Origin of the sequence: Methylotenera mobilis 13, from assembly GCF_000384255.1 — a bacterium.
GTDB classification, from domain to species: Bacteria; Pseudomonadota; Gammaproteobacteria; order Burkholderiales; family Methylophilaceae; genus Methylotenera; species Methylotenera mobilis_B.
Map to the genome: position 1 here is coordinate 2,584,463 of NZ_KB913035.1, position 55,692 is coordinate 2,640,154.

The following is a 55,692-nucleotide window of genomic DNA, read 5'->3' on the forward strand; positions in this document are numbered from 1 at the left end:
TAGCAGAACTCGCCACCACGCTTTCTGGCCTCAAAGCACATTACCAGAATGAAAAAGAAGGTGAAGACCGCATTGCCAACTTGGAAGAGCTGGTCACGGCGGCAGTTGCCTTTACTAATCAGGATTTTGGCAACCACAGCAACACAGATGGCGAGACCGAACAAGATCTACTCACACAGTTTTTAAGTCATGCAAGCTTAGAGGCTGGTGAACATCAGGCCGATGTCGGGCGCGAGGCTTTACAGCTAATGACTGTACATGCGTCTAAGGGACTAGAGTTTAAAGTAGTGTTTATTAGTGGCCTAGAAGAAGGTCTGTGCCCGCACGAGCAAAGCACCTACGAAGCAAACGGTTTAGAAGAAGAGCGTCGCTTAATGTACGTGGCGGTAACGCGTGCCAGACAACGTTTATATCTTAGCCACGCACAAAGCCGCATGTTGCACGGACAAGTACGCTATGGCATTCCATCACGCTTTTTGGATGAAATCCCAGAAGAACTGCTCAAGCACTTAAATAGCAAACCTGTGGCCAAATCTGGCTATGGCAGAGATTACAATGAACTACCCGCCATGATGAGTAAACAGCAAAGTAGCACGCAAAAAAATGCAATGCCTTGGAAAGTGGGTCAGCAAGTAGCCCACAGTAAATTTGGTAATGGTGTTGTGGTGAGCTATGAGGGCAACGCTAACGATATGCGTGTACAGGTAAATTTTGGCCGTGAAGGTTTAAAGTGGCTAGCGCTGGAATTTGCAAAACTTACAGCTATTTAAGCAAAACCTTAAGCCCAAAGTACATAAGTACACCAAGCAAAAGAAGCTCAGCAATATCGATAAAATCTAATAGTAAAAACGCACGACTGTTAGCCAACACCACTAGACGTGACCCTAAAAAAAATCCCTATCAGTTAAATATTTAACTAATAGGGATTAATCCGTTGCACTTAATCAAGCGCAACATAATGTAGCGCTTAAGCTTGATCTTGTTGGTCTTGGTCTAGATTTTGGCTTGGGTTCTCTATGCCAAAAATATCAGCATAGCTGGTGTACAAACTGGTCATCATGACAGGAATGATAGCAACAAACACGACTGCAAAAATCACATGCAAGCTCACCACCAACCACATTGCGGCCATTAATACCGCCATAAATATCAAGCCATAGAGCAAAAATGGCAGCATATTCTTTAAACAGGCTACAAAACTTAACTTCATTGCATCAACTGCTTTCAACTGATTAAGCCCAGCTAACACTGGCGCAAACCAATACCCCATTAGCACAGGCATCAAAAAAAGCATCGCAATCAACAAAGGCAATAAAACAGTGCTAGCTTGCTCTGGGCTCAAATCTTTACCTTGTGCAATCAGCTCAATGGTTGGCCTATCCATCATCAGTACAACAAACACAGCAATCACGAGTAAACTCATCATGTAAATGCCACCAACCGCGATTAACTGCGAGGTGTTTTGCTTAAAGCCTTGAAACAGATGATTGATTTCTAAATCCTGATTGCGAGTAAGCGCTTGGCAACCCCACATCATGCCTGCTGCAAACACAGGGGCAAGTAATGTACTCACCACAGAGCCCAATATGGGCACCAGTGAAATAGGAATCATAATCGCTAGATAAATGACTAACAAAATAATCCACATCACTGGATTAGCCCTAAACAAAGCAATACCATTCACAATCCATAGCCATGCGCTTGCTGCCGGCACTTGCCTGATGACTGGAGCTTGCATGTTTAGATCTTCTGCCATGATACTTTCACCTCGGGGTTGAACTCAGTTTGCTTTAAATAATGCTTAAATATTGTCTTTTAACTTAGTACTTTTAGGTATTGTTTAAACATAATGTCTACATACCAATTAAGGTATTCATCAACAGTCATTAACGCTGCGCAGTACGTAACTTAAGTATGTTTTTAAAATGGTCAGGGTCTTTTGCATGCGTTAGCTCACCCGCTTGCGGGTAAATCTGATCATACAAGCGTGACAACCAGAAACGTAATGCGGCAATCCGCAGTAAACCACTCCAAGCAGCATGCTCAGCTTGCTCAAACGGCCTCACGCTTTGATAAGCTTTCAGCAGCGCTTCAACTTTTTCTGTATCTAGTTGCCCATCTGCCTGTACGCACCAATCATTTGCAACAATCGCCAAATCATAAGCGAGCACATCGTGACAAGCGTAATAGAAATCAATTAACCCACCGACCTTATCGCCATCAAACAATACGTTATCACGGAACAAATCAGCATGAATAATGCCTTTAGGTAATGCTGAGGTATCAAGCTCAGCTTGAAACTCCAATGTTTCAGTCAGTAACTGTTGGTCATCTGCCGATAAGTGTGCCATCACTTTTTGTGCGGTTTGATTACGCCAATCAGCACCACGTGGGTTTTGATGCGCCTGACCTGAAGTTTGCCCAGCAAACGTCTGCCCTGCCTGATGCATTTGCGCCAGCACTCTGCCAACCTCAGCACAATGCACTACGTTTGGCGCAGCAATATCGCGACCATTCAGGCAGCTAATCAACACGGCTGGCTTACCATTAAGCATATGCAAGCTTACCCCTGCCTTATTTGTGATAGGGTCAGGACAAGGGACACCGTGCTCCGATAAATGGTGCATTAAATCAATAAAATACGGGAGTTCATCAATCGTGTTGTGTTCAAACAAAGTGAGTACGTACTTACTTTGCGTGGTCGTCACAAAGTAATTGGTATTGGTAATGCCTGAAGAAATACCTTTTAAGTCAACTACTTCACCAATTGGGTAGTCTTGAAGCCAAGCTTGTAATTGCTGAATGCTAACTGAGGTAAAAACAGACATAGGTATATTTAAAACTGGAAATGATTAAAGGCGAGGCATTATAACAACCATGTGAATGAAAGCACGCTGCCTCATTCACATGAACGCTTGAAAGTGTGATCAATTAAAATGTGAAAATGGTCCATTTAGGAATCACCAATGGTGGATTAGGCCCATCATTGACCCAAGCACCATCTTGGTCTTCACGGTGCATATAGTAAGGCACACCATGTTTAGGCGTGATTTTCATCATATATAATTGACCACCAACACGATACTCCTCAATCGTTTCGCCTTCTTTTTTGATGATGGTAATCACTGGCTCATCAGGATTATCTTCTGCACTAATACTTGGCGGTGGAATGTCTTCTAGTGGCTCAAGGTTTGCTGGTAAATCTTTAGCTTGGAGCAATGCAGGAAAAAGCATTGCTGCTATGAATAAAGACGCTAGATTTTTGTTACTTTTACGCATAATAATCACCACCCTTAACGGCATGAACACAATCAACTAACCAATGTCTTATTCTATCAAAAACCACCCAATATAAGACCATGTGCTTATAAATAAAGCTGAATGCGTTCTTCTTCTGCAGAAAGCTTGAAGCCTCGTGTTTCGTAATGCTTAAAGATGGCTTGTACGATTTCAGCAGGATCATCAATCATCTGTATTAAATCAACATCACTAGCCGAAATCATGTCTTCGCTGACTAAGGTTGTTTTCACCCAATCAACTAGCCCACGCCAAAAAGGCTCACACACCAGAATAATTGGTATCCTAAGCGTTTTACCAGTTTGCACCAAGGTGATGGCTTCCATGAGCTCATCCAAGGTCCCAAAGCCACCTGGCATGACCACATAGGCGCTTGCATACTTCACAAACATCACCTTACGCATAAAGAAGTGTTTGAAATTTTGGCTGATGTCTTGATATGGGTTTGCATTCTGCTCATGCGGCAGCTCAATATTTAAACCAATACTCGGAGACTTTCCTGCGAATGCACCCTTATTAGCGGCTTCCATAATACCTGGCCCGCCCCCAGAAATCACAGAAAACCCTGCATCAGATAGCCTTCTGGCAATATCTACCGTCAACTCATAATAAGGGCTATCAGGCTTGGTGCGCGCACTGCCAAAGATAGAAACCGCTGGTGTAATTTCTTTCAGCCGTTCGGTAGCATCGACAAACTCAGACATAATTTTAAACGCATGCCAAGACTCAAGCCCAGTATGGTGCATTCCCTGTACATCAGGGTCTGTGATTTTTGGAATTTTTTTAACAACGGTCATGACTGAGAAATCCTTGATGAATGAACTACCAACATTTAAATAGGCTAAATTAAAACCTTGCGTATAAAACAATTTTTAAGCACGCCATATATGTTTTATTATGTAGGCGATTAAAGACCGTTGGCAACAACCTATTGCAACTTTTTGTTCAATACACAAGCAAATGAACATGAGGCGTGCTCGCAATTTTTGGATTTTTACATGAAAACTTTATTATTAGTGGATGGTTCATCTTATTTATATCGCGCGTTTCACGCGATGCCTGACCTAAGAAATCGCCAAAACGAACCAACTGGTGCGATTCAAGGTGTATTGAATATGTTACGCCGCTTGCATAAAGATTACCCCGCTGATTACAGTGCTTGTGTGTTTGATGCGAAAGGCAAAACCTTTAGAGATGATATCTATCCAGAATATAAAGCAAACCGCGCATCAATGCCCGATGACTTAAGAGCGCAGATTGAGCCATTATTTGAAGCCATTAGAGCGATGGGCTGGCCGCTGATTGTGGAAGATGGGGTGGAGGCTGATGATGTGATTGGCGCGCTCGCCAAACAAGGTGCAAGTGAGGGCATGAAAGTCATCATCTCCACTGGCGATAAAGATATTTCACAACTGGTGGATGAGCAAATCACTATCGTGAACACGATGCCAAACGCATTTAGAAAAGGTGATGAAATATTAGATGTTGCTGGCGTTGAAGAAAAATTCGGCATTCCTCCCACCCTGATTGTTGATTATTTAATCTTGATTGGCGACACCTCAGATAACGTGCCAGGCGTTGAAAAAGTAGGCCCCAAAACCGCAGTGAAGTGGCTGAAAGAATATGGCTCATTAGAAAATATCGTCGCGCATGCTGATGAGATTAAAGGCGTGGTCGGTGAGAACTTACGCAAAGCGCTGCCTTGGCTACCTACAGCACGCGAGCTGATTACTATCCGCTGCGATGTTGGCATTCAAGAAAATTTGACTGACCTAGCACCGCAAACTCCAGACAAATCCAAACTTGCCGAACTGTTTGATCGCTTTGATTTTAAAAGCTGGCGCCGTGAGTTGGACAACATGCCAGACACCACAACCAATACAATGCCTACTCGTTCAGTAGCAACAAATACAGCGACGCAGCAAATGCAAACTACCGATATGTTTGCACCTAATGAGTACACAGCAAATACCACACGTAACTACGAAACCATTTTAACCAATGCACAGTTAGATGACTGGCTCAATAAAATCAGCACCGCAGCATTGGTTTGCTTTGATACGGAAACCACCTCACTTGACCCGATGACTGCAAAAATCGTGGGGATGTCATTTAGCGTAGAAGCTGGCAGTGCGGCATATTTGCCATTAAAGCATGATTACTTTGATGCACCATCCCAGCTAAATTTTGATGAGACTTTGGCTAAAGTTAAACCCATATTAGAGAACTCTGCTATTAAAAAAGTGGGGCAAAACCTGAAATATGATCAGCATGTATTAGCCAACCACAACATACAACTTAACGGCATTGAGCACGATACGCTACTGCAATCTTATGTGTTTGAATCCCATAAATCACATGGTATGGATGCTTTAAGCGAGCGTCATTTGGGCATTAAAACCATCACGTTTGAAGAGGTGGCTGGCAAAGGGGCAAAACAAGTAAGCTTTAACCAAGTAACGGTTGAAGTTGCAGCAGAATACGCTGCTGAAGATGCTGACATTACGCTGCAACTTCACGAAGCGATGTATCCGCAAGTGGCGGCCGATGTAAAGCTAGACTATATCTACAGCCAAATTGAAATGCCCGTTTCAAATATTCTGTTCACCATTGAGCGCAATGGCGTGCTGATTGACGCCAACATGCTCAATGCACAAAGCAATGAAATTGGCCTAAAACTAGTGGCATTAGAGAACCAAGCCTACGAGCTTGCTGGACAACCGTTTAACCTAGGCTCACCAAAACAGCTACAAGAAATCTTATTCGGCAAACTGGGCATCAAACCGCTGAAAAAAACACCAAGCGGCACACCATCAACGGATGAAGATGTTTTACAAGAGCTAGCTTTGGATTACCCACTACCAAAAGTCTTACTGGAGTACCGCGGTTTAGCCAAGCTCAAATCTACCTACTCGGACAAACTTCCACGGATGATTAATCCCAATACGGGTCGCGTACACACTAGCTATAACCAAGCCGTAGCCATTACTGGCAGACTCGCCAGCTCAGACCCTAATTTACAAAATATTCCAGTGCGCACACAAGAGGGCCGCCGTATCCGTGAAGCATTTATCGCCCCACAAGGCAGCCATATTGTTTCTGCCGATTACTCGCAAATTGAACTACGCATCATGGCACATCTGTCGCAAGATGCAGGCATGCTCAACGCATTTGCCAATAACGAAGATATTCACCGCGCCACTGCCGCAGAGATTTTTGGGGTAGAACGCAGCGCCGTGGACAACGAACAACGACGTTATGCCAAAGTCATCAACTTTGGGTTGATTTACGGCATGAGCGCGTTTGGTTTGGCGCAAAACTTAAATATCGAGCGCAGCGCCGCACAAAGCTATATCGAGCGTTATTTTGCGCGCTACCCAGGTGTGCGCCAATACATGCAAGAAACGCGCGAGATTGCCAAACAAAATGGCTACGTAGAAACCTATTTTGGACGCAGACTCTGGGTGCCAGAAATCAACAGCAGCAATGGCATGCGCAGAGCTGGCGCTGAACGTGCCGCGATTAACGCACCGATGCAAGGCACAGCGGCTGACTTGATTAAACTCGCCATGATTGCCGTGCAGAATTGGTTAACTTCAGAAAAATTAAACACCAAACTCATCATGCAAGTTCACGATGAACTGGTGCTGGAAGTACCAGATAATGAACTCGCACTAGTGAGAGAAAAACTACCAGAACTCATGCAAAATGTGGCTAAATTGGACGTACCGCTACTGGCTGAGGTTGGCGTGGGTAGTAATTGGGAAAGTGCGCATTAACTAAACAACGATTAAGATACTTTACAATATGCAAAACTTCGGCCTCTACATCATTGGTGATGAAATCCTCTCTGGCAAACGTCAGGATGCTCACTTATCCAAAGTGATTGAACTGCTTTCCGCACGCGGGCTACAACTTAGCTGGGCAAATTATTTGGGCGATATTCCAGCCCAAATTACCGCCTCACTTAAGGCCAGCATGGATAGAGGTGACATTGTATTTAGCTGTGGCGGCATTGGCGCGACGCCTGATGATTACACTCGGCAATGTGCGGCTGATGCGGTAGGTGTGCCAATTGCACGCCACTCCGAGGCAGTGGCTGAAATTGAAGCGCAGTACGGAGAAAGCGCCTATCCAAAACGCGTATTAATGGCAGATTTTCCACTGGGTGCAACGCTTATCCCCAACCCTGTTAACCGGGTAGCTGGGTTTGCAATCCATCAACATTATTTTGTGCCAGGCTTTCCGCAGATGGCACACCCGATGATTGAATGGGTGCTAGAGACACACTATCCTCACTTATTTCACCAGCAAGACTACATCGAAACCTCTATTTTGGTGATGGATGCAGGTGAAAGCCAACTCATTGATTTTATGAATTATATTGTTGAAAAACACCCAGAAACTAAGTTATTTAGCCTACCTAAATTAGATCACCGTCGCACCATAGAGCTGGGTGTAAAGGGCGCATCTCTGCAAGTTAATTCAGCCATGAGTGATATTAAGCAGGGAGTTGCTGCACTAGGTTTTCCATGGCTAGAAATCGCAAAATAATCGGTAACCGACTGTTCACCCCACCAAGCTATCGCTGGTTATTTTTAGGCATTTTTGCCATACTATTTGCGCTGACTATTTATGCGATGGCGCACCAGTTCATCCCGTCTCCAACATGGTATGCGCTAAGCTTCAAACTTAACATTGGCTTTACCGTTATCATGGCTAGCTGGTTTTATTATATGTTAATGCTTAATCCAGCATCACTCACTGAGGTTTACAAACGTTATTACAAATGGTTTGTAATTTTATCGGCGCCTGTGATCTTTTATTTTTTAGGGTATATCGCCATTATTTATAGTATCGGCAATATTGCTGGCAGCTTCTCAAGCACCCCACACATCATTCATGATGTCATGCAGAAACAATGGATAGACTCTAGAAGAGGCTGTAAAACACGTTTAGTCGGTAAAAGTCTGCAGCATGCATTACCACCCAACTTCTGCATCACCCAAACTTCGTTTAACCACCTGCCTCAAGAAGTTGCAGTTAGACTGGTTGGGCAACATAGTTATTTTGGCTTCAAACTAGATTACATTGAATACGATTGGGAAAAGACCTTAAAATTATATCCAAGCACTTTAATTTTAACCGCACTACCACTTTAACCGCCTCATCCAGCCATGAAATGCAGAGACCATTGCGGCGCTTGTTGCACCGCACCTTCTATTAACAGCCCGATTCCTGGCATGCCCAACGGCAAGCCTGCTGGCGTGCGCTGCGTACAATTAAACGAACAAAACATGTGTAAAATTTTTGGCAAGCCAGAACGACCAGCCTTTTGCGGAAGTTTACAGCCTAGCCTAGAAATGTGTGGTGAATCACGTGAACAAGCCATCCATTGGCTAACTGAACTAGAGCAGCTCACTGCGCCAAGTTTCACCCAACAATAACACCGCAACAAAACTAAGCGCAGCGGCAATTGAGACATAAGCCCCTACCCATGCTAAACCACCAGCCGACACTAACAATTGTGAAATGTAAGGTGCCATCGATGCACCTAAAATTCCGCCTAATTGATACGCCAAACCCGCGCCAGTATATCGCACCGCAACAGGAAACTGCTCTGGTAGGTATGCGCCCATTGGCGCAAACGTAGCCCCCATTAAAAACAAGGCTAACGATAAAAATATAGTCACTTGCACCACAGAGCCACTTGCCAATAAGGGGCTCAGCGTAAAACCAGCCAGCACAGCGAGTGCGCTACTGATTAACAATACTGGACGGCGCCCCCAAACATCACTTAATTTTGCTGAGAGTGGCGTCGCAATCGTCATCAACAAAATAGCAATACAAAGCATGCCTAAAAAATCGCTACGCGTAATGCCAAGATGCGTGGTGCCATAGCTCAAGCAAAACACTGTAGCGGTATAAAAGAGGTTGTAGCACACCACCATTGCAAAAGCACCTAATAGCACGGGGCGCAAATGTGTTTTTAATAAAGGTTTAATCGGTACTGCATGCGTTTTATTTTGCTTCAATGCCGTGGCAAAAGCTGGCGTTTCTGTGAGTTTAAAGCGTATATACAAGCCGACGCCAACCAACAATGCACTAGCGATAAAAGGTAGGCGCCAACCCCACGCTTTAAACTGTGCATCGCTTAACCATACGGATAAAGCCAGATAACTCAAGGTTGCTAGTAAAAAACCAACCGATGGTCCTAACTGCGGAAACATACCAAACCAAGCGCGTTTATCTTTGGGCGCATGCTCGGTTGCCAGCAAGGCAGCACCACCCCATTCCCCACCTAAACCCAAGCCCTGCCCAAAGCGCAATATGCACAATAAAATTGGCGCCCAGATTCCTAACACCTCATAACCTGGCAATAAACCAATCAGTAGCGTTGAAACGCCCATCAACAGCAAAGAAGCCGCTAGCGTTGTTTTACGACCAATCTTATCCCCAAAATGACCAAACACAATCGCGCCAACGGGCCGCGCAATAAACGCAATACCAAAGGTTAAAAATGCATTGAGTGATTGTGTAGCAGGATCACTGGCAGGAAAAAATACTTGACCAATCACCAAAGCGGCAGCCATGGCGTAAATATAAAAATCGTAAAATTCAATCGCAGTGCCTATAAAGCTAGCAAAGGCGATGTGAGTGGTCGATGGTTTTTGCATAATCAAACTCAATAACAAACTATTCCCAATTGTATGCTGAAAATTGTTTTCTCAAACTAAGATTGCGTATAAAATAGGCAGCTTGCTTGCAAAGTTGTTTTGGACTTTCTTTTAGTTTTTTAATACATAAAGAAGGCGAAACGAAGGCTACGCTTAATGCATCGCCTCAAAAGGTCGCACGTTAAGCACAGATTGATAGAGCTGGGCTAGAGATTAGTACAAATAATAAACAGTACTGCGAGTTTGTCGGATTTGCAGTTAACAACCTTATCGTGAAGATTAAATAATCTAAATGCAAATTGGTAATCACATCTTAAAAAACAACCTAGTCGTTGCTCCCATGGCGGGCGTAACTGATAGGCCTTTCCGCCAACTTTGTAAAAAGATGGGCGCAGGCTTGGCTGTATCCGAGATGGTCACCTCAAACTCATTGCTGTACGGTAGCGAAAAAACAAAACGTCGCGCCAATCACGAAGGCGAAGTTAACCCGATTTCAGTGCAAATTGCTGGCGCTGACCCAAAAATGATGGCTGAAGCAGCCAGGCATAATGTAGACAATGGTGCGCAAATCATTGATATCAACATGGGTTGTCCGGCTAAAAAAATCTGTAACGTGATGGCAGGCTCTGCATTACTTAAAGATGAACCACTGGTTGCACAAATTCTTAGAGCTGTTATCGCAGCGGTTGATGTGCCTGTCACATTAAAAATACGTACAGGTTGGGATAAACAAAACCGCAATGCGATTCAAATTGCAAGAATGGCGGAAGACTTAGGCGTTCAAGCACTCGCAATGCATGGTCGCACTCGCGCATGTGCTTATATGGGCGATGCCGAGTACGATACGATTGCAGCAGTTAAACAAGTGATTAAGATTCCGCTCATTGCTAACGGTGACATCACCACGCCTGAAAAAGCAAAATTCGTGTTAGATTACACTGGCGCTGATGCCGTGATGATTGGCCGTGCAGCACAAGGTCGCCCATGGATATTCCGCGAAATTGAGCACTACCTCACGACTGGTACGCATTTGTTAGCACCAACCGTCGATGAAATCCACACTGTGATGTTAGAACATCTACATGATTTGTATGATTTCTATGGCGACTTGACTGGTATGCGTATGGCACGCAAGCACATCTCTTGGTACACCAAGGGCTTGGCTGGCTCTGCCCAATTCCGCCACAATATGAATACGTTGCAAACCATCGAGTTACAACTACAAGCAATTAACGACTTTTTTGTTGAACTAAAAACAAAAAATGAACGTTTAGTTTACATTGATCCTGACGCTGAAGACGCCAAGACCGATTCGTCAGAAGCATTAGCAGCCTAGGAACTACTATGTCAGAAAACTGTAAGCTCAGCCAAGCAGTCAAAGAGTCTTTGGATGATTATTTCATTCACCTAGATGGTGAACCACCTCATGCCGTTTATGACATGGTATTGGGTTGTGTAGAAAAACCTTTACTTACTTACATCATGCATAAAGTCGGTGGCAATCAAAGTAAAGCCGCTGAAATACTCAGCATCAATCGCAACACGTTACGTAAAAAACTTCAGCAGTACAAGATTGAATAAAACAACCCATCAAAAGTGGGTCGCTTTATAAACTCTTGCATTTTGCTTATCTAAATTTGCTTGCAACGTCAAAAGCCAAGTTTAGCAAGCAAGAAATAACAGGCAGCAAAAATTGAATGTGTTTTAGCAACTTATCAGCTGGGCACTGGGTTAGAGCTAACACAGCTTATCATTTGTATTATGGAATAAATTTATGGCAACTATTAAACGTGCGCTTATTAGCGTTTCTGATAAAACTGGCATCATCGACTTTGCAAAGAACCTTCATGATTTAGGTATTGAAATTTTATCAACTGGCGGCACCGCTAAACTATTCCGTGACAATAATATCCCAGTCATTGAAGTCAGTGATTACACAGGCTTTCCTGAAATGCTGGATGGCCGCGTTAAAACATTGCACCCAAAAGTACATGGCGGCATTTTAGGTCGTCGTGATTTACCTGAACATGTATCAGCGATGCAATCACAAAACATTCCTAACATCGATATGGTGATAGTGAATTTATACCCATTTGAAGCAACTGTTGCAAATCCAAACTGCAGTTTAGAAGATGCTATCGAAAATATCGATATCGGTGGTCCAGCAATGGTGCGTTCAGCCGCTAAAAACTGGAAAGATGTTGCCGTTGTCACTGACGCTAGCCAATATGCTGATGTACTACGTGAACTACAAAGTACAGGTGGCGCAACCAGCCAAGCAACAAACTTTGCCCTATCAGTGGCTGCGTTTAATCGCATCAGCAACTACGATGGTGCAATCAGCGACTACTTATCAAGCTTTAATGCAGATGGCACTCGCAACCCTTACCCAGCACAAGTGAATAGCCGTTTTGTTAAACTACAAGACTTACGTTATGGCGAGAACCCACATCAAAGTGCTGCGTTCTACCGCGATACCAATCCAGCACCTGGCTCGCTGGTGACTGCTGTACAACTACAAGGCAAAGAATTAAGCTACAACAATATTGCCGATGCTGATGCTGCTTGGGAAGCTGTAAAAAGCTTTGACTCTAGCGCATGCGTCATTGTTAAGCACGCGAACCCATGTGGTGTTGCGCTAGGTAAGGATGCACTTGAAGCTTACAGCAAAGCATTCCAAACTGATCCAACTTCAGCATTTGGTGGCATCATCGCATTCAACACTACTTTAGATAAAGCCGCAGCAGAGGCCGTGAGCAAACAGTTCGTAGAAGTATTGATTGCTCCAGACTACACTGCTGAAGCATTAGCTATTTTCAGTGCAAAAGCCAATGTACGTGTACTTAAAATCGCACTACCAGAAGGCGGCAATACTGCATGGGAGCAAGGCCGCAACTCACATGACACCAAACGTATTGGTTCTGGGTTATTGATTCAAACTGCAGACAACCACGAAATCAGCGTAAATGATTTAAAAATTGTCAGCAAAAAACAACCTACGCCAGAACAATTACAAGACATGCTATTTGCATGGCGTGTTGCGAAATACGTTAAATCAAACGCAATTGTATTCTGTGGCAACAGCATGACACTCGGCGTGGGCGCAGGCCAAATGAGCCGTGTAGATAGCACTAAGATTGCAGCAATTAAAGCGCAAAACGCAGGCTTAACTTTGAAAAACTCGGTGGTTGCATCAGATGCCTTCTTCCCGTTCCGTGATGGTATTGATGTGCTTGCAGAAGCTGGTGCAGCTTGCGTAATTCACCCAGGTGGCAGCATGCGCGATGAAGAAGTGATTGCCGCAGCTGACGAACATGGCTTAGTCATGGTAGTCACTGGGATTCGCCACTTTAGGCACTAAATTAATCTTAGCGCTAAATCACTAGTGCAATACATTTGCTTTTCTTTTGCCACAGCTAGCCTACAGCAAGTTTGTGGCAAAAGACTTTTAAGGGTTTCAAATACATGAAAATTTTAGTTATCGGTGGTGGTGGTCGTGAACATGCACTCGCTTGGAAAGTGACACACAATAAAGAAGTGAGTCGAGTGTATGTAGCACCAGGTAATGCAGGTACCGCATTAAATCCAGATATGGTGAATGTTCCCATGACTGCTGTAGATGATTTAGTGCGATTTGCACAAGATGAGCAAATTTACCTCACGATAGTTGGCCCAGAGGCACCACTATCTCAAGGAGTAGTTGATGCATTCCGCGCGGCTGGCTTAAAGATTTTCGGCCCAACTAAAGCAGCGGCGCAGCTAGAGTCCTCAAAAGACTACGCTAAAGCATTTATGATGCGCCATAACATCCCTACTGCAGGATATGGCACATTTACTGATGCCAAACTCGCACACGATTATGTTAAGCAGCAAGGTGCACCTATCGTCATTAAGGCGGATGGTTTAGCAGCTGGCAAAGGTGTTGTAGTGGCAATGAGTGAAGATGAAGCACATGCCGCCATTGACGCGATGCTAGAAGACAACAAACTCGGTGCCGCTGGTGCACGCGTGGTAATTGAAGAGTTTTTAGAAGGCGAAGAAGCCAGCTTCATGGTCATGGTCGATGGTAAAAACATCTTACCGTTAGCTACTAGTCAAGACCATAAACGTCTTCTTGATGCAGACTTAGGTCCAAACACAGGCGGCATGGGTGCGTACTCACCAGCCCCAGTAGTGACGCCTGCCATTCACGCTAAAGTGATGCGCGAAATTATTAAACCGACGGTTGAAGGCATGGCGAAAGATGGCATTCCATACACTGGATTTTTATATGCAGGCTTAATGATCAGCCCTAACGGTGATGTTAAAACGTTAGAATTTAACTGCCGTATGGGTGACCCAGAAACACAGCCGATCATGATGCGTTTGAAAAGTGACTTAGTTGGGCTGATGGAACATGCTGTTGATGGAACATTAGATCGTGCTGAAGCGGAGTGGGATAGACGTGTCGCTTTAGGCGTTGTCATGGCGTCAGCCAATTATCCAGAAACACCAAGACTAGGCGATGAAATTACAGGCTTAGAAAATCAGTTAGCAGACACCCATATTTTCCATGCAGGTACAACACAAAAAGATAGCAAAGTGGTCACCAGCGGTGGCCGCGTACTATGTGTAACGGCGCTTGGTGAAACTGTAAAATTTGCACAACAACAAGCTTACCAAGCCATGAAGGAAATTAAGTTTGATGGCGCGCAGTTCCGCACTGACATTGGTTATCGTGCGATTAAAGGCTAAGCCCTGAAGGTGACATCATGAATACCCAAGACGTTTTTAGCTATTTACAAAACCTCCAAGCCAAAATTGTTGAGGCCATTGAGTTAGTCGATGGTAAAAATTTTTTACAAGATAGCTGGCAACGTCCTGAAGGTGGTGGTGGCACCTCTTGCCTGCTTGAAGAAGGCAATGTATTTGAACGTGCTGGTGTTGGCTTCTCTCACGTCATCGGTACCAAGCTACCCCCTGCTGCCAGCGTTGCACATCCAGAAGCAGCTGGCCGCCCTTGGGAGGCGATGGGCGTATCTTTAGTGTTTCACCCGCGCAACCCATATGTGCCTACCGTACACATGAATGTGCGCTTTTTTATCGCCAAAGCACAACATGCCACAGAACAAGATATCTGGTGGTTTGGCGGCGGTATGGATCTCACACCTTATTACGGCTTTACTGAAGATGCAGAACACTTTCATCGCACTAACAAAACTGCATTAGATGCTTTTGATACCAGTTTCTACCCTAAATTCAAAAAAGAATGTGATGAGTACTTCTTTTTAAAACATCGCCAAGAGCCTCGTGGTATTGGCGGTATCTTTTATGATGACTTTAACGAACTAGGCTTTGAGCGTAGCTTCGATTTTCATCGCACAGTGGGCGATGCGTTCTTACAAGCATATTTGCCAATCGTGCAACGTCGTAAAGACACACCTTATGGCGAACGTGAGCGTGATTTCCAAGCCTACCGCCGTGGACGTTATGTTGAATTTAACTTAATTTACGATCGCGGTACTATTTTTGGATTGCAATCCAATGGCCGCACCGAATCCATCTTGCTTTCCATGCCGCCTATTGTGAAATGGCGTTATGACTGGAAGCCAGAAACAGGTAGCCCAGAAGCTAAACTCTACAGTGATTTTCTTATTGAGAAAGACTGGCTCTCTCTTAACCAGTAAACATCATGAATATTTCCACCCAAGCACATGCGCTAGCAAAAGACCTACTCAACTTTATTGATCTCAGCCCTAGTCCTTGGCATGCGGTTGATTATATTGAGCAGCAGTTTTTAAATGCAGGTTTTGCCAAATTAGATGAAACCCAAGCTTGGCAACTGAGCACGGGTAATCGCTATTTTGTGGTGCGTGGCGGCGCCTCTATTATTGCCTTCACCCTTGGCAACAAACCTATTACCAATACAGGCTTTCGTATGGTTGGAGCACATACAGACTCCCCTAGCCTAAGACTCAAACCTAAAGCCGCTTATGAAACTGACGGTCTGCTTCGCATTGGCGTAGAAGTCTATGGTGGGCCAATTTTGGCAACATTTACAGACCGTGATTTAAGTATCGCAGGGCGTGTGACTGTTCGCACCGAAACTGGCCATACCATCAAATTGCTTAAATTTGATAACGCACTCATGCGCTTACCTAACTTGGCGATTCACATGAATCGCGAAGTGAATGAAAAAGGTCTTAAGCTCAACAAACAAACAGAACTGCCATTATTATTTGGTGAAAGCGAAGCTGGCATCGAAGCTGACCAGCAATTTCTAGCCTATATCGCTGAAGCGCTTAACATTGCACCACAAGATATTCTCACATTTGAATTTAATGTATTTGATACCCAAAAAGGCGCATTCTGGGGTGCTCATCAAGAGTTCATTACCAACAGCCAATTGGACAATCTAGCTTCGTGTCACGCAGCGATTACCGCTCTGCTCAACACCACCAACCAAGAATCAAGCAACATCTGCGCACTATTCGACCATGAAGAAGTAGGTAGCGAGAGCGCGACAGGCGCAAGTGGTAGCTTTTTATCAGATGTGATTAACCGCATCTCTGCTAATACAGGACTAAGTGAAGAAGATCGCCTACGTGCCTTGGCACAAAGCTTTTTTGTGAGCGCTGACATGGCACATGCTTACCACCCTAATCATTCAGGCGCCTATGAACCGTGTCACCATGTAATGGTCAACCAAGGCCCTGTGATTAAAACCAATGCAAATCAGCGTTATGCAAGCAATGCAGATACTGCCGCACGCTTTATATCGCTGTGTGAGCGCGCCAACGTACCATTTCAGCAATACGCACATCGTACCGATTTAGGTTGTGGTAGCACGATAGGGCCGATTTTGGCCTCTGGTTTAGGCGTGGCTAGCGTGGACGTTGGCTCACCCATGTGGGCGATGCACAGCATTAGAGAAAGTGCTGGTGTGCTTGATCACTACTATATGATAGAAGCACTTAAGGTATTATTTAGCAGCTAATTTTGGTAATCTGCCCTCACAATACAGTGATGACTATCATCCTTAATACCCCATCCAAAATAATAATGAATAAGGATTAATCACCTATGCAAAAGATTGAGTTAGTGATTGCAACCCTCTCTGGCTGGGTATGGGGCCCGCCAATGCTCACCTTGTTATTAGGTACTGGCCTGTACCTTACCATCCTACTCAAAGGCATGCAGTTCCGCGCATTACCATTAGCGCTCAAACTTATTTTTCACAAAGATCATCATCATGAGGGCGACATTAGCCACTTCGCAGCACTCATGACAGCACTTGCTGCCACCGTAGGTATTGGTAATATTGTAGGAGTTGCAACAGCCATTACACTAGGTGGGCCTGGCGCTGTATTTTGGATGTGGGTAACCGGCATGCTTGGGATGGCAACCAAATATGCAGAAGCCGTATTGGCCATTAAATATCGTGAAAAAGGCCCTCATGGTATGCGTGGTGGCCCCATGTACTATTTAGCAAAGGGTGCGGGGTTACCGTGGTTAGGCACGATGTTCGCCATTTTCACCGCATTTGCGGCCTTTGGTATCGGCAACATGACACAAGCCAATGCCACCGCCAAAATATTTGAATCCACTTTTAATATTGCACCACACATCACAGGCTGGGTGCTCATGATACTCACTGGCTTAGTGATTTTAGGCGGCATACGTGCAATCGGCAGGTTCACCTCATTTTTAGTACCGTTCATGATCATTGCGTACGTAGGTACTTCACTATTCGTGCTGTTCATGAATATAGAAAAAATCCCGCACGCGTTTTCACTCATTTTTTATCATGCATTTAACCCGATTTCAGCCACAGGTGGATTTGTTGGTGCGACCATTGCAGCAGCAATGCGTTACGGTATTGCACGTGGTGTTTTCTCTAACGAGTCTGGCTTAGGTTCTGCACCCATTGCCGCAGCGGCTGCACGCACTAATGACCCCGTCAAACAAGCCCTAGTGAGCATGACTCAAACGTTTATTGATACGCTAGTGGTCTGCACAATGACAGCCCTAGTCATCCTCACCGCCACATCCTGGACGCAAGGTGTTAGCGCAGCCGAACTGACTAGCGCCAGCATGGCAGAGACATTAGGTGACACAGGTAAAATGATAGTTGCCATCACCACGGCGCTATTTGCCTATTCCACTTTAATTGGATGGAATTATTACGGTGAAAAAGCCATTGAGTATTTATTTGGGCCACGCGCCATCGCAACCTACCGCGTATTATTCACCGCCACTGTCATTATTGGTGCAACAACTAGCTTAGAGTTTGTATGGAACTTCTCTGACCTGATGAACGGCATGATGGCTATCCCCAATTTGATTGGCCTATTATTACTGGCTAAGATAGTAAAATCAGAAACCAATCGTTATTTCTCTGAGCTAAAGAATTAACGATAACCAATTAACAGTCACTAAAGCATCATCATTCGACTAGAGGCAACTACTCATGACTCACCATCGAAGTGCATGGCGTAACCGCTGGACTTTCATGCTGGCTACCGCTGGCTCTGCTATTGGCTTAGGTAACATCTGGAAACTACCCTACATGATAGGGGTTAACGGTGGCAGTGCTTTCGTCCTAGTGTTTATCGCCTGCATCTTTTTTGTGGGCATCCCGCTGATGATGACTGAGATTCTGCTGGGCCGTAGAGCACAAAAAAACCCACTCAACGGTATAGAAACACTGGCGATTGAAGCTAACGCATCTCGCCATTGGAAGTATCTAGGTGGCATGGGAATGATCACAGGACTCCTGATTCTCAGCTTTTATAGCGTTATCGGCGGATGGGTACTGAGCTTTATTGGCGCAGCAGCAAGCGGCAGCTTTGTCGGCATGGATGGCACTCAATCCACCGCTAACTTCAACCAACTACTCGCATCCCCCCTTACCCTACTATTTTGGCATACCGTTTTCATGATAATGACCATGGGCGTCGTAGCACGTGGCGTTAACTCTGGTCTTGAAAAAGCCAATAACATTTTGATTCCTGCACTATTTGCTATTCTGCTGATACTGCTAGGTTACAGCATGTCTGTAGGTGACATGAGTGCCTCTTTTCGCTTCATGTTCAGCCCTGACTTTTCTAAAATCACCCCAGTTGCCGTGCTTTCTGCGCTTGGTCACGCATTCTTCTCACTTAGCCTCGGGATGGGCTCGGTAATGGTATATGGCTCATATTTGCAACGTGACGTTTCAATCGCTCGCGCCACTATTTATATTGCACTGGCTGACACACTACTAGGTCTTTTAATTGGTCTTGCTATTTATGCCTTAGTATTCGCTAATCAGCTAGCCCCTAATGCTGGGCCAGGCTTAATTTTCCAAACACTGCCAATTGCATTTGGCCAAATGCCTAGTGGCAGCCTCATCGCCACATTGTTCTTTATCCTTGTTGCTTTTGCGGCATGGACCTCCGCCATTTCACTTGTTGAACCAACCATCGCTTGGGTTGTAGAAAACACAGAAATTTCTCGCAAAATTGCCACAACGATATTAGGACTGATTATCTGGCTAATCGGGATCAGCGTTGTATTCTCTTTTAATGAATGGCAAAACGTTACCATCATATTTGGCCTAAATATCTTTGATACTTTAGATAAGCTGACGTCCACCATATTGCTACCGCTTGGTGGACTATTGATTGCAATATTTGCTGGTTACTTTATGAAAAATAGCCATGTTCAAGAAGAGTTGAATTTACATCAATGGTCTTTTAAAGTTTGGATCTTGATGAATAACGTAATTGCACCTATCGGTATTATTGGCGTATTTCTCTATCTTTTTAAAATCATTCAATAAATATAAAGAGTTAAAAAATTGACATTTAGGTTTGGTAATAAGCAACGATTAAGTAATACCTACTAATAAACCAATGAGTTAGACTAGGCTACATCTTCATAACCATTATAATTTTTAATCATCACTGCAAACAAAAAAGCCAGCTTTTTGAGCTGGCTTTTTTACTCTGCATGAAGCTTGTACCGGATTACAGTGACAATATCCATTGAACGATTGTTTTAATGTCAGCTTCTTTAACCTGACCACCCATTGCTGGCATTGGCATAGGGCCCCAAACGCCGCTACCACCTTTTTTAACTTTTTCAACTAGCTTTGCTTCAGCTGTTTTGTCGCCTTTGTATTTTGCCGCAACATCTTTATATGCTGGACCTAATACTTTTTTTTCTACTGTATGACATGCTAAACAGCCACTTTTTTGTGCTAAAGCTTCAGCAGCTTTTGCATCCACTGCAGCACCTGCTTGCACAGTAAGCAACATAGAACCAGCAGTAGCGATTGTTAATAATAAAGCTTTCATGCTATCTCCTTGAATTAACGCTTAATAATAGTAGTTATAAATTTTACAACCCGCTTATCATACTGATAATTTAGTTTATGACAAGTGTGTTAAATCAAATGATTCGTTAATAAATAACAAATTATCTGACTCAACAATTTTAATTAAATTCACATTACTTAGGATGGATATAACGCTTTCGATCGGCACTGCGTTGACAGCACAAAAAATTAAAATTAAATGTACTTATAAAGCCTCTACACTATACTCAACAGACATCGTATGCGTTCTATTCGGGCTAATGACCACAGAGTTTTCTAATGCATTGGCAGTTTCTACACATACCGTTTTACGCCATTCGTCTGCATCACCCATATCTCCCATGGCATGCGCTTTCTCAGCACCTGGGCTCCAGACAACAGTAGTATCACTACCAGATTTACCCACACGGATTAATCGGTTGTATATAGGGTCATGAATTAAACAGTCTGAATTGTGGTCTAAATAAACACGATCGAACTCACCATCAAATTTCAATACATTGTGTTCAACATAACGTCTGTACTGACGTAACTTATCCGCATATAGACAATCTTGCAGACCGGTTACGCGAATATTGCCAACATCACTCACATGCAGATAAGTATGGAATGCCTCACCAATTAAAAATGGATGGTCTGATTTGTTCGTGGTAGCTAAATCAATTTTCAAACGTTTACCAATCGTGACCATCATGGTCAGTACGTATGAGTATGAAAGCTGCCTTTTTGCCTCTGGTGTTTCTATCATTTGCAACACAATGCGCGTTGCACCTGTTTCAGTTGAATCAACATCGACCAATTGCCATGGAATCACTCTTGCAAAACCGTGCGGACACAATGTGCTGTCGGTTGGATGTGCGCCAAACCAAGGCCAGCAAATGGGCACACCACCACGGATAGAACGGCCTTTTACATAACGCGCATGGTCAGAAAGCCATAATACTGGTTGCTTTTCTGCTTTTGGTTGCCATTGCATGACATGACCGCCTTGCAACGCGATTTTAGCCGTTGCTAATGGGTTATCTATCTCTAAATATTGTAGACCTGTTTCATCTTCAGTCACGGTCACATGAGGGTGTAACGTTGAGTACCCCTGCCCGTCTCTTTTTCTAAAGATATGGTCTTCTAATGAATCTAATGTCATACATTACCTTATCAATTTGTCACTTTTTAGCGTTTCGTAAAACGCTTACTTAAAAAGTGAGGTTTAATCTATTTAAATTATTTCTCTATTTGAGAAACATCACGCACTGCACCACGTGCAGCACTTGTACTCATTGCAGCGTATGCGCGCAATGCAGGAGAAACCGCTCTTTCACGGTTAACCGGTTTCCAGGCATCTTTGCCTTTATCTTCCATTTTGGCACGACGGTGCGCCATTTCTTCATCACTAATGACTAAATGAATCGTACGGTTTGGAATATCGATTTCAATTTTGTCACCCTCTTCTACCAAGCCAATTGCGCCGCCTTCAGCTGCTTCTGGTGAAGCATGACCGATACTCAAGCCAGAGGTACCGCCTGAAAAACGTCCATCAGTCAGCAATGCACAGTCTTTACCAAGACCTTTAGATTTTAAGTATGAAGTTGGGTACAGCATTTCTTGCATACCAGGGCCACCGCGTGGGCCTTCATAACGAATCACCACGACGTCACCCGCTACAATTTTATCGGCAAGAATCGCTTCCACTGAAGCGTCTTGGCTTTCAAAAATACGTGCACGGCCAGTAAATTTCAAAATACTGTCATCCACACCCGCAGTTTTTACAATACAGCCATCTAACGCGATATTGCCGTAGAGCACTGCCAAACCACCGTCTTGTGAGTAAGCATGCGCTTTATCACGGATACAGCCTTCGCTTCTGTCGTCATCTAGCGTTGGGTAAAGCATGCTTTGAGAAAACGCGATGGTCGTTGAAATGCCACCAGGCGCTGCACGGAAAAATTTCTTCACATCTTCGTTTTGAGTGACTTTAATATCCCACTCATTGAGCGCATCGCCCAAGCTTGGGCTATGTACCATCGGTGTATCACGGTGAATCACACCAGCGCGATCAAGCTCGCCTAAAATACCCATCACGCCACCCGCACGGTGCACATCCTCCATATGGTATTTAGCGGTTGCAGGCGCTACTTTACTTACACATGGCACTTTACGTGAAATGCGGTCAATATCACTCATGGTGAAATCTAAACCTGCTTCATGTGCCGCAGCTAGCAAATGCAATACTGTATTAGTAGAGCCGCCCATTGCAACATCTAGGCTCATCGCATTTTCAAATGCTTTCATGTTGGCAATGCTACGTGGTAATACGGTGTAGTCATCTTGCTCATAATGACGTTTTGCAAGGTCAACAATCAAGCGCCCTGCTTTTAAGAACAACTCTTTACGTGCCGCATGTGTCGCTAAAGTTGAACCATTGCCAGGCAAGCTTAAACCTAGCGCTTCAGTTAAACAGTTCATTGAGTTAGCTGTAAACATACCCGAGCAAGAACCGCAGGTAGGGCAAGCTGAACGCTCAATCGCGTCAGACTCTGCATCGCTCACATTACTATCTGCCGCCGCTACCATCGCATCTACTAAGTCTAGTTTATGTGTGTTGCCGCCCCAGTTTACCTTACCAGCTTCCATTGGGCCGCCAGATACAAACACCACAGGGATATTCAAACGTAATGCCGCCATCAACATGCCTGGGGTGATTTTGTCACAGTTTGAAATACACACCAGCGCATCTGCACAGTGCGCATTGACCATGTATTCAACGCTATCTGCAATTAAATCACGGCTAGGTAAGCTATAAAGCATACCGCCATGACCCATCGCAATACCATCATCAACCGCAATGGTATTAAATTCTTTGGCTACGCCGCCTGCTTTTTCAATTTCGCGAGCCACCAATTGACCCATGTCTTTTAAATGTACGTGTCCTGGCACAAACTGGGTAAATGAGTTAGCAACTGCGATAATTGGCTTATCAAAGTCACCATCTTTCATGCCAGTGGCACGCCATAGTGCGCGCGCACCCGCCATGTTGCGACCGTGAGTAGTGGTATGTGAACGATAAACTGGCATGGTAAAAATCCGTAAAAAAAGTGAATAAACAATAAAGTGTAATTTTAGACTAGCTAGCGCCAACTAGCCAAAGAAATGTGAAAGAAACGTATGATTTGATTAAGCAAAAGTACTAAAACCAACCTAAACACGTTATAAAGCATCTAAAGGACTGCTCACACCCCGCCCGCCCTTATTGAGCACATGGGTATAAATCATCGTCGTACTCACATCAGAATGTCCTAATAGCTCTTGAACTGTGCGGATATCGTAACCACCTTCAAGCAAGTGTGTCGCAAAACTATGGCGAAAAGTATGGGGTGTTGCTGGTTTGGTAATTTCCGCATCGACCACCGCTTGACGCATCGCACGTTGCACAGACTGATCTTGCAAATGATGGCGACGGATCACAGGCTCATCACCATCTTTAGTACGCGGATCCTGCGACAACTTACCACTTGGAAAAACATATTGCCAAACCCAATCCCGACCAGCATAAGGAAACTTTAAACCCAAAGCCTGTGGCATATACACCGAACCAAAGCCATCATTCAAATCATTTTGATGCAACTGCTTCACGCGATTCAAATGTGTTTTAAGTGGCTCAACTAAGGTAAGCGGCAACATGGTCACGCGATCTTTAAAGCCCTTACCATCGCGAATTAAAATCTCTTTGCGTTCAAAATCAATATCTTTCACCCGCAAACGCAAGGCTTCTAAAATCCGCATCCCCGTTCCATAGAGCAAACTCGCTACTAACCAATGCGTACCAGTTAAACGACCCAACACCGCCTGCACCTCAGCTTTTGTAAGTACCACAGGTAGGCGCTTAGGCGCTTTTGCCTGCTCAACGTTATCCAACCAAGGCAATGCAACACCCAAGACCTCTTTATACAAAAACAACAACGCACTTTTCGCCTGATTTTGCGTGCTAGCAGCAACATGTCGATCCACCGCCAAATGCGTTAAAAACACCTCTACTTCTACCGAGCCCATCTCACTTGGATGACGCTTGTCAAAATGTAAAATAAAGCGTTTAATCCATTCCAAATAAGCTTGTTCGGTACGAATACTATAATGCTTAAGACGAATCTTGCCGCGCACTTGCTCCAAAAGCTTGGGCGACTCTACGTTTTGTACAGCGCTTTGTAATAAGTTTTGCATGTTTTTATGCCGTATCTAAATAAAATTTTAGGCAATACTAAAAAAAGTTAATACCATGATTTTATTATATACTTTATTTATAAAAATTAATTGGCACTCACTTATGACGTATTTAAAAACGTCAAATAGGATGCCTACTTTACGTTAGAGCTTATGAATAAATCAGCGCAGGAAGTTGCATCCGCATGGATAGCAAAATGGTCGCAGCCAGATCCCGATGCAGGGCTTGATGGCTTCGACCTTGATTTTGATATTCCAAGAGAAAATCCAAACTTATGCCTTGAGGCTATTCTTGAAATTCTAGAAATAATCCCCGCAGACATATCAAATCATCACTTTCAAGTATTAGCAGCTGGGCCACTTGAGGATTTACTAGTTGAGCATGGTGAGACATACGTCGGAAGAATTGAGGAACTTGCAAGACAACGGCCCGATTTCAGGCTACTGCTTAATGGAGTCTGGAATAATAGTATTAACCCAAATGTTGTTAAACAACTTTCAAAGTATTGGGGTAACAAATGGTAAGCTCTAACCCCTCATTCAAGCGGGACGCCTAACGGCGCCCCTTGTATCTTACCAACAACTCAGAAATGAGTTAAATTGCTCTGACGCGAAGAGCCGGGAGAAGGGATGCTGAGCGCGCCCCAAGGCCTTAGAGCCAGTAATTAAGATTAGTGGCCTTCTCCCAACCTACATTCATCAAGATCGGACGGTATCTTAGGACTGACATAACGTCATGATCCTGCATGCACAAGGTTGATCTGAATTGGGATGTGTTGTTCGCTTAGGGTGTTTATTTCACTTGTTGGTAAGGAGCTCAATCATGGCCTTCATTGAATTGCCGATACTCGGCATTGATATTTCCAAAGCGAAGTTTGATGTGGCATTGCTTGTATATGGCAAAGTGAAGAAGTCACGGGTATTTGAGAACAACCTTGTTGGTTTTAAAGCCTTATCACTCTGGTTAGTTAAGCAAGACATCACACATCTGCAAGCCTGTATGGAAGCCACAGGCACTTACGGTGACGAATTGGCCACTTATTTGTATGACCAAGGCTTTGAAGTCAGCGTGGTGAATCCTGCGCAGATTAAGAGCTTTAGTGGTGCGCAGTTAAATCGTGCCAAAACAGATAAAGCCGATGCAAAACTCATTGCACAATTCTGTGCCAGTATGCACCCAACGGCTTGGATGCCGCCACCTATGCATGTACGTGAATTACAAGCTTTGGTACAGCGACTTTCAGCTTTGCTACAAATGGAACGTCAGGAACAGAATCGTTTCGGTACCGCTGCGCCTGTGATTCAGCCTTCCATCAAGGCGGTGTTAGCTACAATTAAAGTTGAGATTAAGGCTGTTGAACGCATGATTCGCGACCATATCGACCGGCATCCTGATTTGAAGGATCAATCTAATCTGTTGGACAGCATTCCAGGCATCGGAATCGCGACCATTTCGCGCTTATTGGCTTTTGTGGGAGATGTACATCGCTTTAATGATGCGAAGGCATTGGCTGCATTTGTGGGTTTGAATCCTACCGTACATCAGTCTGGCAGTTCGGTGAGAGGTAAGTCACGCTTATCCAAGAAAGGCAACGCCACCATCAGAAAGGCGTTGTATATGCCTGCGGTTGTGGCAAGACGTTATAACCCAACCATTAAAGCGTTTGCGCAACGATTGAAGAAAGCAGGTAAATCGAATATGCTGATTATTGGCGCGGTAATGCGTAAGTTACTGCATATTATTTATGGGGTGCTGAAGTCAGGCAAACCCTTTGATGCTAATTATGCTGTTAAGAATGCTTGACAGGTAAGACGGTATCTTAATTCAAACGTTAGGCAAAAGGAGTAATAATTGGATTTGCAAAGCACAACAATAAAATTAGCTCACCCAGGTAAGCGATTTCAAGGTCAATTTATTGATGGTTTAATCGCCTATATATTGGGTATTATTGCTTTTTACCTATTACATACAATCATCGGTAAAGATGCTTCTTTTCTTGTAGCAGTAATAATTGCTCTAGCTTATTTTCTCTTTTCAGACGCACTACCGAATGGTCAAAGCATCGGAAAAAAACTCTTGAAAATAAAGGTCGTTAATAAAGAAACAATGCAACCATGTTCATTAGTTCAGTCACTTTTAAGAAATATTACCTTTCCGCTTGGTATTTTTGATTGGGTGTTTATCTTTTTTGGCTCACACCGTAGGCTAGGTGACTTCATGGCATCTACTATTGTAGTAAAAATGTAATGTACATCTTGCCTAACCCACCATTCAAGCGGGACGCCTAACGGCGCCCCTTGTATCTTACCAACAACTCAGAAATGAGTTAAATTGCTCTGACGCGAAGAGCCGGGAGAAGGGATGCTGAGCGCGCCCCAAGGCCTTAGAGCCAGTAATTAAGATTAGTGGCCTTCTCCCAACCTACATTCATCAAGATCGGACGGTATCTTAGGACTGACATAACGTCATGATCCTGCATGCACAAGGTTGATCTGAATTGGGATGTGTTGTTCGCTTAGGGTGTTTATTTCACTTGTTGGTAAGGAGCTCAATCATGGCCTTCATTGAATTGCCGATACTCGGCATTGATATTTCCAAAGCGAAGTTTGATGTGGCATTGCTTGTATATGGCAAAGTGAAGAAGTCACGGGTATTTGAGAACAACCTTGTTGGTTTTAAAGCCTTATCACTCTGGTTAGTTAAGCAAGACATCACACATCTGCAAGCCTGTATGGAAGCCACAGGCACTTACGGTGACGAATTGGCCACTTATTTGTATGACCAAGGCTTTGAAGTCAGCGTGGTGAATCCTGCGCAGATTAAGAGCTTTAGTGGTGCGCAGTTAAATCGTGCCAAAACAGATAAAGCCGATGCAAAACTCATTGCACAATTCTGTGCCAGTATGCACCCAACGGCTTGGATGCCGCCACCTATGCATGTACGTGAATTACAAGCTTTGGTACAGCGACTTTCAGCTTTGCTACAAATGGAACGTCAGGAACAGAATCGTTTCGGTACCGCTGCGCCTGTGATTCAGCCTTCCATCAAGGCGGTGTTAGCTACAATTAAAGTTGAGATTAAGGCTGTTGAACGCATGATTCGCGACCATATCGACCGGCATCCTGATTTGAAGGATCAATCTAATCTGTTGGACAGCATTCCAGGCATCGGAATCGCGACCATTTCGCGCTTATTGGCTTTTGTGGGAGATGTACATCGCTTTAATGATGCGAAGGCATTGGCTGCATTTGTGGGTTTGAATCCTACCGTACATCAGTCTGGCAGTTCGGTGAGAGGTAAGTCACGCTTATCCAAGAAAGGCAACGCCACCATCAGAAAGGCGTTGTATATGCCTGCGGTTGTGGCAAGACGTTATAACCCAACCATTAAAGCGTTTGCGCAACGATTGAAGAAAGCAGGTAAATCGAATATGCTGATTATTGGCGCGGTAATGCGTAAGTTACTGCATATTATTTATGGGGTGCTGAAGTCAGGCAAACCCTTTGATGCTAATTATGCTGTTAAGAATGCTTGACAGGTAAGACGGTATCTTAATTAAAACGTTAGGCAACAAATGAAAACTCTAATTAAGCTTCTGTTGGTTGCTCTATACATAACGTTTACTTTACCGGCATATGCTTCAGACTTTACACCGCTAATAGTCTTTTTTTCCGTGTTATTGATAGTGGTTTTTCTTGTTACTTTTATTCCAATATATAAATTTACTTCGAAAATGCCCAATCAATGGCCTAAACAATTAATTCGTAGCTTGGCTTTTAGTATTTTTTGGGCTCCTTTTCCAATAGAAGGTTATCAAAATTGGTGGCCAGCATGCATAGCTGTATTTGAATTTTCTTTAATCCCTAAAGCAGCGATTGCGGTGGTAATCGTTACCATAATTCTGTTTTTTCTAACACGAATCCCAGCTATTGATTATGATTATTAAAAAGCCTAGCACCTCATTCAAGCGAGACGGGCAAAGACAACATTTAATTTACGGATAGCCATAGGAACCAAGGAGCGTCATGGGCAAGCAATACGAAGCACTCTCTGAACGGTTGATTGAATTTATTGTGGCGCAGAAAATATTTTTCGTGGGCACGGCGACGACGGATAGTCGAGTTAATGTTTCTCCCAAAGGAATGGATTCGTTTCGGGTGTTAAACAATCATCGGGTGATTTGGCTGAACGTAACGGGGAGCGGAAATGAAACATCTGCTCACGTTCAGCTAAACCCACGTATGACTATTATGTTTTGCGCATTTGATGGCCCACCCCTTATTCTTAGGCTGTACGGAACGGCTAGGGTTATCCACAAAAAAGACGATGACTGGAAAGATCTTTTTTCTTACTTTAACCCCTTGCCAGGTGCGCGCCAAATATTTGATCTATCAATCGAGTTAGTGCAAACTTCTTGCGGAATGGCTGTGCCGCAATACGACTATATAGAAGATAGAGCGTTGCTTTCGGATTGGGCGAAGAAAAAAGGTGAGCACGGGCTGATGCAGTATTGGGAAGATAAGAATCAGTCAAGCATTGACAACATTCCCACTAACATCGTTGCAAAAAATGGCCAAGCCTGATTTATACGTGCCTATCTAAGAAAGTAGTCTGCAATGAAACCTAGCATTACCGTCATTACTATTGGTGTTAACGACCTCGAGGAGTCCTTGCGTTTTTATCGAGATGGGCTTGGATTTCCAACAGAAGGTATCATTGGTAAAGAGTTTAAGTATGGTGCAGTTGTTTTTATTCAACTCCAAGGTGGATTACGCCTAGCCCTTTGGCCAAGAAAAAGCATCTCACATGACTCAGGCCTGCCAATTGGGCTAGCAAGCTCAACTGAAATGACGCTAGGGCACAATGTTGGTTCAAAAGTAGAGGTTGATGCAGTCATACAGCAAGCAAAATCAGCCGGTGCTATGATTGTTAAACCTGCTCATGATACATTCTGGGGCGGGTATTCTGGATATTTTCAAGACCCAGATGGTCATCTTTGGGAGATTGTATGGAACCCACAGTGGGAAGAGTAACCATTCGAACATAATTCATTACTCAAGCGGTAACTGGCTAAGTTCCGCCAACTCAAAACGTTAGGTACATGTAAATCTATGGCTTTAGAAATTGAAAGAAAATTCTTAGTGATTGGAAACGAGTGGCAACTTGCCGCTGGCGTTAAATTTAGCCAAGGTTATTTAAATCGAGATAAGAATCGAACTGTCAGAGTTAGAATTGCAGACAACCGCGGCTTTCTTACTATTAAGGGTGCAACAAATGGTGCTACACGAACTGAGTTTGAATATGAAATCCCAATAGCTGATGCAGAAAATCTGTTGGACTTATGCGAAAGACCAATCATCCAGAAAATAAGACATATATTTCACTACAAAGGCTTTAAATGGGAAGTAGACGAATTTGAGGGTGACAATATGGGGTTAGTAGTCGCTGAAATTGAGTTGCAGAGTGAGGATCAGTTATTTGAGCAACCTAGCTGGATTGGTAAGGAAGTGACTGACGACCCACGCTATTACAATGCTAATCTGACGCAACATCCTTATAAGGCTTGGGCTAAATAAGAATATCTAAGTTAACATTCCAATATTGATCACTGAAATGGCACCTATGCAAAAATGGATTTTTCTTGTTATTGCCATCATTAGCGAAGTCATCGCGACTTCCGCATTAAAATCGTCTGCAGGATTTACGCGCTTATGGCCCTCTATTATTGTGGTGTCAGGTTATGCGTCTGCTTTTTATTTTTTATCATTAACGCTAAATGTCATTCCTATTGGGATTGCCTATGCCATTTGGTCTGGTGTGGGCGTTGCGTTAATCGCGCTTATCTCATGGTTATATTTTAAGCAACCGCTAGATTTTGCTGCAATCGTTGGTTTATTGCTTATTGTAGCTGGCGTAGTGGTCATTAATTTGTTCTCAAAATCAGTTGCTCATTAATATACGCGTTCATCTAATTACTATTATTCAGATGAAATCATCAATTAAGCTTTATAGATAGTTATCGACTACTGCCTTGGTCTAGTGTTTTAATAAACTATCCAAGTTAGCTAAGCGCAACTAAGTCGTTGTGAAGTATCAAAACTTAGGTAAAATCACACTTCTATTCAATTGATGTTAGTTCACATGTTTGTTCACCCGCAGTTTGACCCTATTGCTATTCACCTTGGATCTTTTGGCATCCATTGGTATGGCCTAATGTATTTGCTTGGATTTTTGGCATTTTTGGCCTTAGGTAAATATCAAATTAACCACAGAAAATGGCATGGTTGGACAAACCAAATGCTTGATGACGCACTATTTTTTGGTGCTTTAGGTGTGATTCTTGGCGGACGTATCGGTTATGTGCTGTTTTATCAATTAAGCTACTTTATTGAGCATCCAACAGAGATTCTTGCAGTATGGCAAGGTGGCATGAGCTTTCATGGTGGATTCTTAGGTGTGCTAGTTGCCATGTGGCTTTTTGGTAGAAAGTATCCTCAAAACTGGCTAAAAACTATGGATTTTGTTGCCCCATTAGTGCCAATTGGTTTAGGCGCTGGCCGTATGGGCAATTTTATCAATGCCGAGTTATGGGGCAGAGTCACTAATAGTCAATTTGGGATGGTTTTTCCTAAAGTTGACGACGCATTACGCCACCCTTCCCAACTTTATGAGTTTGCACTTGAAGGTGTTTTGCTGTTCTTAATTCTTTGGATATATTCCGCGAAGCCAAGGGCAACGGGTACGATTTCAGCACTTTTCTTAATCGGTTATGGTAGCTTTAGGTTTATCGTAGAATACACCCGTGAGCCAGATGACTACTTAGGTTTACTATCCATGGGCTTAAGTATGGGGCAGTGGCTAAGCTTGCCGATGATTTTAGTTGGCGTAGTGATGTTTGTGTTTTGCAATAAAAAGCGCGCGTTTTAACCCTCTCTAGACTTTAACGATAGATAACTCCATAAAGTGAGCTATCTATCGTTGGTCCACCTCATTGGCCACATGTAATACTAACTACGCCAATGTTCCTCTCAATTCCAAACTTATGCAGTTACAATCACTGACTCAGTTAACAATTGTTAACTTGGCGAATTGCGTCATTAGGCATATTATTTTATGGGTTATCTATCTGTAAACGTAAGGAGCCCCATGATTAAGAAATTTCTAAAGAATGTGTTTTTTAGAAAACATCAAACGGCTAACACGCCTCCTGTAAACCCCGGCTTCATCACCACCCACAACAGCCATTCGAAGTCTGACTTTGAAGTGACTGAATTAAGTTATGACGAGTATGTGGAATATGCAGGGCCAGAACGCAGAGTGACAATGGCAGAGGTATACGAGGAGCGCAGACGTACACAGTAAGTACGGACTTACATCGCCAAGAGCTGGGTTAACTTTTTAAAACTGTTTTACGCGATGATTAGCCTTATGTCTAGTGACTGCGTTGGATCTAAGTTTGACATGCTTAGTGGCTTGACCATGAGTACGCTCGCGCCATAACTTGAATGAGCTGTGCTTCAAACTTGCACGCATCAACTTAATTACACCATCTTGATTAAGGCCAAATTGGAACTCTATTGCTTCAAATGGGGTACGATCTTCCCACGCCATTTCTATTACGCGAGAAATCTGGGCTTCATCTAATGGCTCAGCAGTCACCGGATTTAACAGCATCGGTTAATACCTTTCCATTTACTGTCTTGCCATAGCTTAAAAAACTCTTTGCGCGATAGTGCTGGTGGCGCGTCTACCGTCGCTTGGTGAAATTCGGCATGATGTTTTAAGTATTGCTCATAAGCATCATCACCTGAAACGTGCCGAACAAAACACCATAACTTTTTGAACATATTGAACATTGTTATCTTTCTAATCTCGTACCCAGTTTTCTACAAGGCGGCTTGGCTCGTGCGGTACCTCTGATAGTTGCAAAACTGGCTTACCACTTAAATAACGTAGACATAATCGAAGCATATCCAGTATCACCACCCAAAGTACAACAATAAAAAACAAGGTTAAATAGGCATCTAAATGCTGATTAAATATTAACTGCGGGGCAACGGAAGCTTTATCGGCTGGGAGCAATCCTGCCGCTAGTTTGGAGGACATATCATTTGCTGATGCAAAGAAGCCCACACGCACATCTGTACTAAAAATCTTTTCATAGGCAGCTGAGGTGGTAATCGTCACTAGCCAAACTAGAGGTAAACCTGTTACCCATGCATATTTTAACTTTCCAGATTTCACCAAAATGCCTGTCGCTACACATAAGGCAATTGCTGCGAGCATTTGGTTCGCAATTCCAAACAATGGCCATAAAATATTCACACCACCATTTGGATCTATCACGCCTATGTAAAGGAAGTAGCCCCACCCCGCTACTACAATACTGCTCGTTAAAATCACAGAAGGTGTATATGAGGTTTCGCCGAGTTTTTTATTAAAGTTGCCTAATAAATCTTGCAACATAAAGCGGCCAACACGCGTACCTGCATCTAGTGTGGTTAGTATAAATATTGCCTCAAACATAATGGCAAAATGGTACCAAAGTGCTAACAGTTCTTTGCCGAAAGCGCTACCAAAAATACTCGCCATGCCTACAGCTAAGCTTGGTGCCCCACCAGTGCGGGAGAACAAGGTTGATTCGCCCATATCACTTGCCAGTTGCTGCATTTGCTCTACGGTAACAGCAAACCCCCAGCTGTTAATTTTGGCAACAGCATCTATTGCCTCTTTACCAACGACTCCAGCCGGACTATTAATCGCAAAAAATACGCCCGGATCTAATACGGTGGCAGCAATCATCGCCATAATGGCAACAAAGCTTTCTAATAGCATGCCGCCGTAGCCAATCATACGAATATCGCGCTCATTGCCGAGCAGCTTTGGCGTAGTCCCCGATGCGATTAATGCATGAAAACCTGAAATAGCGCCACAAGCAATCGTAATAAAAACGAATGGAAACAACTTACCCCCAAAAATAGGGCCAGTACCATCTACAAACTGTGTCACTGCGGGCATATGAATCTCTGGGCGCAGGATGACAATTGCAATGGCTAACAACAGGATGGTGCCTAGCTTCATAAAGGTAGAAAGATAATCACGCGGTGCTAGTAAAAGCCACACTGGTAGCACGGCCGCAGCAAATCCATACACAATGATGGCATAAGCTAGTGGTAATCCATCATGATCAAATAATGGACGTAAGGTTTCGTGATGATCAACCCAGCCACCTAAACCTACCGAAAGCAACAATAAAACCACACCGATAATAGAAGCCTCTAACACTCTACCCGGGCGAATATTGCGCATATAAATCCCGACAATCATCGCAATCGGAATGGTTGCCGCCACTGTTGAAGTTGCCCACGGGCTATGTTTCATGGCATTAACCACGACTAAACCAAGCACCGCGATTAAGATAATCATAATTAAAAACGTACCGATGAGTGCCGCGCTACCGCCTATCAAGCCTATTTCATCGCGTGCCATTTGGCCCAAGCTACGCCCATTTCGGCGTGTAGAGAAAAACAGCGTGACCATGTCTTGTACTGCACCACCCAATACTGCGCCAATTAAAATCCATAATGTGCCAGGCAAATAGCCAAACTGTGCAGCGAGGGTTGGCCCAATCAAAGGACCAGGGCCTGCAATTGCTGCAAAGTGATGACCAAACACCACCCATTTATTCGTTGGTACAAAATCTCGGCCATTATCCAGTCGTTCTGCTGGTGTCGCACGAGTTTCGTCTATCACTAACACTTTTGCAGCAATCCAAGCGGCATAAAAACGATAGGCAATTGCATAAATACAGACGGCTGCAGTAATCAGCCATAGTGCATTAATACTTTCTCCGCGATTCAATGCGATTCCAGCAACTGCAAATGCGCCTAGCAACGCAACGGCTGCCCAAAGAACTGTTTTTATATGTTGATTCATGATTATGTGGTTAAACGTTTTGATTTAAATTTCGGAGGCGATTGGTAGTATAAAGCACTGAAGCTAACCATCGCCAAAATAATATTGGAACTAATTGTTTTCAATGAATTTTATTAACATCAATACTAACGATTTTTGCGTTGTTAACTTATCTAAAAGTTAACAATATTTACCTCTAAAGTGTTGCTGATGCATTTACCGTGCTGGGTTAATCATAACGCTATTAGAATAACCACCAACCAAGCCAGATAGCCGACACCTGCAACACCAAGCCAAGTGTCACCTGTTGGAAAAAAACTTTTCCACCGGTGACTGCGGCTGTAATTACTTTAGAGATGGCGTTCGCTGAAAATGCTACTAATATTGGCACGGTAGCATTTGCGGCCGTAATTTTATTACTTGCCGCTAAAGAAGCCGCTGAAATAGTAGAAGCATGCACATCGGCTAAACCTGCTACAGCAGATGCCACAACTAAGCCAGCCTGACCAAACCATGCCTTAAGCGCTGCTGACGCAATCAGCACAACAGCGATGACTAACGCCAGTGTCAGTGCAGTTTTAACACTAAAAGACCGACTAGGCTTACTCAACTCTTGGCTTTGATGATTAAATGAATTTAAAGTAATCACAAGGCCATATAGCGCGATAGTCAGCCCTCCAAATAATAAAGGCACTTTTAATGCGTGCAAAGTAGGTGGGTGGATAGCCGCCAACAGCATCACTAACTGAAGCACTGTGGACAGACTTGACAGCGTAGCTCCTGCAACTGCCGTACCTATTAGATCTGGCGTTTTTCGGACGCGAGCTCCCATCGCGCCTATCGTCGCAATACTGGAAATAAAGCCTGATACCAAGCCTACTAGAGGCAAACCCGTACGGCTACCTAATAAACGCAACGCTAAATGACCCAGCGCGCCAATAAACATCACTAATATTACAATTAACCACAAGTTACGAGGATTAATCGCATCAAAAGGGCCTACTAAAGCATTAGGCACTAATGGTAAAACAATCAAAGTTGCAGCAGCTAGAATCAAGAAATCTATCATCTCATCTTTAGTGACCACCCCTCGAACAAAGCCGTGTATGGGCTCTTTTGCAGCAAGCAATATCGCAGCGGCAACAGCCAAACTAGCCGCCATCGATGCCGTAGTCATGGCTAGCCCGCCCAAAATAACAGTAAACACTAGGCTAATCTCTGTGGTTAATCCAGGATCTTCATCTCTTCTAGTAAAATAGGCTGTTGCTACAAAAACAGTGACGCAGATAATTGAAACGACAAGCAACCAAAAATTGACTGAAGTGCTCACTGCGCCAAGTAAAGAAGCTATCGTAAAAGTGCGCACCCCTGCAATTGTTCTATCACCCCCATCCGCCTTGCTACGCTCACGCTCGGCCCCAATTAGCAACCCGATGCCTAAGGCAACTGCTAAATTTAACCAGTGCGCATTATCAATTAACATACACTCTTCCAATCATTAATCTTTAGCATTTTAATTACAACAAACCACGCTCAGCAAACGAAAGAGTTTGATTGCCTGCCACAATAAAATGATCTAATACACGCACATCTATCAGTGCCAAAGCTTGTTTCAATTGTTGCGTGATTAGCTCATCTGCTGCGCTCTGTTGTGCAACTCCAGAAGGATGGTTGTGTGCAAAAATAACACTCGCAGCATTATGATGAATCGCTCGCTTCACCACTTCTCGAGGATAAACACTCGTTTGGGTAAGCGTGCCATTAAATAGCTCCTCAGCAGCATGTAAACGATTTTGTGCATCTAAAAACAACACCATAAAAACTTCTCGTGTAAGCGCTCCCAGCTTAAGCACTAAATAGTTGCGTACCTGTTGTGGCGACTGAAACACATCTCTCGCTTGTAACTGCTCATTTAAAGCTCGACGACTCATTTCAAAAATTGCTTGCAGCTGCACATATTTACTAGTGCCAATACCATGCACCTGACTGAGTTCACGCTCAGTTGCTGCAAAAATACCATTAAGACTACCAAACTGACTGAGTAAGTCGCGCGCCAAATCTACTGCGCTTTTACCGACCACACCGACGCGTAAAAAAATTGCCAATAACTCAGCATCAGATAAAGCATCAGCACCCATCTCTATTAGCTTTTCTCTAGGTCGCTCACTAGCAGGCCAGTCTGTAATTGCCACTTAACACCTCTTATTGTTCACGGATTTTAACCGACTAAATTCATTACACTGATATGATCAACACTCGAAGCGACAACTGCTAGCCACTAGCGCAACCATCCTATTTCACGTGCAGTCATTGCACCAATCATTGTATGCCTTAAACCTTTAGGGATTTCAGCATCGTTATCATTGATAGGAATGCGGCCGCCCATTAGCTCAGCAAAATTTTGTGGGTATAGCGGTATTTTATCTGGCTCAGCATACCCATGAGGATAAATAGGTAAAGTACTCTGCAAATCATACTTATCAGTGGCATTTAAAGTATGTAACAACTCATGTGCGGTGACTACCAAGTTCTTTTTTGCATAGGCGGAGCTACCAAACAAATTTACACGCCCGATTCGCCCTTTATTAAGGGCTGTTGAATGTCCTAATACTCGGTTATTTTCAGGGTCGTGATAAAGTAAATACAATCGTATATCTGGCCGTACATTTACCTTTGGACTATGTTGCCATGCAAACAACCGAAATTTTAAGCTCCACAGCATAGTACTTAATATGCTGCCATTTTTAGGAGGCTCTGGTGGTAACTCATCGACAATATCACCTAGTTGCACTTCTATTGGTCGCCGTAAACCTAATTGGTATGACGTAGCTTCTTCTGCAAAGTACTCCGCCATCGGCTCAAAATCATCACGACTGAGGGTTCGCAAGTAAGCACTAACTTCATCGCTACCATCGGCATTGATTGGATAAACTGCAACGTAAAGATTATGCTTCCAAGCTAAATCAGCTTTATCCAACCAAACTTCTTGTATAACCGTTGCTAAAATTAGCAGCAGGATGATAATTCTGAATTTACGCCACATTGTGTATACGCCGCATGAATGTTATTGGTTTTATATGATATCTACTATAAAACATTTTCTTTCGTTTCAATGATGCATAAAGAATATTTTATACAAAACAATGTTCGTATTAGAATGAAAGACTTACATCAATGACAAGCATTATGCAAAATAAAAAATCAATTGTATTAGGAGTCACTGGGGGAATCGCAGCCTACAAAGCAGCAGAACTCGTACGCCTATTCGTAAAAAATAATATTGATGTGCAAGTCGTCATGACGCAAGCTGCTTGCCAGTTTATTTCCACCGTCACGATGCAAGCCCTATCAGGTAAACCAGTATTCACAGACATGTGGGATGCATCAATCCCTAATGGTATGCCACACATCGAATTAAGCCGCGCTGCAGATGCCATCGTTATTGCACCAGCGAGCGCAGACTTCATTGCAAAACTCGTACATGGTCGTGCTGACGATTTACTTTCCACCCTATGCCTAGCGAGAGACTGTGACTTACTGGTCGCTCCGGCGATGAACAAACAAATGTGGGAGAACCCTGCTACCCAACGTAATATCGCACAACTAGTCAGCGATGGTATTCACATACTTGGGCCAGACAGCGGTGAACAGGCGTGCGGCGAAATTGGCTTAGGCCGCATGCTAGAGGCAGAAGACCTACACTATTTAATCAACGCGTATTTCCAACCTAAACGACTTAGAGGCAAAAAAATAATGATTACGGCAGGCGCCACATTAGAAATGATAGACCCTGTGCGCGCTATTACAAACTTAAGCTCAGGCAAAATGGGATACGCCATCGCCCAGGCCGCTTTTGAAATGGGTGCAGAAGTCACGCTCATCAGTGGCGCTACTGCACTTACGCCCCCAACTGGGGTACGCAACATTGCAGCAACATCAGCAGGTGCAATGTATCAAAGCGTAATGCAAAACATCGCAAACCAAGACATATTTATTGGTGTCGCAGCAGTTGCAGATTACAGCCCAGCGAATTCACAATCACAAAAAATTAAAAAAAGTGAGCAATCACTGACGCTGGAGCTAAAGCTCAACAAAGATATACTAGCAGAAGTCGCCAGCTTACCTAGTCCGCCATTTTGTATAGGCTTTGCTGCCGAAACCGAAAATCTATTAGAGTTCGCGGAAGCAAAAAGACAAAAGAAAAAACTTCCATTAATCGTCGCCAACCTGACGAGCGATGCAATGGGCAGTGACAACAACAAAGTCATTCTACTAGACAACAATGGTAACTATCCACTTGAACCAGCCACCAAAATTGAAGTGGCCAGATCAATATTGAAGCATGTTGCTGACATGCTTCAAGTCAAATAATCAAATATATCAATATTGCCAAATGATAGTGCTGTTTGATACAGGTCAAACAGCACTATCAACATCAAAAAACTCATGAAAATCATGATTCTATTATGCAAATTAGCGATTAGAATCGCACCCAATTACTTACTCTAGATTAATCAGTTAAGGTCTACCATGCATCACACCACTCCGTTCCCAATCAAACTACTGTCAATAGCCATTATCAGCACTTTTAGTATTAACCAACACGTGTACGCAGAAGAAATTGTCAGTGAAAAAATTATCACAGCACCAATCGTCGTGACTGCAACTCGTGTAGAACAAAATAGCTTCGACCTACCAGTGGCCATTGATGTCGTGGAAAGCAAAGACATCCAAAATGGCCAATTACAAATGACGCTTTCAGAAAGCTTAATTCGTGTACCAGGGATTACAGCGCAAAACAGAAACAATCAAGCACAGGATCCGCAAATCTCTACACGCGGATTTGGTTCCCGCTCAAGTTTCGGCGTACGCGGCGTGCGTGTTTATGTAGACGGCATTCCTTTGACCATGCCTGATGGCCAAGGTCAGCCTGGGGTAGTAGATTTATCGGCAATTAAAAGCATTGAAGTTATGCGAGGCCCTTTCTCAGCACTCTACGGAAACTCTTCAGGAGGTGTTATCCAAATGTTAACGAAAGATGCGCCAAAAACTAACGAAGTTGGTGGCACAGTGATGTTTGGTAGCTACGGTACCAAAAGACAAATTCTTGAGACTACTGGCACTGCAGAGCAAATTGAATACATGCTCAATGTATCCAATTTTGAGACGGATGGTTACCGAGATCACAACTCAGGCAAAAAACAACAAGCCACTGCAAAATTCAAAATCAATATTACTGATGATACAAAATTAACCACCTTAGTAAATTGGTTTGAGCAAGAGGCTCAGGATCCATTAGGACTCACACGAGAGGTTGCATTCTCCAAACCAGAGAGCGCTGGCGTAGGTGCGATTGACTCAAACACACGTGTTTATCGTAGTCATACTCAAGTTGGCTTCAACCTAGAACATCGGATTAACACCAATAATGGCATCAGCCTGATGAGCTATGTTGGCACGAGGGAAAATGAGCAATATCTAGCTCTACCATCACAAGCTCCCGTCAACGCAAATGGTAGAGCAAGTGAAATATCGCGCGATTTTTGGGGTGTAGATTTACGTTGGGATAACAATGGAGAAATACTCCATCGTCCATACAATATTAGTATGGGCTTTACCTACGGGAAAATGAATGATGACAGGACCGATACCAATGCCGACTTTGGTACAAAAAGAACCACCAATATCCCTAATAACACTAACTTTGGACTAAATCGACGCGAACAAAACATTTCGTACAACTTTGACCAATACATTCAAGGCAAACTTTCACTCTCAAACAATTTAGATATTCATGCTGGTGCTAGACACACCAAGGTTAATCTTGAGGTTAAAGATGATTTTATTACAGGCACCAGTGCGAACGGTGATAATAGTGGTAAAGTTGAATATCAAAAAACCACACCTGTTATCGGTACAATTTGGAAAGTAAATCCACAATTAAACTTGTATGCTAACTTTGGTAAAGGTTTTGAAACACCAACTTTCATTGAATCAGCATTCGCAAGCTCTGCAGCCAATAGCACTCCAAATCTTGCACTCAGACCTAGTGAAAGCAAAAACTATGAACTAGGCGCAAAAGCATTCTTAAATGACAACACTCAAGCAAAGCTAACATTGTTTAAAGTAACAACTGATGATGAAATTGTTACCTTAGATAACATCTCAGGACGTGTAAGTTATACAAACGCTAATAAAACTAACCGTACAGGCATGGAGTTTTCAATAGACTCTCAACTAGATAATAATATTTCGCTGTATGCTGCATATACCTTACTTAATGCAAAATTTGATTCTGACTTTACTAATAACCTCGGCAGAACAATATTATCCGGCAATAGAATTCCTGGAACATACCGTTCACAGCTATATGGTGAAATCGCCTGGAAATATATACCTTTAGGTTTCAGTACAGCGTTAGAGGGCCGCCATAATAGTAAAGTTTATGTAGATGACATCAATAGCGACGTTGCACCGTCTTATACCATTTTCAACGTAAGAGCAGGCTTTGAGCAACAACTAGGTCAATGGAGCATAAATGAATACTTACGTATTGAAAATATGTTTGATAAAGACTACATAGGCGGCGTCAGAATCAATGATGGTAATTCAAGATTTTTCGAACCAGGTACAGATCGTAACTACTTATTAGGTCTTAGCGCGAAATATAAATTCAACTAACATTATTAATTAGAGCAACTAATCAAACGATAGCCAGTAAATCAATTTACTGGCTTTTTTATTACCCATAATTAGTGTTTAATAGGCACTTAATTAAATCCAATAAAAACATACACTATCATGTCCATACTCATCGACCTAAAAATTATAGACGACCGCTTACGCAGTCAGTTTCCAACCTATGCCACACCTGGATCAGCAGGTTTAGACTTACGTGCCTGCATTGAGTCACCTATCACTTTACAGCCTGGTGAAACCACCCTCATTCCTACTGGCATGGCGATACATATCGACAACACATACTATGCTGCACTTATTTTACCGCGATCCGGCCTAGGCCATAAGCACGGTATTGTGTTGGGAAACCTCGTTGGACTAATTGATTCAGACTATCAAGGGCAGCTGATGGTATCCTGCTGGAATCGTGGCAACACCGCGTTTGAATTAAACCCGCTAGAAAGAATCGCGCAATTGGTGATTGTGCCAGTCATGCAGGCTGAGTTTCATGTAGTCGATGATTTTGACAGCTCAGAACGTGGTGAAGGTGGCTTCGGTAGCACCGGAAAACACTAACAAAAAATAATATGTGAATTTACTGAAAAGAAACACATATTTAGCTTGAAACAAACAAAGAATGTGTACTATAATCACGCTCTTTCTCAAAAATAGAGTTCTTGGAGATAACCATGGCACGTGTATGTCAGGTAACAGGCAAAAAGCCAATGGTGGGTAACAATGTTTCTCACGCACAAAACAAAACAAAACGTCGTTTTTTACCTAATTTGCAAAACCGCAAATTTTGGGTTGAGAGCGAAAATCGCTGGGTAAGCATGCGTATTACTAACGCTGCGCTACGCACTATCGACAAAAACGGTATTGATGCTGTTTTAGCTGATATGCGTGCTGCTGGCCAAAAGATTTAAGCTGCTAACTTAACTTAGCAAATAAAGGAAAGTAAAATGCGCGAAAAAATCAAATTAGAGTCAAGTGCTGGTACAGGTCACTTCTATACCACTACAAAAAACAAACGTACAATGCCAGGCAAATTAGAAATTAAAAAATTTGATCCAGTCGTACGTAAGCACGTAATGTACAAAGAAACAAAATTGAAATAATTGCTTATTTCAGTAATAAAAAAGCTCACTATATGTGAGCTTTTTTATTATCTATCCATTATTCACGCTATGAGTAATAATAAGTTAACCACTAGCCATCCTTATTCTCATCCTTAACATCAGCTACTGCTGTACCTAATATGCGCACTTCTCTTTGCGGATATGGGATTGATATATTATTGGCCTTAAACAATCTCCATATCGCCATAAACAGGTCTGATTGCAAGCTTGCAGTGCCCTCTTCTGCATCATGAATCCACACAGTCAATCTAACGTCAATACCGCTATCTGCGAAGCCCGTCACTATCGCAGTAGGCTCTGGGGTGACTAACACTCTAGGATGGTCGTCTGCGGCCTTCACAAGCAGTTTCAGCACCAAGTCTAGGTCACTTTCATAAGCAACCTGCATCGTGACCAACACCCTTGTATTTCTATCCATACAAGAATGGTTAATCACAGGATTAATAATCAACGTTTCATTCGGAATAATGACTTCAGTACCATCAAGCTTTTGCAATACCAAATAGCGTGTACGCAAATCTCGAATAATCCCATAATGAACATCAATCGTCACGATATCGCCAATGCTGATTGATTTATCCATCAGCAAGATAAAACCACTGACGTAGTTACTCGCAATACGCTGTAAACCAAAACCCAAACCAACACCTATTGCACCGCCAAATACCGAAATGAGCGTCAAATCTAAGCCAACCGCAGAAAGTGCAATAAGCACTGCAATAAACAGCAGAAAAACCCTCAACACTTTCGACAACATCACGCGAGTATTAGCATTGAGTTGATCAACTTGCATGAGCTTGTTTTCAACAAAACGACTTAACCACATTGCAACAAAAATTGTCGTTAATATAGTGAGCAGGCCTTGCAATACTAACAGTAAATTAACCGAGTTCTTACCTATTGTAAATTTAACTGCCTCCAGTGTTTCTAACATTTCTGGCAGTACGCCACTTAAATGCAATGCAAGGACCATCCAGATTAATGTGGCAAGGGTATTTTCAAGCGCTTTAAGTACCCCCCCTGGTGCAATGATATAGCGCATCGCATAAACAGCTAATCGAACTGCTGCCATCGCTAATAACAAATTACTAGCGAGATGAAGCATCGTCGTATGCTGCCAATGACCTAAAACCCACTTGGATATCAAAACAATAACAAGCATGGATAGCGGAAATAACAAACGGTTAAATGTACCTATGCCTATTTTCCAATGCTCTGGTGCATGGCGCATGACATATGCGCGTATTACCCCATTAATCATCCAGGCAATTGCACACGCCATCACAATCACACTAATCTGCCAGCCGGCTACGGGTGTTCCAATATCAGCTAAAATTTCTTGCCAGATAATATCGATACGACTATTCATGTCTAAAAGCCTAGGAATTAAATCAAAAAGATTGTGGCCAGTCCTAAAAAGATAAAAAATCCACCACTATCTGTCATTGCTGTAATCAGCACACTAGAACCAACAGCAGGATCACGCCCTATCTTATTCATCATTAGCGGGATGACGACCCCCATCAAAGCCGCTAACAATAGATTAAGCGTCATTGCTGACATCATCACCAAGCCCAATGGGAAACTTCCGTATAACGCATAAGCCACAGCGCCAATCACACTTCCCCACAGCAAACCATTGAGTAAAGCAACACCCAGCTCTTTAGTAATGAGCGACTTCATATTGTGAGAGGCAACCTGCCCTAAAGCTAAACCACGGACAATCATTGTCGTTGTTTGATTTCCAGAGTTACCGCCAACACCTGCAACAATTGGCATCAGTGCTGCCAGCGCTACTATTTTCTCAATAGATCCCTCAAATAACCCAATAACTCGCGAGGCAACAAGCGCGGTAATCAAATTTATTGCAAGCCATGCCCATCTATTTTGTACAGATTTCCATACCGAAGCAAAGAAGTCCTCTTCCTCACGTAAACCAGCCATTGAAAGCATATCGCTCTCAGCTTCTTCACGAATCAAATCCATGACGGCATCAACTGTGACGCGACCAACCAACTTACCATTTTCATCAACAACAGGTGCTGTCACCAAGTCGTAGCGCTCGAATGCCTTGGCTGCATCATCTGCTATATCTTCAGGATGAAATATAACGGCATCTTCAGACATAACATCAGAGACGTTTGCATCAAGATCACTCACAACTAGTCGCTTCAATGGCAACACACCATGCAAAACATCATGACGGTCAACGACAAACAATTTATCTGTATGATCAGGCAAGCCACCTAGTCGACGCATATAGCGCAAAGCTACTTCCAAAGTAATATCTTCACGTATCGTAACGATATCAAAATCCATAATCGAACCAACAGCGTCATCCGAATAAGATAATGCCGATTGCAAACGAGCTCGATTCTGCGCATCAAGGCTATCCATCAAGTCCTGAAGCACATCTTTTGGTAAATCTGGTGCTAAGTCTGCAAGCTCATCCGTATCTAGCTGCTCTGCCGCAGCCAGCAACTCATCGGAGTCCATGTCAGCAATCAATGTCTGCCTTACAGCATCCGACACCTCAAGCAATATTTCGCCATCACGATCAGCTTTTACTAACTCCCAAACATCCAAACGCTGCTCTAGAGGCAGAGCCTCTAGAATGTATGCAACGTCTGCAGGATGTAAGAACTCTAATTTTTTTTGTAGCTCATTAAGGTTTTGCTTATGTACCAAAGACTCTATCAGTTCATGATTAGACATCTCTTGGTTGTGAACCATATTCTCAATCAAGCGATGCTTTTCAAGAAGCGATATTACCTGTTGTAGGCTCTCGCTCAAACTCTCTTTGGTTTCTTGAATGTCTGCCATAATGACCCAATACTATTTTTATTTATTTACTACGCCATTATGATTTATTTTTCATAAAAAATAGAATCATTCGGCAAAAAATATGAGTTAATCAGCATAATGAAACGGTAGCTAATACCATCATAGGAACTACAAAAACCATGTTAAAACTCAATCTTTATACTACATCACACTGCCACCTATGCGAGCAAGCAGAAGCAACCCTAAAAAGCATAATGAACGATTATGACATTAGTTGGATTTCAATTGAAATTGCAGATAACGATCAACTACTGGAAGCCTATGGCACAAAAATTCCAGTGATAAAAGTAATTGGTACGAATACTGAGCTTGCTTGGCCATTTGATACAGAGACGGTTTTAACTCACATCACACAAATAATACCGAATCAATTGATAAAAAAATGAAGTAAACACAAGTGCTTAAAACTAAAAAACCAGCAATCTAGCTGGTTTTTTAGTTTTAAGACAACTTATGCAACTTATTCTGAAACAACAGCCTCTGTTGATGGATCTGGACGATCAACTAATTCCACTAAAGCCATCGGCGCGTTATCACCGTTGCGGAAACCACATTTCAAGATACGTAGATAACCACCATTACGTGTTAGGTAACGTGGGCCTAACTCAGCAAACAATTTACCTACAATGTCACGATCACGTAAACGATCGAAAGCAAGACGGCGGTTTGCCAAAGTTGCAGTTTTACTAAGCGTAATTAACGGCTCTGCAAACTTACGCAATTCTTTTGCTTTTGGCAAAGTAGTTTTGATGATTTCATGACGCAACAAAGATGTTGTCATGTTACGGAACATTGCAGCACGATGACTGCTTGTACGATTTAATTTACGATTGCTATTACCGTGACGCATAGTAATTCCTTAAGTTTTCTATATCTTCAATATCAGCTTGTATTAAGCTTTTTCTAAACCAACCGGTGGCCAGTTTTCTAATTTCATACCTAATGTCAAGCCACGAGTAGCTAAGACATCTTTAATTTCATTCAATGATTTACGGCCAAGATTAGGAGCTTTTAACAACTCATTCTCTGTACGTTGAATCAAATCACCGATGTAAAATATATTTTCCGCCTTCAAGCAGTTAGCTGAACGAACTGTCAATTCTAAATCATCAACCGGACGTAGCAGTACTGGATCAACTTGTGGAGCAGATTTAACTTCAACTTCACTTGGTGCACCTTCTAAATCAGCAAACACTGACAACTGACCCATCAAAATACGGGCAGCATCACGAATTGCTTGTTCAGGCTCAATAACACCATTTGTTTCAACATCCATTACCAACTTATCCAAGTCAGTGCGTTGCTCTACACGAGCGCTATCTACATAGTAGCTAACTTTGTTAATTGGACTGAATGATGCATCCACCATGATAAAGCCTAATACACGATCTTCATCATTAGATTTCTGACGCACTGGAACAGGTTGATAACCACGACCAATTTCAACTTTAACTTCCAAGTTCAGTTTGCCACCTTTTGTAAGGTGTGCAATCACATGATCAGGGTTAACGATTTCCGCATCATGACCAGTTTCGAAATCAGCCGCAGTGACAACACCTTCAACAGATTTGTTCAGTTTCAGAATAGTTTCTGATTTTGAGTTTAATTTCAGTGCTACACCTTTAAGGTTAAGCAAGATATCAACAACATCTTCTTGAACACCATCTAAAGTAGAGTACTCATGCACTACACCATCAATTTTCACTTCTGTAATTGCGAAGCCTGGAATTGATGAAAGCAAAACGCGACGTAATGCATTACCAAGCGTGTAACCAAAACCACGCTCCATAGGCTCTAAAGTAACACGTGCGCGTAATGGAGATAACACCTCAACATCTACAACGCGAGGCTTTAAATACTCGGTAGGACTGTTTTGCATAGTTATACCTTTAATTTTTTAATATGCTCGTTACTTACATAAAGAACGAGTGATTAAATTGGTTAACCGCATGGGCTAACCAATAATCTAATCAGAACTTAATTACTTAGAGTAAAGCTCAACTACCAATGATTCATTGATGGTTGGTGGCAACTCATCGCGTTGTGGTTTAGCTTTAAAAGTACCTTTCAAAGCTTTAACATCAACCTCTAACCACTCTGGGAAACCACGTTGCTCAGCAGCTTCTAAAGCACTCTTAATACGCAATTGCGTTTTTGATGCTTCAGCTACGCTAATAACGTCACCAGCTTTAACTTGGAATGAAGGAATATTAACGCGCTTGCCATTTACTAAAATGCTGTTATGACGAACGATTTGACGTGCTTCCGTACGTGAACCGCCCAAACCCATTCTGTAAGTGACGTTATCTAAACGGCACTCTAACAACTGAAGCAAGTTCTCGCCAGTAATACCTTTTTTGCGATCAGCTTCTGCATAATAGCTACGGAACTGCGCTTCTAAAACGCCGTAGATACGACGTACTTTTTGTTTCTCACGCAATTGCACACCGTAGTCAGATAAACGCTGATTACGACGTTGACCGTGTTGACCGGGTGGAAAGTTACGTTTTTCAATTGCACATTTATCAGTAAAGCATTTTTCAGCTTTTAAAAACAACTTCTCGCCTTCGCGACGGCACTGACGGCATTTAGGATCTAAATTTCTAGCCAAGATAGTTCTCCAGTAATCTTTTTCGCTTAGATGCGACGTTTTTTAGGTGGACGGCAACCGTTATGCGGCACTGGCGTCACATCAGTAATGCTGGTAATTTTAAAACCAGCTGCATTAAGTGCGCGCACAGCAGATTCACGACCTGGACCTGGGCCTTTAATGCGCACTTCTAAATTCTTCACGCCGTTCTCTTGAGCTGATTTACCAGCAACTTCAGCTGCAACCTGCGCTGCAAAAGGAGTACTTTTACGTGAACCTTTAAAACCTTGACCACCAGATGTAGCCCATGACAAAGCATTGCCTTGACGGTCTGTAATCGTGATGATGGTATTGTTAAAAGATGCATGCACGTGGGCGATGCCCTCTGCAATATTCTTTTTAACTTTTTTTCTTACGCGTACATTAGCTTTTGCCATGTTGCATTTTCCTTACCAATAAATCTAACTTAAATTGTAAACTTCCAACCATTAAAATCTAAAAGCACTCAATTGATCGTCAATAAAGCGCCTAGAAATAGGTTACTTAGACTGCTTAATTGCCTTGATTGGGCCTTTACGAGTACGCGCATTAGTTTTAGTGCGTTGACCACGAACTGGCAATCCACGACGGTGACGGACACCTCTGTAGCATCCTAAATCCATCAAACGTTTAATATTCATTGAAACTTCGCGACGTAAGTCACCTTCAACTTTGAACTTCGCTACTTCATCACGTAACTTTTCAACATCCGCATCATTCAGATCTTTAATTTTTGCAGTTGCTAAAACACCAGCAGCAAGACAAATCTTTTGTGCAGTGTTACGTCCAATACCATAAATTGCTGTTAAAGCAATTTCAGTGTGTTTGTTATTCGGGATATTTACCCCTGCAATACGCGCCATACTTTACTCCAAATTAGGCCTTACTGATTCACTTGCTTTAAAAAAGCCGATGATTTTAACAGGAAAACCATTTTTTATCAAATAGCTAATCTTCTGATCAATCAAAATATTGACCAACTTAAATTAGTATGCAGCCTAAGCCTTTACTAATTTTGGATAATTGAGGTTAATCAATTAACCTTGACGTTGTTTATGACGTGGATCTGTGCAGATAATGCGCACAACGCCGCGACGACGAACAACTTTACAATGACGGCATAAAGCCTTTACTGATGCACGAACTCTCATATTTCACTCCAATACAACTAAACTGTATGCTTACAACGCTAATTATTTATTTTGCACGGAACGTAATTCGCGCGCGAGATAAATCATAAGGCGTCATCTCAACGGTGACTTTATCACCAGGCAAAATACGAATGTAGTGCATACGCATTTTTCCTGAAATATAGCCTAAAACCACATGACCATTTTCCAACTTAACTCTGAAAGTAGCATTGGGGAGATTCTCTAAAATCTCACCTTGCATTTCAATTCTATCTTCCTTAGCCATCTTGCAATTACTTAACGCTCGGTGCGTTACCTTTAAAATTAGCTTTTCTAAGCAACCCCTCGTATTGATGAGACATCAAATGAGACTGCACCTGTGTCATAAAGTCCATAGTAACAACGACTATAATCAACAAAGAAGTACCACCAAAATAGAAAGGCGTATTAAATTTCAAAATCAAAAACTCAGGTAACAAACAGACCAAGGTAATATAAGCAGCACCGACTAGTGTCAAACGGCCCATAATACGATCAATATATTTTGCTGTCTGATCACCAGGTCTAATACCTGGAACAAAAGCACCACTTTTCTTCAAATTATCAGCCGTATCTTTAGGATTAAACTGTAACGCTGTGTAGAAAAAACAGAAGAAGAAAATTGCAGCAGCAAACAAAAATATGTAAATAGGTTGTCCAGGTGACAATGCCGCAGCTACATCTTTTAGCCAAAATGTACTCTCACTACTACCAAACCAACCTGCTAAAGTAGCTGGAAAAAGAATGATGCTTGAGGCAAAAATTGGAGGTATAACACCAGCCATATTTAACTTCATAGGTAAGTGCGTAGTTTGACCACCATACACTTTATTACCCACTTGGCGCTTAGCGTAGTTAACTGTAATCTTACGTTGACCACGTTCAACAAACACGACCAAAGCTGTTACTAGCACAGTAGCGATCAGCAAGAAAAATGCTAACGGGATACTAAAAGCACCTGTATTGACCATTTCAGCAGTTGAGCCGATTGCACTTGGCAAACCTGCAACAATACCTGCAAAAATGATGATAGAAATACCGTTACCAATACCACGCTCTGTAATCTGCTCACCAAGCCACATTAAGAACATAGTGCCTGACACTAAAGTAATCACAGCGGTTAGTCTAAACGCCATGCCTGGATCAAAAACAAGATTAGGCTGACCTTCTAGCATAATCGCTATGCCTAACGCCTGGAACATAGCAAGTACGACTGTCCCATAACGCGTGTATTTCGTAATCGCTCTACGGCCTGCTTCACCTTCTTTTTTCAACTGCTCTAGCTTAGGCGACACTGCTGTCATTAACTGCATGATAATAGATGCAGAAATGTAAGGCATGATACCTAATGCAAATACAGTAAATCTAGACAAAGCGCCGCCCGAGAACATGTTAAACATGCCCAAGATGCCACCACTTTGTGAAGCAAACAACTTTGCAAGTTCATCAGGGTTAATACCTGGAACAGGAATATGTGCACCTAAACGGTAAACGATTAACGCACCTAAGACAAACAATAGGCGACTTTTAAGTTCGCCCATTTTTGCCGCTGTTTTTAATATGCCTTCTTGTGCCAAGATATATACTCTTAAGCAGCTTCTAAAACTTTACCACCAGCAGCTTCAACTGCAGCGCGAGCGCCTTTAGTCAATAGCAAACCTTGGATACTGTACTTAGCAGTGACATCGCCTGATAAGAATATCTTAGCGTTTGTTACTGTACCAGAAACGATGTTTGCTGCTTTTAAAGCCAACAAGTCAATCACTTCATTAGGAATCAAAGCTAATTCACTAGTACGCACATGTGCTGTATTCGCTTTAGTTAATGATTTAAAGCCACGTTTTGGTAGACGGCGTTGGATAGGCATCTGACCGCCTTCAAAGCCAACTTTATGAAAACCACCAGTACGTGATTTTTGACCTTTATGACCACGACCAGCTGTTTTACCTAAACCAGAACCAATACCACGACCAACACGGCGACGTTCTTTTTTCGAGCCTTCTGCAGGCTTAATCGTATTTAATTGCATTATCCCTCTACCTTTAATAGATAGCCAACGGTATTGATCATACCGCGAATTGCCGGAGTATCTTGTAATTCAACTGTATGGTGCATGCGACGCAAGCCTAAACCTCTAACGGTAGCTTTATGCGCCTCAATACGACCAATAACACTTTTAACAAGAGTTACTTTAATGCCTGATGCATCTTTTTTTGCTTTAGCCATGATTAGCCTCTAATTTCTTCAACTGATTTACCGCGTTTAGCTGCGATTTCCGCTGGTGTATTCATTGACTCTAAACCGTTCAATGTAGCGCGAACCAAGTTGTAAGGATTGGTTGAACCAATACATTTTGCTACAACGTTAGTCACACCCATTACTTCGAAAATAGCGCGCATTGCACCACCGGCGATAATACCAGTACCTTCAGAAGCTGGTTGAATAAATACTTTAGCAGCACCGTGAACACCTGTAACTGCATGATGCAAAGTACCGTTTGTTAAGTTAATTTTTAACATACCGCGGCGCGCTTCATCCATTGCTTTTTGCACTGCAACTGGAACTTCACGTGCTTTACCTTTACCCATACCTACAGCACCGTCACCATCACCTACCACTGTAAGTGCGGCAAAACTCATAATACGACCACCTTTAACCGTTTTACTTACACGATTAACTGCAATCATTTTTTCGCGCAAACCATCAGTCTGCTGCTGTTGCTGTTCAATTTCTTTTGCCATCATTAACCTCTTTAGCAATCAGACCAATTAGAAGGACAAGCCGTTTTCACGTGCGGCATCAGCCAACGCTTTAATACGACCATGATATTTGTAACCAGAACGATCAAAAGCAACAGTAGTTACACCAGCCTTGATCGCTTTTTCAGCAATTAATTTACCAATTGCTGTAGCAGCTTCAACGTTGCCACCATTTTTGATGTTTTTGCGAACTTCAGCTTCTACTGTAGAAGCGCTAACGATCACTTTATCACCAGTACCGGCAATAATTTGCGCGTAAATGTGCGTATTAGTACGGTGCACACTCAAACGAGTAACTTTTAGCTCTGCAATTTTGGCACGGGTTTTACGTGCACGACGCAAGCGATTATTTACGTTGTTCATTTTTTAAGCCTTATTTCTTTTTGGTTTCTTTAATTACAACAACTTCATCAGCATAACGAACACCCTTGCCTTTATATGGCTCTGGTGCACGGTAAGCGCGAATCTGTGCAGCAACTTGACCAATAACCTGTTTATCAACACCAGTTAACACAACTTCAGTTGGTGTAGGTGTAGCAACAGTAACGCCTTCTGGCATTTTGTGGTTGATCGGATGTGAATAGCCTAATTCCAAATTCAACATAGCGCCTTGTGCAGCAGCTTTGTAACCAACGCCAACTAGCGTCAGCTTACGTGTAAAGCCTTCTGAAACACCTTTAACCATGTTAGCAACTAAGGCACGTAGCGTACCTGACATTGCTTGAGAATGCTGAGCATCGTTAGCCGCTGCAAAAGTGATAGTCTCACCTTCACGTTTTAGCAAAACTGCACCAGTCAAAGACTGTGTCAATTTACCTAATGGACCACTAACATTAATTGCATCAGCGCTTAAGACAACTTCAACTTTAGCAGGGATAGCTACTGGATTTTTAGCAACACGTGACATTTGCTTCTCCTTAAGCCACTACGCACAGCACTTCACCACCGATACCGGCAGCTTGAGCTTTACGATCTGTCATTACACCCTTAGATGTAGACATAATTGTCACACCAAGGCCATTCATTACCTTAGGAATCTCTTGACTTCCTTTGTACACACGCAAACCAGGCTTACTGATACGCTGGATTCGTTCAATTACTGGACGACCTGCGTAGTATTTAAGACTAATGTTTAACGTTGCTTTATTACCTTCTGTCTGCACAGCAAAGTCTTCGATATAACCTTCATCTTTAAGAACGCTAGCGATAGCTGACTTAACATTAGAAGAAGGCATAGTTACAACCGCTTTATTGACCATCTGCGCATTACGAATGCGAGTCAACATATCGGCAATTGGATCACTCATACTCATAGATCTATTCCCCTATTACCAGCTAGCTTTGGTGACGCCTGGCACTTGGCCACTCATCATTAAATCACGCAACTTACTACGCGCAATACCAAATTTACTAAACACACCACGTGGGCGACCAGTTAAAGCACAACGATTACGAAGACGCACTGGGCTCGAGTTACGTGGAAGCGCTTGGAATTTCATACGCGCTTCAAAACGGCTTTCAGCAGTAGCATTAACATCATTCATTGCAGCTTCAAGTGCCGCACGTTTTGCAGCAAATTTACTTACAGTTGCGCGGCGTTTGATTTCGCGCTCTGTCATACAGGTTTTAGCCATATCTTAACCTCTGAAAGGGAAACTGAATGCAGCAAGTAATGCTTTTGCTTCTTCATCAGTTTTCGCAGTAGTAGTAATAGTGATATTCATCCCACGAATTGCATCGATTTTATCGTATTCAATTTCAGGGAAAATTATCTGCTCTTTAACGCCCATGTTATAGTTTCCACGACCATCAAAAGACTTAGCAGAAATACCACGGAAGTCACGGATACGAGGAATAGCCACTGTTACTAAGCGATCCAAAAACTCGTACATGCGTTCACGACGCAAAGTAACTTTACATCCAACAGGATAATCATCACGAATCTTAAATGAAGCCACTGATTTCTTAGCTTTGGTTACAATTGCTTTTTGACCAGCAATTTTTTCCATATCACCAACAGCATGCTCCATCACTTTTTTATCTGCAACAGCCTCACCAACACCCATATTAAGTGTGATTTTTTCAATGCGAGGCACTTGCATCACAGAAGTGTAACCAAATTGCTCAGTCAATGACTTAACAACTGAGTCTTTATAGTATTGTTTTAAACGCGCCATTATTCTTCCTATGCGTCAACTGCTTCGCCATTAGATTTGAATACGCGAATTTTGCGACCATCTTCTAATGTCTTAAAGCCTACGCGATCACCTTTTTGGGTCGCACTGTTAAATAAAGCAACGTTTGAGATGTCAACTGGCATCTCTTTAGCAATAATGCCACCAGCGATACCCTTCATCGGGTTTGGTTTTGCATGTTTCTTAACTAAGTTAAGACCCTCTACAACAACGTGACCTGAATCAAGAATACTTAACACTGTACCTTGCTTACCTTTATCTTTACCTGTATTCAGGATGACTTGATCACCCTTGCGAATTTTATTCATGTGAGCTCCTACAAAACTTCTGGCGCTAATGAAACGATTTTCATGAATTTTTCTGAACGTAATTCACGAGTCACTGGCCCAAAAATACGCGTGCCAATCGGTTCGAGCTTGTTATTTAACAACACAGCTGCATTACCGTCGAACTTAACCAAAGAGCCATCTGGACGACGAACACCTTTAGCAGTACGCACAACAACCGCACTGTACACTTCGCCTTTTTTAACGCGACCACGAGGCGCAGCATCTTTAATGCTCACCTTAATGATATCGCCAATACCAGCGTAACGACGTTTAGAGCCACCTAACACCTTGATGCATTGCACAGAGCGTGCACCAGTGTTGTCGGCAACTTCTAGCCGAGATTGCATTTGAATCATGAGAGTAATCTCCAACTTAATCCGTAAAAACCAACACCGGCCATTTATAGTTAAAAACTATGTAGGCCGACAGACCACGGTCAGTATTGGGGCGAGAGCTTTATGACTAATGAAAGTCGCTCGCCGAAAAACAAAACATTATATACAGCTTAAAACGATTGCGCAATTACTTTTAACGGTAATTGCGCAATAATTCACTTAGGCTTGTTTAACTACCCAAGTTTTGGTTTTTGATAATGGACGACTTTCAACGATAGTCACCAAATCACCTTCTTTACAACTGTTTGTTTCATCGTGTGCGTGAAATTTCTTTGATTGGCGAACCACTTTACCGATCAAAGGATGTTTAACTTTACGCTCAACTAACACAGTAACAGTTTTGTCCATCTTGTCGCTAACTACACGGCCAGTAAGACTACGAACCACTTTTGTTGTATCGGTCATATTATGCCTGCTTTGCTTTCTCAGCTAACACAGTCTTAACACGCGCTACATCTTTGCGTACTTTACCTAGCTGATCTACTTTATTTAATTGCTGAGTAGCCACTTGCATACGTAGAGAGAATTGCGCACGGCGTAATTCAATTAACTCTGCATTCAGCTCTTCAACGCTTTTTGCTCTTAAATCGGTTGCTTTCATATTAGCTTCCTTGTCCTTAACTACCAAGTTGGCGTGTCATGAATGTCGTCTCGATTGGTAGCTTAGCAGCTGCCAAACGGAACGCTTCACGCGCTAGCTCTTCGCTAACACCGTCCATCTCGTATAACATTTTACCTGGTTGGATTTGAGCTACGTAGTACTCTGTACTACCTTTACCGTTACCCATACGTACTTCTGCAGGTTTTTTAGAAATTGGTTGGTCTGGGAAAATACGAATCCATACGCGACCACCACGTTTAATGTGACGAGTCATCACGCGACGTGCTGCTTCAATTTGACGAGCTGTCAAACGTCCACGACCAATCGCCTTTAAACCGAAATCACCAAAACTTACTTTATTACCCGTCGTTGCAATGCCTTTATTACGGCCTTTTTGCATCTTGCGGTATTTTTGTCTAGACGGTTGTAGCATCTTTAGCCCTCGCCTTTCTTACTCTTTTTTCAGGTTCCGCAGCTGGTGCTACAGCAGCTTGCGCAGCTTGAGCATTA

General features: G+C 42.9%; 69 protein-coding genes (2 of these 69 only partly in view). 30 read left to right on the forward strand and 39 right to left on the reverse strand.

Features of this window, described 5'->3' with window-relative positions:
* Positions 1-770: the final stretch of a UvrD-helicase domain-containing protein gene (locus A391_RS0112320; RefSeq protein ID WP_019899675.1), read on the forward strand. Its footprint begins 1,447 nt before the window's first position; the window shows 770 of its 2,217 coding nt (coding positions 1,448-2,217); its start codon lies off the left edge, out of view; the stop codon is at positions 768-770.
* Between the two features lie 197 nt (positions 771-967).
* Here A391_RS0112320 and A391_RS0112330 read toward each other — a convergent pair whose 3' ends face one another.
* The 4 genes from A391_RS0112330 to A391_RS0112345 form a co-directional block, all read right to left on the reverse strand.
* On the reverse strand, positions 968-1,756 hold the full coding sequence (locus A391_RS0112330; protein WP_019899677.1) for a BPSS1780 family membrane protein: 789 nt from the start codon (positions 1,754-1,756) through the stop codon (positions 968-970).
* Positions 1,757-1,886: 130 nt separating this feature from the next.
* The gene (locus A391_RS0112335; RefSeq protein ID WP_019899678.1) at positions 1,887-2,828 is read right to left on the reverse strand and encodes a homoserine kinase; all 942 of its coding nucleotides are present in this window, start codon (positions 2,826-2,828) and stop codon (positions 1,887-1,889) included.
* A gap of 103 nt (positions 2,829-2,931) precedes the next feature.
* Complete coding sequence (locus A391_RS0112340) at positions 2,932-3,279, reverse strand: DUF2782 domain-containing protein (RefSeq protein WP_029144176.1); 348 nt, start codon at positions 3,277-3,279, stop codon at positions 2,932-2,934.
* 86 nt (positions 3,280-3,365) lie between these two features.
* Complete coding sequence (locus A391_RS0112345) at positions 3,366-4,094, reverse strand: TIGR00730 family Rossman fold protein (protein WP_019899680.1); 729 nt, start codon at positions 4,092-4,094, stop codon at positions 3,366-3,368.
* Positions 4,095-4,295: 201 nt separating this feature from the next.
* Between A391_RS0112345 and polA the strand changes: the two genes are divergently transcribed.
* The 4 genes from polA to A391_RS14375 are packed head-to-tail and all read left to right on the forward strand — an operon-like array spanning position 4,296 to position 8,744.
* The gene (gene polA / locus A391_RS0112350; protein ID WP_019899681.1) at positions 4,296-7,076 is read left to right on the forward strand and encodes a DNA polymerase I; all 2,781 of its coding nucleotides are present in this window, start codon (positions 4,296-4,298) and stop codon (positions 7,074-7,076) included.
* A 28-nt stretch (positions 7,077-7,104) separates the two neighbouring features.
* On the forward strand, positions 7,105-7,851 hold the full coding sequence (locus A391_RS0112355) for a competence/damage-inducible protein A (RefSeq protein ID WP_019899682.1): 747 nt from the start codon (positions 7,105-7,107) through the stop codon (positions 7,849-7,851).
* Positions 7,830-8,459, forward strand: a complete 630-nt coding sequence (locus A391_RS0112360) for a hypothetical protein (protein ID WP_019899683.1) — start codon at positions 7,830-7,832, stop codon at positions 8,457-8,459. The genes A391_RS0112355 and A391_RS0112360 overlap by 22 nt, the downstream gene beginning before the upstream one ends.
* 15 nt (positions 8,460-8,474) lie before the next feature.
* Entirely contained in the window at positions 8,475-8,744 is a 270-nt protein-coding gene (locus A391_RS14375) for a YkgJ family cysteine cluster protein (RefSeq protein WP_019899684.1), read from the forward strand.
* Here the strand turns inward: A391_RS14375 and A391_RS0112370 are convergent.
* Entirely contained in the window at positions 8,706-9,974 is a 1,269-nt protein-coding gene (locus A391_RS0112370) for an MFS transporter (RefSeq protein WP_019899685.1), read from the reverse strand. The two genes, A391_RS14375 and A391_RS0112370, sit on opposite strands and share 39 nt — an antisense overlap.
* Before the next feature lie 292 nt (positions 9,975-10,266).
* On the opposite strand from A391_RS0112370, the gene dusB reads away from it, so the two are divergent.
* The 8 genes from dusB (at position 10,267) to A391_RS0112410 (ending at position 19,776) form a co-directional block, all read left to right on the forward strand.
* Positions 10,267-11,310, forward strand: coding sequence for a tRNA dihydrouridine synthase DusB (dusB, locus tag A391_RS0112375; protein WP_019899686.1), 1,044 nt, complete (start codon positions 10,267-10,269; stop codon positions 11,308-11,310).
* Between the two features lie 8 nt (positions 11,311-11,318).
* On the forward strand, positions 11,319-11,555 hold the full coding sequence (locus A391_RS0112380) for a helix-turn-helix domain-containing protein (RefSeq protein ID WP_019899687.1): 237 nt from the start codon (positions 11,319-11,321) through the stop codon (positions 11,553-11,555).
* A 193-nt stretch (positions 11,556-11,748) separates the two neighbouring features.
* The gene (gene purH, locus A391_RS0112385; protein ID WP_019899688.1) at positions 11,749-13,335 is read left to right on the forward strand and encodes a bifunctional phosphoribosylaminoimidazolecarboxamide formyltransferase/IMP cyclohydrolase; all 1,587 of its coding nucleotides are present in this window, start codon (positions 11,749-11,751) and stop codon (positions 13,333-13,335) included.
* Positions 13,336-13,439: 104 nt separating this feature from the next.
* Positions 13,440-14,708, forward strand: a complete 1,269-nt coding sequence (gene purD, locus A391_RS0112390; protein WP_019899689.1) for a phosphoribosylamine--glycine ligase — start codon at positions 13,440-13,442, stop codon at positions 14,706-14,708.
* A 17-nt stretch (positions 14,709-14,725) separates the two neighbouring features.
* On the forward strand, positions 14,726-15,640 hold the full coding sequence (gene hemF, locus A391_RS0112395) for an oxygen-dependent coproporphyrinogen oxidase (protein ID WP_019899691.1): 915 nt from the start codon (positions 14,726-14,728) through the stop codon (positions 15,638-15,640).
* A gap of 5 nt (positions 15,641-15,645) precedes the next feature.
* Positions 15,646-16,950, forward strand: coding sequence for a M18 family aminopeptidase (locus A391_RS0112400; protein ID WP_019899693.1), 1,305 nt, complete (start codon positions 15,646-15,648; stop codon positions 16,948-16,950).
* 86 nt (positions 16,951-17,036) lie between these two features.
* On the forward strand, positions 17,037-18,368 hold the full coding sequence (locus tag A391_RS0112405; protein ID WP_019899695.1) for an alanine/glycine:cation symporter family protein: 1,332 nt from the start codon (positions 17,037-17,039) through the stop codon (positions 18,366-18,368).
* Positions 18,369-18,423: 55 nt separating this feature from the next.
* Complete coding sequence (locus A391_RS0112410) at positions 18,424-19,776, forward strand: sodium-dependent transporter (RefSeq protein WP_019899696.1); 1,353 nt, start codon at positions 18,424-18,426, stop codon at positions 19,774-19,776.
* A 187-nt stretch (positions 19,777-19,963) separates the two neighbouring features.
* Here A391_RS0112410 and A391_RS0112415 read toward each other — a convergent pair whose 3' ends face one another.
* The 4 genes from A391_RS0112415 to A391_RS0112430 form a co-directional block, all read right to left on the reverse strand.
* On the reverse strand, positions 19,964-20,293 hold the full coding sequence (locus A391_RS0112415) for a c-type cytochrome (protein WP_019899698.1): 330 nt from the start codon (positions 20,291-20,293) through the stop codon (positions 19,964-19,966).
* Positions 20,294-20,518: 225 nt separating this feature from the next.
* Positions 20,519-21,457: a D-hexose-6-phosphate mutarotase gene (locus A391_RS0112420; protein WP_019899699.1), complete on the reverse strand. Its 939-nt coding sequence runs from the start codon at positions 21,455-21,457 to the stop codon at positions 20,519-20,521.
* Positions 21,458-21,534: 77 nt separating this feature from the next.
* The gene (gene ilvD, locus A391_RS0112425) at positions 21,535-23,385 is read right to left on the reverse strand and encodes a dihydroxy-acid dehydratase (RefSeq protein WP_019899700.1); all 1,851 of its coding nucleotides are present in this window, start codon (positions 23,383-23,385) and stop codon (positions 21,535-21,537) included.
* Positions 23,386-23,517: 132 nt separating this feature from the next.
* Positions 23,518-24,528, reverse strand: coding sequence for an integron integrase (locus A391_RS0112430; RefSeq protein WP_019899701.1), 1,011 nt, complete (start codon positions 24,526-24,528; stop codon positions 23,518-23,520).
* A gap of 153 nt (positions 24,529-24,681) precedes the next feature.
* Between A391_RS0112430 and A391_RS14210 the strand changes: the two genes are divergently transcribed.
* From A391_RS14210 to A391_RS0112485, 11 genes are all read left to right on the forward strand, one after another.
* A complete protein-coding gene (locus A391_RS14210) occupies positions 24,682-25,053 on the forward strand; it encodes a DUF6869 domain-containing protein (RefSeq protein WP_019899702.1) in 372 nt (123 codons plus the stop codon).
* A gap of 298 nt (positions 25,054-25,351) precedes the next feature.
* On the forward strand, positions 25,352-26,332 hold the full coding sequence (locus tag A391_RS0112440; protein ID WP_019898097.1) for an IS110 family transposase: 981 nt from the start codon (positions 25,352-25,354) through the stop codon (positions 26,330-26,332).
* A 48-nt stretch (positions 26,333-26,380) separates the two neighbouring features.
* Positions 26,381-26,776 carry an RDD family protein gene (locus tag A391_RS0112445; RefSeq protein WP_019899703.1) on the forward strand — a complete coding sequence of 132 codons (396 nt, stop codon included), beginning with the start codon at positions 26,381-26,383 and terminating at the stop codon, positions 26,774-26,776.
* A 307-nt stretch (positions 26,777-27,083) separates the two neighbouring features.
* Positions 27,084-28,064, forward strand: a complete 981-nt coding sequence (locus A391_RS0112450; RefSeq protein WP_019898097.1) for an IS110 family transposase — start codon at positions 27,084-27,086, stop codon at positions 28,062-28,064.
* Between the two features lie 39 nt (positions 28,065-28,103).
* Positions 28,104-28,475: a hypothetical protein gene (locus A391_RS0112455; RefSeq protein ID WP_019899705.1), complete on the forward strand. Its 372-nt coding sequence runs from the start codon at positions 28,104-28,106 to the stop codon at positions 28,473-28,475.
* A gap of 79 nt (positions 28,476-28,554) precedes the next feature.
* On the forward strand, positions 28,555-29,112 hold the full coding sequence (locus tag A391_RS0112460; RefSeq protein ID WP_019899708.1) for a pyridoxamine 5'-phosphate oxidase family protein: 558 nt from the start codon (positions 28,555-28,557) through the stop codon (positions 29,110-29,112).
* 33 nt (positions 29,113-29,145) lie between these two features.
* Positions 29,146-29,562, forward strand: coding sequence for a VOC family protein (locus tag A391_RS0112465; protein ID WP_019899709.1), 417 nt, complete (start codon positions 29,146-29,148; stop codon positions 29,560-29,562).
* A 78-nt stretch (positions 29,563-29,640) separates the two neighbouring features.
* On the forward strand, positions 29,641-30,105 hold the full coding sequence (locus tag A391_RS0112470; protein WP_019899710.1) for a CYTH domain-containing protein: 465 nt from the start codon (positions 29,641-29,643) through the stop codon (positions 30,103-30,105).
* Positions 30,106-30,151: 46 nt separating this feature from the next.
* On the forward strand, positions 30,152-30,484 hold the full coding sequence (locus A391_RS0112475; protein WP_029144177.1) for a DMT family transporter: 333 nt from the start codon (positions 30,152-30,154) through the stop codon (positions 30,482-30,484).
* Between the two features lie 186 nt (positions 30,485-30,670).
* Entirely contained in the window at positions 30,671-31,456 is a 786-nt protein-coding gene (gene lgt, locus A391_RS0112480; protein WP_029144178.1) for a prolipoprotein diacylglyceryl transferase, read from the forward strand.
* A gap of 219 nt (positions 31,457-31,675) precedes the next feature.
* A complete protein-coding gene (locus A391_RS0112485; RefSeq protein WP_157261362.1) occupies positions 31,676-31,891 on the forward strand; it encodes a hypothetical protein in 216 nt (71 codons plus the stop codon).
* A 36-nt stretch (positions 31,892-31,927) separates the two neighbouring features.
* Here the strand turns inward: A391_RS0112485 and A391_RS0112490 are convergent, their stop codons facing one another.
* The 6 genes from A391_RS0112490 to A391_RS0112515 form a co-directional block, all read right to left on the reverse strand.
* The gene (locus tag A391_RS0112490; RefSeq protein WP_019899714.1) at positions 31,928-32,203 is read right to left on the reverse strand and encodes a TIGR03643 family protein; all 276 of its coding nucleotides are present in this window, start codon (positions 32,201-32,203) and stop codon (positions 31,928-31,930) included.
* The gene (locus A391_RS0112495; protein ID WP_371135077.1) at positions 32,194-32,376 is read right to left on the reverse strand and encodes a CstA-like transporter-associated (seleno)protein; all 183 of its coding nucleotides are present in this window, start codon (positions 32,374-32,376) and stop codon (positions 32,194-32,196) included. The genes A391_RS0112490 and A391_RS0112495 overlap by 10 nt, the downstream gene beginning before the upstream one ends.
* A 19-nt stretch (positions 32,377-32,395) precedes the next feature.
* Positions 32,396-34,465: a carbon starvation CstA family protein gene (locus A391_RS0112500; RefSeq protein WP_019899716.1), complete on the reverse strand. Its 2,070-nt coding sequence runs from the start codon at positions 34,463-34,465 to the stop codon at positions 32,396-32,398.
* Between the two features lie 223 nt (positions 34,466-34,688).
* Complete coding sequence (locus A391_RS0112505; RefSeq protein ID WP_019899717.1) at positions 34,689-35,927, reverse strand: MgtC/SapB family protein; 1,239 nt, start codon at positions 35,925-35,927, stop codon at positions 34,689-34,691.
* A gap of 34 nt (positions 35,928-35,961) precedes the next feature.
* Positions 35,962-36,636 (reverse strand): RadC family protein, encoded by a 675-nt coding sequence (radC, locus tag A391_RS0112510; RefSeq protein WP_019899719.1) that lies wholly within the window; start codon positions 36,634-36,636, stop codon positions 35,962-35,964.
* An 86-nt stretch (positions 36,637-36,722) separates the two neighbouring features.
* Positions 36,723-37,487, reverse strand: a complete 765-nt coding sequence (locus A391_RS0112515) for a hypothetical protein (RefSeq protein WP_019899720.1) — start codon at positions 37,485-37,487, stop codon at positions 36,723-36,725.
* Positions 37,488-37,630: 143 nt separating this feature from the next.
* Here A391_RS0112515 and coaBC point away from each other — a divergent pair, with 143 nt between their 5' ends.
* The 5 genes from coaBC to rpmG all read left to right on the forward strand — a co-directional run bounded on the left by coaBC (position 37,631) and on the right by rpmG (position 42,240).
* Positions 37,631-38,815 carry a bifunctional phosphopantothenoylcysteine decarboxylase/phosphopantothenate--cysteine ligase CoaBC gene (coaBC, locus tag A391_RS0112520; protein WP_157261363.1) on the forward strand — a complete coding sequence of 395 codons (1,185 nt, stop codon included), beginning with the start codon at positions 37,631-37,633 and terminating at the stop codon, positions 38,813-38,815.
* Positions 38,816-38,974: 159 nt separating this feature from the next.
* Positions 38,975-41,125, forward strand: a complete 2,151-nt coding sequence (locus A391_RS0112530) for a TonB-dependent receptor family protein (protein ID WP_019899725.1) — start codon at positions 38,975-38,977, stop codon at positions 41,123-41,125.
* A 120-nt stretch (positions 41,126-41,245) separates the two neighbouring features.
* On the forward strand, positions 41,246-41,698 hold the full coding sequence (dut, locus tag A391_RS0112535; RefSeq protein WP_019899726.1) for a dUTP diphosphatase: 453 nt from the start codon (positions 41,246-41,248) through the stop codon (positions 41,696-41,698).
* Between the two features lie 113 nt (positions 41,699-41,811).
* The gene (rpmB, locus tag A391_RS0112540; RefSeq protein ID WP_019899727.1) at positions 41,812-42,048 is read left to right on the forward strand and encodes a 50S ribosomal protein L28; all 237 of its coding nucleotides are present in this window, start codon (positions 41,812-41,814) and stop codon (positions 42,046-42,048) included.
* 36 nt (positions 42,049-42,084) lie between these two features.
* Positions 42,085-42,240 (forward strand): 50S ribosomal protein L33, encoded by a 156-nt coding sequence (gene rpmG, locus A391_RS0112545; protein ID WP_015831324.1) that lies wholly within the window; start codon positions 42,085-42,087, stop codon positions 42,238-42,240.
* A gap of 91 nt (positions 42,241-42,331) precedes the next feature.
* Here the strand turns inward: rpmG and A391_RS0112550 are convergent, their stop codons facing one another.
* Both A391_RS0112550 and mgtE read right to left on the reverse strand, forming a co-directional pair.
* Positions 42,332-43,630 (reverse strand): mechanosensitive ion channel family protein, encoded by a 1,299-nt coding sequence (locus A391_RS0112550; RefSeq protein WP_019899729.1) that lies wholly within the window; start codon positions 43,628-43,630, stop codon positions 42,332-42,334.
* A gap of 17 nt (positions 43,631-43,647) precedes the next feature.
* On the reverse strand, positions 43,648-45,084 hold the full coding sequence (mgtE, locus tag A391_RS0112555) for a magnesium transporter (RefSeq protein ID WP_019899730.1): 1,437 nt from the start codon (positions 45,082-45,084) through the stop codon (positions 43,648-43,650).
* Between the two features lie 140 nt (positions 45,085-45,224).
* On the opposite strand from mgtE, the gene A391_RS0112560 reads away from it, so the two are divergent.
* Entirely contained in the window at positions 45,225-45,491 is a 267-nt protein-coding gene (locus A391_RS0112560; protein ID WP_019899731.1) for a glutaredoxin family protein, read from the forward strand.
* 74 nt (positions 45,492-45,565) lie between these two features.
* Here the strand turns inward: A391_RS0112560 and rplQ are convergent, their stop codons facing one another.
* From rplQ to rpsC, 22 genes are all read right to left on the reverse strand, one after another.
* Positions 45,566-45,955 (reverse strand): 50S ribosomal protein L17, encoded by a 390-nt coding sequence (rplQ, locus tag A391_RS0112565; RefSeq protein WP_019899732.1) that lies wholly within the window; start codon positions 45,953-45,955, stop codon positions 45,566-45,568.
* Positions 45,956-45,997: 42 nt separating this feature from the next.
* Positions 45,998-46,984 carry a DNA-directed RNA polymerase subunit alpha gene (locus A391_RS0112570; RefSeq protein WP_015831319.1) on the reverse strand — a complete coding sequence of 329 codons (987 nt, stop codon included), beginning with the start codon at positions 46,982-46,984 and terminating at the stop codon, positions 45,998-46,000.
* Between the two features lie 102 nt (positions 46,985-47,086).
* On the reverse strand, positions 47,087-47,716 hold the full coding sequence (gene rpsD / locus A391_RS0112575) for a 30S ribosomal protein S4 (protein WP_019899733.1): 630 nt from the start codon (positions 47,714-47,716) through the stop codon (positions 47,087-47,089).
* Between the two features lie 26 nt (positions 47,717-47,742).
* Complete coding sequence (gene rpsK, locus A391_RS0112580; RefSeq protein ID WP_013147062.1) at positions 47,743-48,132, reverse strand: 30S ribosomal protein S11; 390 nt, start codon at positions 48,130-48,132, stop codon at positions 47,743-47,745.
* A 102-nt stretch (positions 48,133-48,234) separates the two neighbouring features.
* On the reverse strand, positions 48,235-48,597 hold the full coding sequence (gene rpsM / locus A391_RS0112585) for a 30S ribosomal protein S13 (protein ID WP_019899736.1): 363 nt from the start codon (positions 48,595-48,597) through the stop codon (positions 48,235-48,237).
* A 174-nt stretch (positions 48,598-48,771) separates the two neighbouring features.
* Positions 48,772-48,885, reverse strand: a complete 114-nt coding sequence (gene rpmJ / locus A391_RS14380; protein WP_019899738.1) for a 50S ribosomal protein L36 — start codon at positions 48,883-48,885, stop codon at positions 48,772-48,774.
* Between the two features lie 46 nt (positions 48,886-48,931).
* A complete protein-coding gene (infA, locus tag A391_RS0112590) occupies positions 48,932-49,150 on the reverse strand; it encodes a translation initiation factor IF-1 (RefSeq protein WP_015831316.1) in 219 nt (72 codons plus the stop codon).
* Positions 49,151-49,157: 7 nt separating this feature from the next.
* Entirely contained in the window at positions 49,158-50,480 is a 1,323-nt protein-coding gene (gene secY, locus A391_RS0112595; RefSeq protein WP_019899739.1) for a preprotein translocase subunit SecY, read from the reverse strand.
* Positions 50,481-50,491: 11 nt separating this feature from the next.
* Positions 50,492-50,932 (reverse strand): 50S ribosomal protein L15, encoded by a 441-nt coding sequence (rplO, locus tag A391_RS0112600; protein WP_019899740.1) that lies wholly within the window; start codon positions 50,930-50,932, stop codon positions 50,492-50,494.
* Positions 50,932-51,129 carry a 50S ribosomal protein L30 gene (gene rpmD / locus A391_RS0112605; protein WP_019899741.1) on the reverse strand — a complete coding sequence of 66 codons (198 nt, stop codon included), beginning with the start codon at positions 51,127-51,129 and terminating at the stop codon, positions 50,932-50,934. The genes rplO and rpmD overlap by 1 nt, the downstream gene beginning before the upstream one ends.
* 2 nt (positions 51,130-51,131) lie before the next feature.
* A complete protein-coding gene (gene rpsE, locus A391_RS0112610) occupies positions 51,132-51,644 on the reverse strand; it encodes a 30S ribosomal protein S5 (RefSeq protein ID WP_015831312.1) in 513 nt (170 codons plus the stop codon).
* Positions 51,645-51,671: 27 nt separating this feature from the next.
* Complete coding sequence (gene rplR / locus A391_RS0112615; RefSeq protein ID WP_015831311.1) at positions 51,672-52,025, reverse strand: 50S ribosomal protein L18; 354 nt, start codon at positions 52,023-52,025, stop codon at positions 51,672-51,674.
* Positions 52,026-52,035: 10 nt separating this feature from the next.
* Positions 52,036-52,569, reverse strand: a complete 534-nt coding sequence (gene rplF / locus A391_RS0112620; RefSeq protein ID WP_019899742.1) for a 50S ribosomal protein L6 — start codon at positions 52,567-52,569, stop codon at positions 52,036-52,038.
* Positions 52,570-52,579: 10 nt separating this feature from the next.
* A complete protein-coding gene (gene rpsH / locus A391_RS0112625; protein ID WP_019899743.1) occupies positions 52,580-52,975 on the reverse strand; it encodes a 30S ribosomal protein S8 in 396 nt (131 codons plus the stop codon).
* Positions 52,976-52,990: 15 nt separating this feature from the next.
* Positions 52,991-53,296, reverse strand: a complete 306-nt coding sequence (gene rpsN / locus A391_RS0112630; RefSeq protein WP_015831308.1) for a 30S ribosomal protein S14 — start codon at positions 53,294-53,296, stop codon at positions 52,991-52,993.
* A 3-nt stretch (positions 53,297-53,299) separates the two neighbouring features.
* Positions 53,300-53,839, reverse strand: a complete 540-nt coding sequence (gene rplE / locus A391_RS0112635) for a 50S ribosomal protein L5 (RefSeq protein WP_015831307.1) — start codon at positions 53,837-53,839, stop codon at positions 53,300-53,302.
* A gap of 8 nt (positions 53,840-53,847) precedes the next feature.
* Entirely contained in the window at positions 53,848-54,165 is a 318-nt protein-coding gene (rplX, locus tag A391_RS0112640; RefSeq protein WP_019899747.1) for a 50S ribosomal protein L24, read from the reverse strand.
* Positions 54,166-54,173: 8 nt separating this feature from the next.
* Complete coding sequence (rplN, locus tag A391_RS0112645; RefSeq protein WP_015831305.1) at positions 54,174-54,542, reverse strand: 50S ribosomal protein L14; 369 nt, start codon at positions 54,540-54,542, stop codon at positions 54,174-54,176.
* A 198-nt stretch (positions 54,543-54,740) separates the two neighbouring features.
* Entirely contained in the window at positions 54,741-54,986 is a 246-nt protein-coding gene (gene rpsQ, locus A391_RS0112650; RefSeq protein ID WP_015831304.1) for a 30S ribosomal protein S17, read from the reverse strand.
* 1 nt (position 54,987) lies between these two features.
* Complete coding sequence (gene rpmC / locus A391_RS0112655) at positions 54,988-55,182, reverse strand: 50S ribosomal protein L29 (RefSeq protein WP_019899748.1); 195 nt, start codon at positions 55,180-55,182, stop codon at positions 54,988-54,990.
* A 16-nt stretch (positions 55,183-55,198) separates the two neighbouring features.
* Positions 55,199-55,615: a 50S ribosomal protein L16 gene (gene rplP, locus A391_RS0112660; protein ID WP_019899750.1), complete on the reverse strand. Its 417-nt coding sequence runs from the start codon at positions 55,613-55,615 to the stop codon at positions 55,199-55,201.
* On the reverse strand, positions 55,599-55,692 hold the 3' end of the coding sequence (gene rpsC, locus A391_RS0112665) for a 30S ribosomal protein S3 (protein WP_019899751.1). 629 nt of this gene lie beyond the right edge of the window; only the last 94 of its 723 coding nucleotides appear in the window; the start codon falls outside the window, past its right edge; it ends in the stop codon at positions 55,599-55,601. The genes rplP and rpsC overlap by 17 nt, the downstream gene beginning before the upstream one ends.

What these genes read in the sequence shown, in the direction of transcription:
- A391_RS0112420 (WP_019899699.1), bottom strand. Translation starts at nt 21,457, where the DNA reads ATGACATTAGATTCATTAGAAGACCATATCTTTAGAAAAAGAGACGGG.
- A391_RS0112340 (WP_029144176.1), bottom strand. Translation starts at nt 3,279, where the DNA reads ATGCGTAAAAGTAACAAAAATCTAGCGTCTTTATTCATAGCAGCAATG.
- dusB (WP_019899686.1), top strand. Translation starts at nt 10,267, where the DNA reads ATGCAAATTGGTAATCACATCTTAAAAAACAACCTAGTCGTTGCTCCC.
- A391_RS0112465 (WP_019899709.1), top strand. Translation starts at nt 29,146, where the DNA reads ATGAAACCTAGCATTACCGTCATTACTATTGGTGTTAACGACCTCGAG.
- A391_RS0112440 (WP_019898097.1), top strand. Translation starts at nt 25,352, where the DNA reads ATGGCCTTCATTGAATTGCCGATACTCGGCATTGATATTTCCAAAGCG.
- dut (WP_019899726.1), top strand. Translation starts at nt 41,246, where the DNA reads ATGTCCATACTCATCGACCTAAAAATTATAGACGACCGCTTACGCAGT.
- infA (WP_015831316.1), bottom strand. Translation starts at nt 49,150, where the DNA reads ATGGCTAAGGAAGATAGAATTGAAATGCAAGGTGAGATTTTAGAGAAT.
- A391_RS0112330 (WP_019899677.1), bottom strand. Translation starts at nt 1,756, where the DNA reads ATGGCAGAAGATCTAAACATGCAAGCTCCAGTCATCAGGCAAGTGCCG.
- rpmJ (WP_019899738.1), bottom strand. Translation starts at nt 48,885, where the DNA reads ATGAGAGTTCGTGCATCAGTAAAGGCTTTATGCCGTCATTGTAAAGTT.
- A391_RS0112370 (WP_019899685.1), bottom strand. Translation starts at nt 9,974, where the DNA reads ATGCAAAAACCATCGACCACTCACATCGCCTTTGCTAGCTTTATAGGC.
- A391_RS0112495 (WP_371135077.1), bottom strand. Translation starts at nt 32,376, where the DNA reads ATGTTCAAAAAGTTATGGTGTTTTGTTCGGCACGTTTCAGGTGATGAT.
- A391_RS0112570 (WP_015831319.1), bottom strand. Translation starts at nt 46,984, where the DNA reads ATGCAAAACAGTCCTACCGAGTATTTAAAGCCTCGCGTTGTAGATGTT.
- A391_RS0112430 (WP_019899701.1), bottom strand. Translation starts at nt 24,528, where the DNA reads ATGCAAAACTTATTACAAAGCGCTGTACAAAACGTAGAGTCGCCCAAG.
- A391_RS0112345 (WP_019899680.1), bottom strand. Translation starts at nt 4,094, where the DNA reads ATGACCGTTGTTAAAAAAATTCCAAAAATCACAGACCCTGATGTACAG.
- A391_RS0112560 (WP_019899731.1), top strand. Translation starts at nt 45,225, where the DNA reads ATGTTAAAACTCAATCTTTATACTACATCACACTGCCACCTATGCGAG.
- rplP (WP_019899750.1), bottom strand. Translation starts at nt 55,615, where the DNA reads ATGCTACAACCGTCTAGACAAAAATACCGCAAGATGCAAAAAGGCCGT.
- rpsH (WP_019899743.1), bottom strand. Translation starts at nt 52,975, where the DNA reads ATGAGTATGAGTGATCCAATTGCCGATATGTTGACTCGCATTCGTAAT.
- mgtE (WP_019899730.1), bottom strand. Translation starts at nt 45,084, where the DNA reads ATGGCAGACATTCAAGAAACCAAAGAGAGTTTGAGCGAGAGCCTACAA.
- A391_RS0112400 (WP_019899693.1), top strand. Translation starts at nt 15,646, where the DNA reads ATGAATATTTCCACCCAAGCACATGCGCTAGCAAAAGACCTACTCAAC.
- rpmB (WP_019899727.1), top strand. Translation starts at nt 41,812, where the DNA reads ATGGCACGTGTATGTCAGGTAACAGGCAAAAAGCCAATGGTGGGTAAC.
- A391_RS0112380 (WP_019899687.1), top strand. Translation starts at nt 11,319, where the DNA reads ATGTCAGAAAACTGTAAGCTCAGCCAAGCAGTCAAAGAGTCTTTGGAT.
- A391_RS0112415 (WP_019899698.1), bottom strand. Translation starts at nt 20,293, where the DNA reads ATGAAAGCTTTATTATTAACAATCGCTACTGCTGGTTCTATGTTGCTT.
- polA (WP_019899681.1), top strand. Translation starts at nt 4,296, where the DNA reads ATGAAAACTTTATTATTAGTGGATGGTTCATCTTATTTATATCGCGCG.
- rpmD (WP_019899741.1), bottom strand. Translation starts at nt 51,129, where the DNA reads ATGGCTAAAGCAAAAAAAGATGCATCAGGCATTAAAGTAACTCTTGTT.
- A391_RS14375 (WP_019899684.1), top strand. Translation starts at nt 8,475, where the DNA reads ATGAAATGCAGAGACCATTGCGGCGCTTGTTGCACCGCACCTTCTATT.
- rpsE (WP_015831312.1), bottom strand. Translation starts at nt 51,644, where the DNA reads ATGGCAAAAGAAATTGAACAGCAACAGCAGCAGACTGATGGTTTGCGC.
- A391_RS0112405 (WP_019899695.1), top strand. Translation starts at nt 17,037, where the DNA reads ATGCAAAAGATTGAGTTAGTGATTGCAACCCTCTCTGGCTGGGTATGG.
- rpmG (WP_015831324.1), top strand. Translation starts at nt 42,085, where the DNA reads ATGCGCGAAAAAATCAAATTAGAGTCAAGTGCTGGTACAGGTCACTTC.
- lgt (WP_029144178.1), top strand. Translation starts at nt 30,671, where the DNA reads ATGTTTGTTCACCCGCAGTTTGACCCTATTGCTATTCACCTTGGATCT.
- A391_RS0112470 (WP_019899710.1), top strand. Translation starts at nt 29,641, where the DNA reads ATGGCTTTAGAAATTGAAAGAAAATTCTTAGTGATTGGAAACGAGTGG.
- A391_RS0112500 (WP_019899716.1), bottom strand. Translation starts at nt 34,465, where the DNA reads ATGAATCAACATATAAAAACAGTTCTTTGGGCAGCCGTTGCGTTGCTA.
- A391_RS0112550 (WP_019899729.1), bottom strand. Translation starts at nt 43,630, where the DNA reads ATGAATAGTCGTATCGATATTATCTGGCAAGAAATTTTAGCTGATATT.
- hemF (WP_019899691.1), top strand. Translation starts at nt 14,726, where the DNA reads ATGAATACCCAAGACGTTTTTAGCTATTTACAAAACCTCCAAGCCAAA.
- A391_RS0112490 (WP_019899714.1), bottom strand. Translation starts at nt 32,203, where the DNA reads ATGCTGTTAAATCCGGTGACTGCTGAGCCATTAGATGAAGCCCAGATT.
- A391_RS0112360 (WP_019899683.1), top strand. Translation starts at nt 7,830, where the DNA reads ATGGCTAGAAATCGCAAAATAATCGGTAACCGACTGTTCACCCCACCA.
- A391_RS14210 (WP_019899702.1), top strand. Translation starts at nt 24,682, where the DNA reads ATGAATAAATCAGCGCAGGAAGTTGCATCCGCATGGATAGCAAAATGG.
- rplE (WP_015831307.1), bottom strand. Translation starts at nt 53,839, where the DNA reads ATGGCGCGTTTAAAACAATACTATAAAGACTCAGTTGTTAAGTCATTG.
- A391_RS0112530 (WP_019899725.1), top strand. Translation starts at nt 38,975, where the DNA reads ATGCATCACACCACTCCGTTCCCAATCAAACTACTGTCAATAGCCATT.
- rpsK (WP_013147062.1), bottom strand. Translation starts at nt 48,132, where the DNA reads ATGGCAAAAGCTAATGTACGCGTAAGAAAAAAAGTTAAAAAGAATATT.
- rpsN (WP_015831308.1), bottom strand. Translation starts at nt 53,296, where the DNA reads ATGGCTAAAACCTGTATGACAGAGCGCGAAATCAAACGCCGCGCAACT.
- A391_RS0112450 (WP_019898097.1), top strand. Translation starts at nt 27,084, where the DNA reads ATGGCCTTCATTGAATTGCCGATACTCGGCATTGATATTTCCAAAGCG.
- A391_RS0112455 (WP_019899705.1), top strand. Translation starts at nt 28,104, where the DNA reads ATGAAAACTCTAATTAAGCTTCTGTTGGTTGCTCTATACATAACGTTT.
- purD (WP_019899689.1), top strand. Translation starts at nt 13,440, where the DNA reads ATGAAAATTTTAGTTATCGGTGGTGGTGGTCGTGAACATGCACTCGCT.
- A391_RS0112475 (WP_029144177.1), top strand. Translation starts at nt 30,152, where the DNA reads ATGCAAAAATGGATTTTTCTTGTTATTGCCATCATTAGCGAAGTCATC.
- A391_RS0112355 (WP_019899682.1), top strand. Translation starts at nt 7,105, where the DNA reads ATGCAAAACTTCGGCCTCTACATCATTGGTGATGAAATCCTCTCTGGC.
- rplN (WP_015831305.1), bottom strand. Translation starts at nt 54,542, where the DNA reads ATGATTCAAATGCAATCTCGGCTAGAAGTTGCCGACAACACTGGTGCA.
- purH (WP_019899688.1), top strand. Translation starts at nt 11,749, where the DNA reads ATGGCAACTATTAAACGTGCGCTTATTAGCGTTTCTGATAAAACTGGC.
- A391_RS0112515 (WP_019899720.1), bottom strand. Translation starts at nt 37,487, where the DNA reads ATGTGGCGTAAATTCAGAATTATCATCCTGCTGCTAATTTTAGCAACG.
- A391_RS0112410 (WP_019899696.1), top strand. Translation starts at nt 18,424, where the DNA reads ATGACTCACCATCGAAGTGCATGGCGTAACCGCTGGACTTTCATGCTG.
- A391_RS0112505 (WP_019899717.1), bottom strand. Translation starts at nt 35,927, where the DNA reads ATGTTAATTGATAATGCGCACTGGTTAAATTTAGCAGTTGCCTTAGGC.
- rpmC (WP_019899748.1), bottom strand. Translation starts at nt 55,182, where the DNA reads ATGAAAGCAACCGATTTAAGAGCAAAAAGCGTTGAAGAGCTGAATGCA.
- rplF (WP_019899742.1), bottom strand. Translation starts at nt 52,569, where the DNA reads ATGTCACGTGTTGCTAAAAATCCAGTAGCTATCCCTGCTAAAGTTGAA.
- rpsM (WP_019899736.1), bottom strand. Translation starts at nt 48,597, where the DNA reads ATGGCGCGTATTGCAGGGGTAAATATCCCGAATAACAAACACACTGAA.
- rplO (WP_019899740.1), bottom strand. Translation starts at nt 50,932, where the DNA reads ATGCAATTAAATACGATTAAGCCTGCAGAAGGCTCGAAAAAAGAACGT.
- A391_RS0112485 (WP_157261362.1), top strand. Translation starts at nt 31,676, where the DNA reads ATGATTAAGAAATTTCTAAAGAATGTGTTTTTTAGAAAACATCAAACG.
- ilvD (WP_019899700.1), bottom strand. Translation starts at nt 23,385, where the DNA reads ATGCCAGTTTATCGTTCACATACCACTACTCACGGTCGCAACATGGCG.
- A391_RS0112335 (WP_019899678.1), bottom strand. Translation starts at nt 2,828, where the DNA reads ATGTCTGTTTTTACCTCAGTTAGCATTCAGCAATTACAAGCTTGGCTT.
- rplQ (WP_019899732.1), bottom strand. Translation starts at nt 45,955, where the DNA reads ATGCGTCACGGTAATAGCAATCGTAAATTAAATCGTACAAGCAGTCAT.
- rplR (WP_015831311.1), bottom strand. Translation starts at nt 52,025, where the DNA reads ATGAACAACGTAAATAATCGCTTGCGTCGTGCACGTAAAACCCGTGCC.
- coaBC (WP_157261363.1), top strand. Translation starts at nt 37,631, where the DNA reads ATGCAAAATAAAAAATCAATTGTATTAGGAGTCACTGGGGGAATCGCA.
- rpsQ (WP_015831304.1), bottom strand. Translation starts at nt 54,986, where the DNA reads ATGACCGATACAACAAAAGTGGTTCGTAGTCTTACTGGCCGTGTAGTT.
- A391_RS0112460 (WP_019899708.1), top strand. Translation starts at nt 28,555, where the DNA reads ATGGGCAAGCAATACGAAGCACTCTCTGAACGGTTGATTGAATTTATT.
- rplX (WP_019899747.1), bottom strand. Translation starts at nt 54,165, where the DNA reads ATGAATAAAATTCGCAAGGGTGATCAAGTCATCCTGAATACAGGTAAA.